Annotated in this window: 48 protein-coding genes (2 of these 48 cut by a window edge); 35 read left to right on the top strand and 13 right to left on the bottom strand. The window is 73.7% G+C overall.

Annotation, left to right across the window (positions count from 1 at the left end):
• Positions 1-135: the 3' end of a ribonuclease H gene (locus VTA80_RS07130; protein ID WP_407344702.1), read on the top strand. 345 nt of this gene lie to the left of the window's left edge; 135 of the gene's 480 nt are visible here — the last part of the coding sequence; the start codon falls outside the window, past its left edge; it ends in the stop codon at positions 133-135.
• A gap of 81 nt (positions 136-216) precedes the next feature.
• Here VTA80_RS07130 and VTA80_RS07125 read toward each other — a convergent pair whose 3' ends face one another.
• The 5 genes from VTA80_RS07125 to VTA80_RS07105 all read right to left on the bottom strand — a co-directional run bounded on the left by VTA80_RS07125 (position 217) and on the right by VTA80_RS07105 (position 8,288).
• A complete protein-coding gene (locus VTA80_RS07125) occupies positions 217-3,789 on the bottom strand; it encodes a S8 family serine peptidase (protein WP_407344701.1) in 3,573 nt (1,190 codons plus the stop codon).
• 180 nt (positions 3,790-3,969) lie between these two features.
• The gene (locus tag VTA80_RS07120) at positions 3,970-6,564 is read right to left on the bottom strand and encodes an ABC transporter permease (protein WP_407344700.1); all 2,595 of its coding nucleotides are present in this window, start codon (positions 6,562-6,564) and stop codon (positions 3,970-3,972) included.
• Entirely contained in the window at positions 6,564-7,316 is a 753-nt protein-coding gene (locus VTA80_RS07115) for an ABC transporter ATP-binding protein (protein WP_407344699.1), read from the bottom strand. The genes VTA80_RS07120 and VTA80_RS07115 overlap by 1 nt, the downstream gene beginning before the upstream one ends.
• 30 nt (positions 7,317-7,346) lie before the next feature.
• Complete coding sequence (locus tag VTA80_RS07110) at positions 7,347-7,949, bottom strand: protein-L-isoaspartate O-methyltransferase family protein (protein WP_407344698.1); 603 nt, start codon at positions 7,947-7,949, stop codon at positions 7,347-7,349.
• Between the two features lie 39 nt (positions 7,950-7,988).
• The gene (locus tag VTA80_RS07105) at positions 7,989-8,288 is read right to left on the bottom strand and encodes a hypothetical protein (protein ID WP_407344697.1); all 300 of its coding nucleotides are present in this window, start codon (positions 8,286-8,288) and stop codon (positions 7,989-7,991) included.
• Positions 8,289-8,514: 226 nt separating this feature from the next.
• Here VTA80_RS07105 and VTA80_RS07100 point away from each other — a divergent pair, with 226 nt between their 5' ends.
• On the top strand, positions 8,515-9,675 hold the full coding sequence (locus VTA80_RS07100; RefSeq protein ID WP_407344696.1) for a M15 family metallopeptidase: 1,161 nt from the start codon (positions 8,515-8,517) through the stop codon (positions 9,673-9,675).
• Between the two features lie 85 nt (positions 9,676-9,760).
• Positions 9,761-10,198, top strand: coding sequence for an OsmC family peroxiredoxin (locus VTA80_RS07095; protein ID WP_407344695.1), 438 nt, complete (start codon positions 9,761-9,763; stop codon positions 10,196-10,198).
• Positions 10,199-10,260: 62 nt separating this feature from the next.
• On the opposite strand, the gene VTA80_RS07090 is transcribed toward VTA80_RS07095, so the two are convergent.
• Positions 10,261-10,878, bottom strand: a complete 618-nt coding sequence (locus VTA80_RS07090; RefSeq protein WP_407344694.1) for a TetR/AcrR family transcriptional regulator — start codon at positions 10,876-10,878, stop codon at positions 10,261-10,263.
• A gap of 129 nt (positions 10,879-11,007) precedes the next feature.
• Here VTA80_RS07090 and VTA80_RS07085 point away from each other — a divergent pair, with 129 nt between their 5' ends.
• The 5 genes from VTA80_RS07085 to VTA80_RS07065 all read left to right on the top strand — a co-directional run bounded on the left by VTA80_RS07085 (position 11,008) and on the right by VTA80_RS07065 (position 18,515).
• Positions 11,008-11,736, top strand: coding sequence for an ATP-binding cassette domain-containing protein (locus VTA80_RS07085; protein ID WP_407344693.1), 729 nt, complete (start codon positions 11,008-11,010; stop codon positions 11,734-11,736).
• The gene (locus tag VTA80_RS07080; RefSeq protein WP_407344692.1) at positions 11,733-13,709 is read left to right on the top strand and encodes a YhgE/Pip domain-containing protein; all 1,977 of its coding nucleotides are present in this window, start codon (positions 11,733-11,735) and stop codon (positions 13,707-13,709) included. The genes VTA80_RS07085 and VTA80_RS07080 overlap by 4 nt, the downstream gene beginning before the upstream one ends.
• 74 nt (positions 13,710-13,783) lie before the next feature.
• The gene (locus tag VTA80_RS07075; RefSeq protein WP_407344691.1) at positions 13,784-16,678 is read left to right on the top strand and encodes an FAD-binding and (Fe-S)-binding domain-containing protein; all 2,895 of its coding nucleotides are present in this window, start codon (positions 13,784-13,786) and stop codon (positions 16,676-16,678) included.
• Between the two features lie 114 nt (positions 16,679-16,792).
• On the top strand, positions 16,793-17,089 hold the full coding sequence (locus VTA80_RS07070; protein ID WP_407344690.1) for an MTH1187 family thiamine-binding protein: 297 nt from the start codon (positions 16,793-16,795) through the stop codon (positions 17,087-17,089).
• A 202-nt stretch (positions 17,090-17,291) separates the two neighbouring features.
• Positions 17,292-18,515, top strand: coding sequence for a hypothetical protein (locus VTA80_RS07065; protein WP_407344689.1), 1,224 nt, complete (start codon positions 17,292-17,294; stop codon positions 18,513-18,515).
• Between the two features lie 6 nt (positions 18,516-18,521).
• Here VTA80_RS07065 and VTA80_RS07060 read toward each other — a convergent pair whose 3' ends face one another.
• The 5 genes from VTA80_RS07060 to VTA80_RS07040 all read right to left on the bottom strand — a co-directional run bounded on the left by VTA80_RS07060 (position 18,522) and on the right by VTA80_RS07040 (position 24,027).
• Positions 18,522-19,400, bottom strand: coding sequence for an alpha/beta hydrolase (locus VTA80_RS07060; protein WP_407344688.1), 879 nt, complete (start codon positions 19,398-19,400; stop codon positions 18,522-18,524).
• Between the two features lie 154 nt (positions 19,401-19,554).
• Positions 19,555-20,514, bottom strand: a complete 960-nt coding sequence (locus VTA80_RS07055) for a zinc-binding dehydrogenase (RefSeq protein ID WP_407344687.1) — start codon at positions 20,512-20,514, stop codon at positions 19,555-19,557.
• A 9-nt stretch (positions 20,515-20,523) separates the two neighbouring features.
• Complete coding sequence (locus tag VTA80_RS07050; RefSeq protein WP_407344686.1) at positions 20,524-21,276, bottom strand: maleylpyruvate isomerase N-terminal domain-containing protein; 753 nt, start codon at positions 21,274-21,276, stop codon at positions 20,524-20,526.
• Positions 21,277-21,346: 70 nt separating this feature from the next.
• Positions 21,347-22,582, bottom strand: a complete 1,236-nt coding sequence (locus VTA80_RS07045) for a homoserine O-acetyltransferase (RefSeq protein ID WP_407344685.1) — start codon at positions 22,580-22,582, stop codon at positions 21,347-21,349.
• Positions 22,583-22,710: 128 nt separating this feature from the next.
• Positions 22,711-24,027 (bottom strand): bifunctional o-acetylhomoserine/o-acetylserine sulfhydrylase, encoded by a 1,317-nt coding sequence (locus tag VTA80_RS07040; RefSeq protein ID WP_407344684.1) that lies wholly within the window; start codon positions 24,025-24,027, stop codon positions 22,711-22,713.
• Between the two features lie 333 nt (positions 24,028-24,360).
• Between VTA80_RS07040 and VTA80_RS07035 the strand changes: the two genes are divergently transcribed.
• The 15 genes from VTA80_RS07035 to VTA80_RS06965 all read left to right on the top strand — a co-directional run bounded on the left by VTA80_RS07035 (position 24,361) and on the right by VTA80_RS06965 (position 43,229).
• Complete coding sequence (locus tag VTA80_RS07035; protein ID WP_407344683.1) at positions 24,361-25,212, top strand: lytic murein transglycosylase; 852 nt, start codon at positions 24,361-24,363, stop codon at positions 25,210-25,212.
• Entirely contained in the window at positions 25,209-26,921 is a 1,713-nt protein-coding gene (locus tag VTA80_RS07030; protein ID WP_407344682.1) for a protein kinase domain-containing protein, read from the top strand. The genes VTA80_RS07035 and VTA80_RS07030 overlap by 4 nt, the downstream gene beginning before the upstream one ends.
• A gap of 159 nt (positions 26,922-27,080) precedes the next feature.
• Positions 27,081-27,500, top strand: a complete 420-nt coding sequence (locus tag VTA80_RS07025) for a hypothetical protein (RefSeq protein WP_407344681.1) — start codon at positions 27,081-27,083, stop codon at positions 27,498-27,500.
• On the top strand, positions 27,497-28,510 hold the full coding sequence (pstC, locus tag VTA80_RS07020) for a phosphate ABC transporter permease subunit PstC (protein WP_407344680.1): 1,014 nt from the start codon (positions 27,497-27,499) through the stop codon (positions 28,508-28,510). Before VTA80_RS07025 ends, pstC begins: the two co-directional genes overlap by 4 nt.
• A complete protein-coding gene (gene pstA / locus VTA80_RS07015) occupies positions 28,510-29,670 on the top strand; it encodes a phosphate ABC transporter permease PstA (protein WP_407344679.1) in 1,161 nt (386 codons plus the stop codon). Before pstC ends, pstA begins: the two co-directional genes overlap by 1 nt.
• A gap of 59 nt (positions 29,671-29,729) precedes the next feature.
• Complete coding sequence (locus VTA80_RS07010) at positions 29,730-31,379, top strand: substrate-binding domain-containing protein (RefSeq protein WP_407344678.1); 1,650 nt, start codon at positions 29,730-29,732, stop codon at positions 31,377-31,379.
• On the top strand, positions 31,376-33,991 hold the full coding sequence (locus tag VTA80_RS07005; protein WP_407344677.1) for a hypothetical protein: 2,616 nt from the start codon (positions 31,376-31,378) through the stop codon (positions 33,989-33,991). Before VTA80_RS07010 ends, VTA80_RS07005 begins: the two co-directional genes overlap by 4 nt.
• A complete protein-coding gene (locus VTA80_RS07000) occupies positions 33,988-34,974 on the top strand; it encodes a sortase domain-bontaining protein (protein WP_407344675.1) in 987 nt (328 codons plus the stop codon). The genes VTA80_RS07005 and VTA80_RS07000 overlap by 4 nt, the downstream gene beginning before the upstream one ends.
• 154 nt (positions 34,975-35,128) lie before the next feature.
• Positions 35,129-36,181 carry a substrate-binding domain-containing protein gene (locus VTA80_RS06995; RefSeq protein WP_407344674.1) on the top strand — a complete coding sequence of 351 codons (1,053 nt, stop codon included), beginning with the start codon at positions 35,129-35,131 and terminating at the stop codon, positions 36,179-36,181.
• A 34-nt stretch (positions 36,182-36,215) separates the two neighbouring features.
• Entirely contained in the window at positions 36,216-37,442 is a 1,227-nt protein-coding gene (locus VTA80_RS06990; RefSeq protein WP_407344673.1) for an Ig-like domain repeat protein, read from the top strand.
• An 8-nt stretch (positions 37,443-37,450) separates the two neighbouring features.
• Positions 37,451-37,852, top strand: a complete 402-nt coding sequence (locus VTA80_RS06985) for a hypothetical protein (RefSeq protein WP_407344672.1) — start codon at positions 37,451-37,453, stop codon at positions 37,850-37,852.
• A 117-nt stretch (positions 37,853-37,969) separates the two neighbouring features.
• Complete coding sequence (locus tag VTA80_RS06980) at positions 37,970-39,109, top strand: hypothetical protein (protein WP_407344671.1); 1,140 nt, start codon at positions 37,970-37,972, stop codon at positions 39,107-39,109.
• A gap of 143 nt (positions 39,110-39,252) precedes the next feature.
• Complete coding sequence (locus tag VTA80_RS06975; RefSeq protein WP_407344670.1) at positions 39,253-40,620, top strand: hypothetical protein; 1,368 nt, start codon at positions 39,253-39,255, stop codon at positions 40,618-40,620.
• Positions 40,621-40,668: 48 nt separating this feature from the next.
• Positions 40,669-42,240: a hypothetical protein gene (locus VTA80_RS06970; RefSeq protein ID WP_407344669.1), complete on the top strand. Its 1,572-nt coding sequence runs from the start codon at positions 40,669-40,671 to the stop codon at positions 42,238-42,240.
• Between the two features lie 71 nt (positions 42,241-42,311).
• The gene (locus VTA80_RS06965) at positions 42,312-43,229 is read left to right on the top strand and encodes a phosphate ABC transporter ATP-binding protein (RefSeq protein ID WP_407345715.1); all 918 of its coding nucleotides are present in this window, start codon (positions 42,312-42,314) and stop codon (positions 43,227-43,229) included.
• A gap of 43 nt (positions 43,230-43,272) precedes the next feature.
• On the opposite strand, the gene VTA80_RS06960 is transcribed toward VTA80_RS06965, so the two are convergent.
• Complete coding sequence (locus VTA80_RS06960; protein WP_407344668.1) at positions 43,273-44,103, bottom strand: Ig-like domain-containing protein; 831 nt, start codon at positions 44,101-44,103, stop codon at positions 43,273-43,275.
• 362 nt (positions 44,104-44,465) lie between these two features.
• Between VTA80_RS06960 and VTA80_RS06955 the strand changes: the two genes are divergently transcribed.
• The gene (locus VTA80_RS06955) at positions 44,466-45,860 is read left to right on the top strand and encodes an NlpC/P60 family protein (protein WP_407344667.1); all 1,395 of its coding nucleotides are present in this window, start codon (positions 44,466-44,468) and stop codon (positions 45,858-45,860) included.
• A 98-nt stretch (positions 45,861-45,958) separates the two neighbouring features.
• Here the strand turns inward: VTA80_RS06955 and VTA80_RS06950 are convergent, their stop codons facing one another.
• The gene (locus VTA80_RS06950) at positions 45,959-46,462 is read right to left on the bottom strand and encodes an inorganic diphosphatase (protein WP_407344666.1); all 504 of its coding nucleotides are present in this window, start codon (positions 46,460-46,462) and stop codon (positions 45,959-45,961) included.
• A 169-nt stretch (positions 46,463-46,631) separates the two neighbouring features.
• On the opposite strand from VTA80_RS06950, the gene dacB reads away from it, so the two are divergent.
• The 11 genes from dacB to VTA80_RS06895 all read left to right on the top strand — a co-directional run.
• The gene (gene dacB / locus VTA80_RS06945) at positions 46,632-48,047 is read left to right on the top strand and encodes a D-alanyl-D-alanine carboxypeptidase/D-alanyl-D-alanine-endopeptidase (RefSeq protein ID WP_407344665.1); all 1,416 of its coding nucleotides are present in this window, start codon (positions 46,632-46,634) and stop codon (positions 48,045-48,047) included.
• A 16-nt stretch (positions 48,048-48,063) separates the two neighbouring features.
• A complete protein-coding gene (locus tag VTA80_RS06940) occupies positions 48,064-49,149 on the top strand; it encodes a zinc-dependent metalloprotease (protein ID WP_407344664.1) in 1,086 nt (361 codons plus the stop codon).
• Positions 49,150-49,155: 6 nt separating this feature from the next.
• Positions 49,156-50,181, top strand: coding sequence for a tRNA lysidine(34) synthetase TilS (gene tilS / locus VTA80_RS06935; protein ID WP_407344663.1), 1,026 nt, complete (start codon positions 49,156-49,158; stop codon positions 50,179-50,181).
• Positions 50,182-50,193: 12 nt separating this feature from the next.
• Positions 50,194-50,748: a hypoxanthine phosphoribosyltransferase gene (gene hpt / locus VTA80_RS06930; RefSeq protein ID WP_407344662.1), complete on the top strand. Its 555-nt coding sequence runs from the start codon at positions 50,194-50,196 to the stop codon at positions 50,746-50,748.
• Between the two features lie 142 nt (positions 50,749-50,890).
• Positions 50,891-52,933, top strand: a complete 2,043-nt coding sequence (gene ftsH / locus VTA80_RS06925) for an ATP-dependent zinc metalloprotease FtsH (RefSeq protein WP_407344661.1) — start codon at positions 50,891-50,893, stop codon at positions 52,931-52,933.
• Between the two features lie 4 nt (positions 52,934-52,937).
• Entirely contained in the window at positions 52,938-53,546 is a 609-nt protein-coding gene (gene folE, locus VTA80_RS06920) for a GTP cyclohydrolase I FolE (RefSeq protein WP_407344660.1), read from the top strand.
• A gap of 109 nt (positions 53,547-53,655) precedes the next feature.
• Positions 53,656-54,516 (top strand): dihydropteroate synthase, encoded by an 861-nt coding sequence (gene folP, locus VTA80_RS06915; protein WP_407345714.1) that lies wholly within the window; start codon positions 53,656-53,658, stop codon positions 54,514-54,516.
• Positions 54,513-56,123: a 2-amino-4-hydroxy-6-hydroxymethyldihydropteridine diphosphokinase gene (folK, locus tag VTA80_RS06910; protein ID WP_407344659.1), complete on the top strand. Its 1,611-nt coding sequence runs from the start codon at positions 54,513-54,515 to the stop codon at positions 56,121-56,123. The genes folP and folK overlap by 4 nt, the downstream gene beginning before the upstream one ends.
• Positions 56,123-56,614 (top strand): DUF3180 domain-containing protein, encoded by a 492-nt coding sequence (locus VTA80_RS06905; protein ID WP_407344658.1) that lies wholly within the window; start codon positions 56,123-56,125, stop codon positions 56,612-56,614. Before folK ends, VTA80_RS06905 begins: the two co-directional genes overlap by 1 nt.
• Positions 56,615-56,698: 84 nt before the next feature.
• A complete protein-coding gene (locus tag VTA80_RS06900; protein ID WP_407344657.1) occupies positions 56,699-57,202 on the top strand; it encodes a PH domain-containing protein in 504 nt (167 codons plus the stop codon).
• On the top strand, positions 57,199-57,671 hold the beginning of the coding sequence (locus VTA80_RS06895) for a PH domain-containing protein (protein WP_407344656.1). 991 nt of this gene lie beyond the right edge of the window; 473 of the gene's 1,464 nt are visible here — the first part of the coding sequence; it begins with the start codon at positions 57,199-57,201; its stop codon lies beyond the right edge, outside the window. Before VTA80_RS06900 ends, VTA80_RS06895 begins: the two co-directional genes overlap by 4 nt.

Here is a 57,671-nt window from a genome sequence, read left to right as displayed (position 1 = left end):
ACCTGGGTGCGCGGCCACGTCGGCAACGAGTTCAACGAACGCGCCGACGTCCTCGCGGGCCAAGCGGCAAGAGCGGCCCAGCGGGGCGACGCAACCCCACCCCGGAACGAATCCCCCCACGGCGTCCTGTTCTGACGCCGAACTCGGAGGTTTGCGGCGAACTCGGACACTGTGGTGTCCGAGTTCGAACCGAACCTCCGAGTTCGGCGGGGGGTGTTAGTTGGTGATCGCTACCGGGGTGGAGGTTGACGGCAGCCAGTCCGGGGTGGTCGGCGTGAACTGTGCGGTCAGCGAGTGAGTTCCGCCGCCGAGCGGGACGGTGGCGCGGGCCTTGCCGCCGCCGCGGACGGGTGCGGTGGCGATCTGGGTGGCTCCGTCGAAGAACTGGACGGTGCCGTCCGCCTTCGGCGGGTCGACGGTCGCGGTGAGCCGGAAGTTGCCGCGGCCGCCGCCACCGACCGCGAGCTCGACGGTGGTCGCGGTCGGCACCGGGGCGGTGACGTCGACGACCTGGGCGCGGGTCGCGGGCGTCGCGTTGTGCGTGTGCAGCACGAGCAGCTGCGGCGCCGTGGCCCCCGGGGCGAGCGAGCGGTGCACGGTGACCGGGTTGCCGGGCGCGTCGATGAACCACAGCGCGCCGGGGTCTCCGCCGTCGAACCAGTACGCCGGGGCGTACGGGTCGATCGAGAACGGCTCCACCCGGTCGACGGTGCCCGACGGGTCGGGCGCGTAGCCGGAGTAGGTCCACACCGAGAAGGTCGCGGCCACGCCGGGGGCGAAGCCCAGGGCGAGGCTGATCGGGACGACCAGGACGCTGTTGTCGAACACGGTCGTGTCGATGTCGCCGAACAGGCCGTTGACGGCGTTCTCCTCCAGCAGCTCGCCGGTCGAGTACGAGTACGTCTGCGCGGTGGTGACGTCGACCTCGGGGGAGAACTTCTGCACGACCGTCTGCAGGTCGGGCGTCCCGTCGCCGTCGACGTCGGTGTCGATGATGGGGATGACGGCGGTGCCGAGGCTCGCCCACTCGCCCTGGGTCGCGATGCCGATGCCGATCGTGCCGTTCGCCGGGTCAAGGTTCGCGGCCGCGAGCTGCGGCGCGGTGGAGGAGAAGCCGACGGAGCGCACGTCTCCGGCCGCGATGGACGACGGCGACGTCTCGACGCCGGCGTCGGGCAGCTGCGGGCTGGTCGCCGCGAGCTGCATCGGCGCGAACAGCGAGAGCCAGCCGCCCGAGTCCACCCCGCGACCGGCGATGGCGAGCGGTGCGGTGTCGGCGGTCACGCCCGCGAACGCGACGGGGCGAGCGGCGAGGTCGCTGACGAGCTTGGGGGCGGCCGAGACCGGGACCCGCAGCTCGGCGCCGACGTCGGGCGTGAGCACGAGGCGTCCGGAGACCGTCGCGAGGTAGTCGCGCGGGATCACGACGCCGAGGTCGTAGCTGGCCGACGACGTCGGGTCGAGGTCCTTCGCGAGGGTCCTCGGGTTGGCGGTGAGCGTCACGGTGACGCGCTTCGAATCACCGGGGCGGACCCGAATCGAGGCGGGCGACGTCGTGATGGTGGCGCCGCCCGCGGTCGTGGCGCCCGCGAACGACGTCGCGTACCGGACCGTCGCCGAACCGGTGTTCGTCACGGTGACCGACCTGCGCTGCACCACCGTCTTGGCGGCGACCGGCACGACCCCGAACGCGACCGACACCCCGGCGGCGTCGTCGGTGGCGTAGGCGAGGACGGAGCCGGCCACGGCGTCCGCCGCGTCCACCCGGCCCGACCCCACGCGCGCGGGACCATAGACCGGTCCGCTCGGGCCCAGGTCGCGGAACACGTCGTGCGTCGCGGTGTTCATGACCGCGGCCTTGACCTGGACCGGGCTCCACGCCGGGTGGGCGCCACGTACGAGGGCCGCGATGCCGGCCACGTGCGGGGAGGCCATGGAGGTGCCCGAGAGCGTGTGCACGCGGGTGCCGGTGCCCGCGGCGACCGAGGAGATCGCGGTGCCGGGGGCGGCGACGTCGGGCTTCATGATGCCGAGCGAGCCGTGCACGCCGCGCGAGGAGGAGGCATTGAGCGTGTCGCCGACGGTGTCGTCGCGCACGAAGGAGACGCCGGCGAGCGACGGCCCGATGTGCGCGGTGAGGGTCCCGGCGGTGATCTCGGGCAGCAGGGCGGTGGTGGTGGCCGCGGTGAGCTGGGCGCCGGGGATCGACGCGTTCCCGGCGATGCCGGCGGTGAACACCGGGATCGCGGAGCTGAGCAGCACACCCACGGCGCCGGCCGCGGCGGCGTTGTCGAACCGGGTGCCGCTGCCGCACGGGCGCGTGGTGTCGTTGTCGTCCCAGTACAGGTAGGCGATCTTGCCCGCGAGCTCGGCCGCCCGGTCCGCGAGCGAGGCGCAGCCGTTCACGTCGGCGCCGAGGTATGCGACCGGCGCGGTCACGTCGTCGGTCCCGGTGTAGTTCGCCGAGTTCTGGGCCGCGTGGCTGCCGACGAGCGCCGGGTCGGTCGCCGCGGTGACCTCGACGGCGTCGTAGGTCTGGGTGTTGCCGACCGAGTTGGCCACCGTGAGCGCGCTGCGCGCGTTGCCGGGTGCGCCGCCGACGTCGGTGAGGTCGCCCGCGTTGCCGGCCGACATGACCGAGAGCACGCCGAGGTCGGTGAGCCGGTCGACGAACAGGTTCTCGGGGTCGTCCGCCGGGGTGGCGTCCGAGCCGAGGGACAGGTTGAGCACGTCGAGGTGGTCGGAGAAGTCGAGGTCGCCGTTCGGGTCGGCGGCCCACTCGAGCGCGTTGATCACCAGGTCGGTGCTGCCGCCGGCGTCGCCGAACACCTTCAGGCCGTACAGCCCGGCCTCGGGCGCCGACCCGGGGCCCTGCTGCCAGCCGGTGAGATCGGTCAGGTCGGCGTAGTCGCCGCGGAACGTCGTGCCGTCGGCTTGCTGGCCGAACCCGGCCGCGGTGCCCGCGACGTGCGAACCGTGGCCGGAGTTGCCGTTCGTGTAGTACGCGTCGATCGGGTTGGCGTCCGGCGTGGGGGTCATCGTCGCGCCCGGGAGGGTCGAGGCCGGGTCGGCGTCGTAGTGGGCGCCCGCGAAGTCGTACCCGCCGAGGAACTTGGTGGGGTCGAACGTTCCCGCGGGAACGGCGGCGGTGCCGTCGGTGCCGTACGCGGTCGCGTACGCGGCCGTGGTGCCGGGGCCGCCGAAGTCCGCGTGCGTGTAGTCGAGCCCGGTGTCGATGACCCCGATCCGCACGCCGGCGCCGGTCGCGCCGGCGGAGGTCCACGCGTCCAGGGCGCGGGTGAACGCGTCACTGCCCTTGTTGTCAGGGGTCTTCGGCACGATCCGGTAGATCGCCACGACGTCGGGGGACGCCGCCAGGTCACGGATGCGGGCGGCCTCGCCGCTCACCAGGGTGCCCGCGAGGAGGTTCGTCGTCACGGCGATGCGCTGGGGTGCGGTGCCCTGGCGCGAGCGGGCGGCGCTCGAGGCGGGGACGACGGCGTCGGCCAGGGTCTCGATGGTCTGCGCGGCCGCGGCCACCTCGGCGGGGGGCGCGCCAGTCTCGGCGACGTCGAGGGCAGACGGCGCGGCCAGCTGGACGAAGGCGGTCACCGGCCCGTCGGCACCGTCGAGCGACGGCGCCACCTTGTCCGTGGCGGGCAGGGACGCCGCGACCGGGAGACCGGGCGACCCGGGATCGGGGCTCGCCGCGCCGGCGCCGCTGGCGCCGAGGGCCGTGGCGACCACGACGGCGAGGCTGGTCAGGGCTGCGATCACTGGTCGGCGCATCTCGGACTCATTCCGCGAGGTTCTCGGGACTGCTGCGAAGTCGTGCGAAGCGGTCGGAGAACTGCGGGATTCCGATCCAGTCCACCGTGCGGGACGGGCCTTGTGCTCCGCGAGCAACGTAGCGGATCTGGCGCCTTTCTCACTCTTTCGGGTGAACGGGAGAGGCCGGCGAGTCGCTGGTCAGTCGACGGTGACCGCCTGGAGCACCGGCAGGCGCGCGGCGCGGGTCGCCGGCCAGACGGCAGCGAGCACGCCGACCACGACGGCGAGCGCGAGGATCCACCCGAGCGTGGCCCACGGCACGACGAGGTCGGTGAGCCCGACATCCGCGAAGACCGTCGGCATGGCGGCGGCGAGGCAGACCCCGACGGTCACCCCGACGACCGTCCCGAACAGCGCCGTGAGCACCGACTCGATCATCACCGTCCCGGCGAGCTGGAGCCGGCCGAGGCCGACGGCGCGCATGAGCCCGATCTCGCGCGTGCGCTCGATCACCGACAGCGCCAGCGTGTTGACGATCCCGAGGATCGCGATCACGACGGACAGCCCGAGCAGCGCGTAGAGGATCACCAGCACCTGGTCGACCTGCCCGGCGAGCTCGCTCGCGAACTGCTCGTTGTCCAGGACCGAGACCACCACGAACGGCGCCACGGCCCGGGTGAGGTCGGCGCGCAGGGTCGCCGGGTCCGTGCCGGGCGCGGCCTTGACGAACACGAGGTTGACGGCGGCCTGGGCGGCGGGGACCAGCTCGTTGAAGAGGGTGTCCGGCAGCACGATCGGAGCCTGGATCGCGGGCGAGTCGATGATCGCCCCGATGGTGACCGTCCGGGTCGCGCCGGTGGACGTCAGCTCGAGCTCGGACCCGACGTGCCAGCCGGCGTTCTTCGCCGCGCTCTTCTGGGCGGCGACCTCACCGTCCGCGAGGCTGGCCAACGAGCCGTCCGTCGTGGTGATGTCCATCGTCCGCCCGAATGCCCCCGGATCGAGCCCGACGACGACCGTCGGCGGCTCCGGCGCCGCGGTCCCGCCCGCGGTCGTACCCGCAGCCTCGCCCGCTGTCGCGATCAGCACCGAGCCGAGCGTCACCGCGTCGGCCGCTGCGACGTCGGGCAGCGCGCGGACGGCCGTGAGCGCGTCGGCGGGGATCGCGGCCGCAGGCGACCGGAGCACGAAGTCGGCCGTCGAGGTCTCGGCGACGATCGACCGGGTGGACCCCTGCGCGGAGGACGCCAGGACCGACGACGCCCCCACGAGCGCCATCCCGATCATCAGGGCGCCGGCGGTGTTGGCCGTCCGGCGCGGGTTGCGGGTCACGTTGCCGCGCGCGAGCCGGCCGATGGGCTTGAGGGTCACGACGAAGACGGCGGCGAGGCCCCCGAGCGACGAGCGGGCGATCACCGGGGCGAGCACGAGCATGCCGACGAGCACGGCGGCAGCACCCGCGCCGAGCCGGGGACCGCCGTCGGACCCCGGAGCCGCCACGGCCGCCACGACCGCCGCCACGCCGGCCGCGGTCAGCAGGCTCCCGGTCAGGGCTCGCCAGCGCAGCGTGCGTTCGAGCACGACGACGTCGTCGCGCATCGCCTCGACCGGCGGCGTCAGCGCCGCGCGCCGGGCGGGCAGGGCGGCGGCGGCGAGGCTCACGAGCGTGCCGATCGCGAGCGACAGGGCGATCGTCGACGGTTCGAGCGGGATGCGGCCGGACAGGCTCATGCCGAACCGCGAGAGGATCACCCGCAGCGCGGAGACCAGCCCGAAGCCGGCGAGCACGCCCAGCGCCGAGCCGAACAGCCCGACGACGGCCGCCTGGATGAGGATCGAGGCGAAGACCTGCGTCGGGGACGCGCCCAGCGCGCGCAGGAGCGCGAGCTCCCGCATGCGCTGGCGCACCGACATCGCAAACGTGTTCGCGATGATGAACGCCCCGACGAACAGCGAGATCCCGGCGAAGACCAGCAGGAACGTCTCGACGAACCCGAGCGCCGTGTCGATCTGCGCGCGGGCGTCCGCCCGAAGCCGGTCCCCGGTGACGACCTCGGCGCTCGCCCCGGCCGCGGCCGCGACGACGGGCTGCAGCCGGTCGACCAGGGTCTGCGGCGAGACCCCCGGATCGGCGTACACCGTGACCGTCTGCACCAACCCGGTCGGCGCGTACGCGCGCACCGCGGTCGCGGGGTCGAGGAACAGCACGGTGGCGCCCGCCAGCGGCGCGCCGTAGTCGACGGTCCCGACGACGACGACGTCCTGCAGCGAGCCGGCGATCACGGCCTTGGTCGACGCGCCGAGCGTGAGCCCCGACTTCGCCAGGGTCTCGGAGGCGAGGGCGATCTCGGCGGGACCGGTCGGCGCCCGGCCGGCGACGACGTGCACGGCGGGGTCACCGGGGTTCAGCGCCTGCGCGAAGCTCGGTGCCTGCCCCTGCGCCACCGCGAGCCCGTCGGCCCCGACCAGCACGGCCGGACCGTTGACGTCCGCCAGGGCGACGGCGACGCCGCCGACCGCTGAGACGTCGTCGGCCAGCGTCAGCGGGATCGCGTTGCGGGACCCGCCCAGGCCGCCCTGGCCGGTCGGGGAGGTCGAGCCCGCCTCGTCGGCGCCGCGCAGGTAGACGTCCCCCGTGAGCGCGCTGTCGATGATGTCGCTGAACGTCGACGAGAGCATCGACCGCAGCGAGAACGTCCCCGCCACGAAGGCGACCCCGAGCGTGACCGCGAGCACCGAGAGCACGAACTGGACCAGGTGGGCGCGGATGCTGCGGAGCGCGACGCGACGCATCAGGACAGCTCGCGCAGCGCGTCGAGGATCGTGGCCGCCGTGGGGTCGGACAGCTCGCCGACGAGCCGCCCGTCGGCGAGGAACACCACCCGGTGCGCGATCGAGGCGGCGTTCGGGTCGTGGGTCACCATGACGACGCTCTGGCCGAGGTCGTCGACCGAGCGGCGCAGGAAGCCGAGCACCTCGCCGGACGAGCGCGAGTCCAGGTTCCCGGTCGGCTCGTCGGCGAACACGACCGCGGGCCGCGAGACCAGGGCGCGCGCGCAGGCCACCCGCTGCTGCTGGCCGCCGGACAGTTCGCTGGGCCGGTGGTGCAGGCGATCGGCGAGCCCGACGGCGGCCACGACGGCGTCGAAGTGGGCGCGGTCGATCGGCTCGCGGGCGATATCGAGCGGCAGCGTGATGTTCTCGGCCGCGGTCAGGGTCGGCACGAGGTTGTACGACTGGAAGACGAAGCCGAGCCGCGTGCGGCGCAGCCGGGTCAGCTGGCGCTCGTTCATCCGGCCGATCTCCGCGCCGTCGACGACGATGCTGCCCGACGTCGCGCGATCCAGGCCGGCCATGCAGTGCATCAAGGTCGACTTGCCCGAGCCGGACGGGCCCATGATCGCCGTCAGCCGCGCACGGGCGAAGTCGACGTCGATCCCGTCGAGCGCCCGGACCGCCGTCTCGCCCGCGCCGTAGGTCTTGACGAGGCCACGCGCCTGGGCGATGACGGCCGGGGCGGCCGGGTCGGTGCTCATGGGGTCCATCGGTCCGTCCTCGATCGGGTCAGCATCGGATCAGCGCAGCGGGACGAAGAGGTAGGAGCCCTGCGGCGAACGCTCGAGCTCGGTTCCGTGCCGCTGGACGAGCCACAGGGTGGTGCGGATCGGCAGCACCATCCGACCCTCGGGGGTCAGCTGGGCGACGAGCTCCTCCGGCAGGCTCTGGGCGGTCGCGGAGACGAGGATCCGGTCGTAGCCGCCGTCGACGGGTCGCCCGAGCGCCCCGCGGGTCGCCACCTCGAGGCTCGCCCACGGCACCGGCCAGGTCGCGAGGTTGCGGGCGCCCTGCTCCGCGAGCTCGGGCTCGAGCTCGAGCCCGAGCACCGAGCCGGTGGGCCCTACCAGCCGGGCGAGCAGCGCCGTCGTCCAGCCCGAGCCCGCGCCGATGTCGAGCGCACGCGCGCCGATCGGGACCTGGAGCAGGCGCAGCATCGCTGCGACGGTCGAGGGCTGGGAGTTCGTCTGGCCGTGACCGATCGGCAACGGTCGGTCCTCGCCGGCCCGTGCGCGCTGCTCGGGGGGCAGGAACGCGCGCCGGTCCAGCTCGGCCATGGCGGCCGCGACATCGTCGTCCCGGTCGGTTTCTGCCCGGTCGGCTGTCCGGTCAGGGTCGGTCATCGTCCACCTCCGCAGGGAGGGAAGGGTGGTCCTGCCAGCCTAGGCGTCGGGGCCGGGCAGCGTCGGGCTGGGGCTGGGAGTGGGCACGTTCGCGAGCCGGCGCTTGGGGCCCGGGCGCCCCGGTGCGCGCCGCTCCTCGATCCCGTCGAGCGTGGCTGCGCGCCAGACGGCACCGCCGTTGAGCCGACCGTCCGGAGCGGGGAGCCACGGCACCTTGCGCGAGAGCCAGACGCGGATGGTGGCGTGCTCGACGCCGAGCCGATCGGCCAGTCGGCCGATGTCGTACAGGTCGTCCAGGCCGCGCTGAGGAGCTGTCGGGGTGGTCGGCGTCGGCTCCATGGGACAAACCCTAGGGCCGTCGCGTTACGCCTGCGTGACGGAACAGGGCCCCCCAGGTCACGGTTTGATCACGGAGTCTGTTATTCTGTAGCGCGTGAGTGACAGAATGCCGGAAACGCGGTGCTCGTCGCGTGGCCGGCATCGTGCTGAGCCCGCTGCGGCTAGCCCCCGCCTCCCCCGCCTCCCCCGCCGAATCCGCCCGGGCACGACCGCCCAGGGCGTTCTTGTGCTTGGGCTCGTCGTGGCGCTCGGCGGGTACACCGCCGCGGAGTCGGCGACCCAGAGTCGGTCTGCCGCCGTCGAGCAGTCCACCGCCACCAGCGCCGCCCAGAGCCGGCTGAAGACTGCCGGCGAGCGGGCCCGCGCCGTGGCGACCGCCCAGAGCGCGGTGGCCGATGCGAATGCCGTGCAGACCGTCGCTGCCGCTTCCGTGAGCGAGACCGACCGCGCGGCGCTCGCCGATGCGGTCGACCGCCTCAACACGCTCATCGCTGCCCTGGCAGACAACGCGGCGTCCCCGGCCGCGGAGGCTGCAGCCCGGGACGGCCGCGCGTCCCGCGGCGCTGAACGATCGGCCGTGCCGGATCCGGCCGCGACCGACGCCGCCGCCACGCCCGACCCTGCCGCGACTGACTCTGCGGCGACCGACTCTGCGGCGACCGACTCTGCGGCGCCCGACCCGACGGCCACGCCGGACCCGTCGGCCACGCCTGAACCGTCGGCAACGGATTCCGCCGCGACGGCCACCGCCGCTCCGACGACCGGCTCACGGGACCTGTTCCGGGCTCCCCTCGACGACGCCGTGCCCGACGACGAGCTGGCCGCCGGGATGATGGCGTCCGCCGCCCGGGTCGCCGACCTGACTGCCCGGCTCAAGGCCACCGCGGACACGAACGTGGCCGCCGCTGCAGAGAAAGCCGCGACGGCTGTCGAGGCCGAGCGGGTCGCCGCCCTCGCGGCGAAGGAGGCGGCCCAGCGCGAGTCGCTGGCCGCCTACGCCAACGGTCGCGTGCCGGCCGATGCGCTGTGCGCGCTCGGGTTCGCCTCCGGCCAGCAGCTGCGCTGCGACGCCGTCGAAGCGCTCGCGGCGCTGAACGCGAGCTACCACCAGACCTTCGGGAGCGATCTGGTGGTGACGGACTCCTACCGGTCGTACGGGGCCCAGGTCGCGTGCTCGCGCACGAAGGGCGGCCTGTGCGCGAAGCCGGGGACCTCGAACCACGGTCGCGGCGTCGCGGTCGACCTCGGCGGTGGCATGGAGCTGTTCGGGAGCTCGCAGCACGAGTGGATGGCTCGCCACGCGGGAGAGTTCGGCTGGGTCCTGCCGGCCTGGGCGGGCATCTCCGGGAGCAAGCGCGAGCCCTGGCACTGGGAGTTCACGGGCTGAGCGCGGCCGAGCGGGTCCCCGCTCGACGGCTTACGGTGGGCCGCGGACGCCGCTCGGCGTCCGCCCCACGAGCTCAAGGAGCGTCATGCCGACTCGCATCGCACGGACCGCCTGGACCGGCACCCTCATGGAGGGCTCCGGTCAGGTCGAGCTGACCAGCTCCGGCGTCGGCACGTTCGACGTGTCGTTCCCCCGCCGGACGGCCGACAAGGCCGAGGGCATCACCAGCCCGGAGGAGCTCATCGCCGCCGCGCACTCGTCCTGCTACTCGATGCAGCTCTCGGCGATCATCGCCGAGGCGGGCGGGGTGCCGATCTCGCTCCAGGTCACGGACGAGGTCACCCTCGTGCCCGATCCCGCGGGCGGCCTGCGCATCTCGGCGATCGCGGTCACGGTGCGCGGCGAGGTCGAGGGTCTCGACGCGGTCGGCTTCGCGACCGCCGCGGAGAAGGCCAAGCAGACCTGCCCGGTGAGCAAGGCCCTGACCGGCACCGTCATCACGCTCGACGCCGCGCTCGACTGACTAGCTGCGCTCGACTGACATAGCGCTCGACTGACATAGCGCTCGACCGACGCCGCGTTCGGTCAGGGGGTGCTGGTGAGGCTGCGGACCACGCGGGCGGACGACGTCGGCAGCTCGGGCACCAGCACCGTGAGGCTCGCGAGCAGCAGGTCGACGACCTCCTCGCGGCTGACCTCGGCGCCGCTGACCCAGCCGGCCGCGATCTCCTCGACCAGGGCGATCCAGCCGCGCGCCAGCAGCACGAGCCGCGGGTTGGCCGGCTGACCGGTCCCTACCGCGATCGACACCATCCGGTCGACGATCTCGAGCCGCGCGCCCTCGAGCAGCTCGCGCGCGCCGTCGTCCCCCGCGAGGGCGCCGCGCCAGACCTCGAGCCAGAGCTCGCGGCGCGAGAGCACGTGGTCGAGGAACGCGACGAGCACGACCGCGGGCCGTTCGACCGGCTCGAGCTCCGGGGGAGGGGTCGTCGCTGCGAGCAGGTCGGCGACCTCGCCCTCGAGCACCGCGAGCCGCAGGCCCCGCACCGAACCGAAGTAGTGGAACACCAGCGCCTTCGACGTCCCGGCGGTGCGCCCGAGGTGGTCGGCGGTGACGGCGTCGAGACCCTCGGTCCGCGCGATGGCGGACGCCTGCGCGAGCAGCGCCCTGCGCCGGTCGGCGGGCTCCTGACGACGTGACACCGTAAACCTCCCCCAACTGTTGACCTCGAGTCAATATACTCGTACCGTCGCTGTTGTCCGCAGGTCAACAAGGGCCAGGGTCACCCCGGCAGTGAGCCGCACGTGCGGCGCAGAGGTGAGGAGCCCCGTGTGGAGATCGACCTGGACCAGGTGGCAGTCGAGGGGCGTCACGGCCCGATGCTCACCCCGACGTCGCTGACCCTGCGGTCGGGCGAACGCATGCTCGTGGTCGGCGAGCCGGGTCACGGCCACACCGCCCTCGCGCTCGCGGCGACCGGCCGGCTGCGCGCGTCGTCGGGCACGGTGGCGCTCGACGGTTCCTCGACGGCGGTGCTGCGGGTCGAGCGGGCCCTGCGCGCGGCGACCGCCGTCGTCGACGTCCCCGGCATCTCCGAGCCCTACGAGGCGCTCCCGCTGCGCACCCTGGTCGGCGAGGAGCTCAGCTTCGCCGGCCGGCGCAGCTACCCGAAGGACGTCACGGCCTGGCTCGCGCAGCACGGCCTGCTCGCCGACGCCGGCCGGCGGGTCGAGCGGCTGCCGGCCCTGGTCCGCACCACCGTGCTGGCCGAGCTGGCCGCGACGCGCCCCGGGGTCGGCGTGCTGGTGCTCGTGCTGCCCGACCGGCACGGCGGGCACCCCCGTGAGTGGTGGGCGCTCGCGGGCACGCTCGCCCGGCGCGGGCTCGGGGTGCTGGTGCAGTGCACCCCGGCGGCGGCCGGCCTGCTCGGGGTCGAACCGCTCGCCCCTGGCCCCGACCCGGCGCACGAGCCGCTGCGCGTCACGCTGCACGAGACGATGCGTGCCGTCGCGACGGAGATGGCCGACGACCTGCCCGACGACCTCCCGGTGACCGCATGAGCGCCCTCTCGCTCGGCTGGTCCGAGCTGCGCCGCCTGACCGCCGGCCGCCTCCCGAAGATCGCCGTGCTCGCGCTCGCGCTCATCCCGACGCTGTACGGCGGGCTCTACCTGTACGCCAACGCGGACCCCTACGCGCACCTCGACGAGGTCCCCGCGGCCATCGTCATGGCCGACGCCGGCGCGCAGCAGGCCGGCGCGCCCGTGAACTTCGGCCGCGAGGTCGCCGACAGCCTGGCGGCCACCGGCGGCTTCGGCTGGGTCGAGACCAGCGCGTCCGCCGCCCAGGACGGCGTGCGCACCGGGAAGTACGACGCGGCGCTCCTCATCGGCGCCGACTTCTCCGCCGACCTCGTCTCGGCCGCGAACCTCGAGCCCCGACCGGCGTCCCTCACGCTCGTGACGAACGATGCGAACAACTACCTCGCGCGGACCATCGCCAACCAGATCATCGAGCGCGTGCGCGCCACCATCGCGACGCAGGTCGGTACCGAGGCGGCTCGCTCGTTCCTCGACGGCTTCGTCGCGATCCACCTCAGCGTCGGTGACGCGGTGGACGGCGCGACCCAGGTCGACGACGGCGCCGCGCTGCTGTCCACCGGGGCGGGCACCCTGCACGACGGCGCGGGCACGCTCGCCGCCGGTGCCACGACCCTCGCGACCGGGACCGGCACGCTCGCGACCGGCGCGACCACGCTCGCCGACGGGCTCGCCCAGCTGCGGACGAGTTCGGCGGCGCTGCCGGCGCAGGCCACCGCGCTGTCCGCCGGCGCGACCCAGGTCGCAGGCGGTGCCCGCGCGGCGGCGGACGCGGGCGCCGCCGCCGCCGCCCGCGCGACGGCCGCGGCCGGCAACCTCGACCTCACCCGGGCCCAGATCGCCGCCGACCTCGTCGCCATCGGGCTGGACGGCGCCGAGCAGCAGCAGATCCTCGGGCAGCTGGACGCGCTGCGCGCCCCGATCCAGGACGCCGTCGGCCAGGTAACCGGCGCCGCGACCCAGCTCGACACGCTCGCGACGGGCGCGCAGCAGGTGGCCGACGGCGCCGCGGCCCTCGCCACCGCGGCGCCCACGCTGACGACCGCCGTCGGGCAGGCCGCCGACGGGGCGAGCGCCGTGGCGGATGGTGCGACGCAGGCCGCCGCGGGTGCAGGAGCGGTGTCGACCGGCGCGACCGGGCTCGACGCGGGGGCCGGGACGCTGGCCGACGGCGCGGCGACGCTCGCGGGCGGCGCGGCGAGCCTGCGCAGCGGCCTGACCGACGGGCTGGCGCAGATCCCGAACCCGGATGCCGCCACGGTCGCGGGCACCGCCGCGACGCTCGGCGACCCGGTCCAGGTGCAGACCACCGCGCTGTCCAAGGCCGGATCGTACGGGGCCGGGCTCGCACCGTTCTTCCTGAGCCTGTCGGCCTGGATCGGGGCGTACGTGCTGTTCCTGCTGGTCATGCCGCTGTCGCAGCGCGCACTGGCCGCCGGGCGGTCCGCGCTGCGCACGGCGGTCGGCGGGTGGCTGACGCCGGCCGCGATCGGCGTCGTGCAGATGGGCGCGATGTTCGGGGTGGTGAAGATCGCGCTCGGGATCGAGCCCGAGCACCCCTGGCTGACGGCCCTGTTCCTCGTGCTCATCTCCGTGACGTTCGTGGCGATCCTGCAGGCGTTGAACGTCTGGCTCGGCGCGGCCGGGCAGTTCCTCGGGCTGGTGCTCATGCTCACGCAGCTGGTCACCGCCGGCGGCACGTTCCCGTGGCAGACCATCCCCGAGCCGCTGCTCTCGCTGCACCGGTTCCTGCCCATGAGCTACGCGGTCCAGGGGTTGCGGCAGGTGCTCTACGGCGGCAACCTCGCGATCGCGGTGCGCGACGCGGCGGTGCTCGCAGCCTTCCTCGTGGTCGCGCTGGCGGCCACGACCTGGGCGGCCCGCGGGCGGCGGGTGTGGACCGCGATCCGGCTGCAGCCCGAGCTCGTGCTGTAGCCGGAGGTGCCGGCCGGTGTCCGCAGGGTCGTCGGGGGGCGACGCTCGCGGCCTCCCGGTGGGAGACTGCGCGGGTGTCGATCCTGACCCGCACCCCGCCCCCGGCGGCAGCGGCGAACCCCGAGCTGGTCCATGCCCTGCGCGTCGCCGTGCGCGGCGCCGTCGACGAATCGACCCGGCGTCGGGCGGAGTACTCGACGGACGCGTCGAACTATCGCGTGGTGCCCCAGGTCGTGGTGTTCCCCCTGGACACCGACGACGTCGTCGCGGCGCTCGACGTCGCTCGCGCCGCGGGGGTGGCGATCACCGCGCGCGGCGGTGGGACCTCCGTGGCCGGCAACGCCGTCGGGCCCGGGGTCGTGCTCGACCTGTCGCGGCACCTGACCCGGATCGGCGCGATCGACCCCGAGGCCCGGACCGCGATCGTCGAGCCGGGCGTGATCCTGGCCGACCTGCAGCGCGCGGCTGCCCCGCACGGGCTACGGTTCGGCCCCGACCCCTCGACCCAGGCGCGCGCCACCCTCGGCGGCATGATCGGCAACAACGCGTGCGGCCCGCGCGCGGTCGCGTACGGCCGCACGGCCGACAACGTGCTCGGGCTCGACGTCGTGGACGGCTCCGGCCGCCGGTTCGCCGCAGCCACCGGGCTCGACGTCGTGCCGGGGCTGGGCGGGCTGGTCACGGCCAACCTCGAGACGATCCGGACCGAGCTGGGCCGGTTCGGCCGCCAGGTGTCCGGCTACTCGCTCGAGCACCTGCTGCCCGAGCGCGGCGCCGACCTCGCCAAGGCGCTCGTCGGCACCGAGGGCACCGTCGCGACGATCCTCGGCGCCACCGTCCGGTTGGTCCCGGTGCCCGCGACGCCGGTGCTGGTCGTGCTCGGCTACCCGAACATGCCCGCGGCGGCCGACGTCGTCCCGGCCCTGCTCGCGCACCGGCCGCTGGCCATCGAGGGCATGGACGCGCGCCTGGTCGACGTCGTGCGCCGCGTGCGCGGGGCGGGCGCCGTGCCCGACCTGCCGGACGGCGGCGGGTGGCTCATGGTCGAGGTCGGCGGGGACTCGCTCGACGAGGCCCTCGCCCGCGCGACGGCGCTCGTGGCCGACGCCGGCACGCGTGCGGCCCGCATCTTCCCGCCCGGTCCCGAGGCCACCGCGATGTGGCGCATCCGGGAGGACGGTGCCGGGCTCGGCGGCCGGACGCCCGCGGGCGAGCAGGCCTGGCCGGGGTTCGAGGACTCGGCCGTGCCACCCGAACGGCTCGGCGCGTACCTGCGCGAGCTCGAGACCCTCATGGCGGGCCACGGCGTGGACGGCCTCGCGTACGGGCACTTCGGCGACGGCTGCGTGCACCTGCGGCTCAACATCCCGCTCGCCGACCAGGCCACGGCCGGTCGCAACCTGCGTGCCTTCATGTTCGACGCCGGCCGGCTCGTCGCCGCGCACGGCGGGTCGATGTCCGGCGAGCACGGGGACGGCCGGGCGCGCAGCGAGCTGCTGCCGCTGATGTACTCGAGCGCCGCGATCGACCTGTTCGCCGGGTTCAAGCACCTGCTGGACCCGGCCGACGTGCTCAATCCGGGCGTCGTGGTGCGACCCCGGCCGCTCGACGCCGACCTGCGCCGGCCCGCCGCGCGGCCGCTGCTCGCGGGCACGGGCTTCTCGTTCGCGCACGACGGCGGCGACCTCACCACCGCCGTGCACCGCTGCACCGGGGTCGGCAAGTGCCGCGCCGACAACACCGCCGCGGGCGGGTTCATGTGCCCGTCCTACCTGGCCACGCGGGACGAGAAGGACTCGACCCGCGGGCGGGCTCGGGTGCTGCAGGAGATGGCGAACGGCACGTTGATCACCGGTCCGGGGTCGCCCGAGGTGCGCGCGTCGCTCGACCTGTGCCTGAGCTGCAAGGCGTGCTCGAGCGACTGCCCCGCGGGCGTCGACATGGCGCAGTACAAGTCGGAGGTGCTGCACCGGACCTACCGCCATCGGCTGCGGCCGATGAACCACTACGCGCTCGGGTGGCTGCCGCGGTGGGCGCGCCTGGCGGGGCTCGCGCCCGGGGTGGTCAACGCGGTCCTCGGCGTGCCCGTGCTGGCGCGGCTCGTGCTGCGCGCCGGCGGGATGGACGCCCGTCGGCAGATCCCGCGGTTCGCGGCGGTGCCGTTCCGGACCTGGTGGCGGCGCGGGGGCTCCGCGGCCGCGGTCAGCGGCCCGGTGGCAACAGCAACGGCGACGGCCCGACCCCAGGTCGTGCTCTGGGTCGACTCGTTCAGCGATGCGCTCGACCCGGTCGTGCCCCAGGCGGCCCTGCGCGTGCTGCGCGCCGCGGGCTACGACGTGATCGTGCCCGACGAGCAGGCCTGCTGCGGCCTGACCTGGATCAGCACCGGCCAGCTCGACGGCGCCCGGCGCAAGCTCACCCACCTGCTCGGGGTGCTCGGGCCGTACGCGGTCAACGGGATCCCGATCGTCGGCCTCGAACCGTCGTGCACCGCTGTCTTGCGCTCGGACCTGCTGGACCTGGTCCCGGACGACCCGCGTGCGGTCGCCGTCGCGCGCGCCACCCGCACGCTCGCGGAGCTCCTCACCGCTCCCGCTCCGATCGGGCCCGACGCCGCGGCGGGCTGGTCCGTGCCGGACCTGTCCGACGTGACCGCCGTCGTGCAGCCGCACTGCCACCAGCATGCGGTGATGGGCTTCGACGCGGACCGCACGCTGCTCGAGCGCGCGGGCGCAACGATCACGACGCTCGCGGGCTGCTGCGGGCTCGCGGGGAACTTCGGCATGGAGCAGGGGCACTACGAGGTGTCCGTGGCGGTCGCCGAGAACGCGCTGCTCCCGGCCCTGCGCGCGGCCGCGCCAGGCGATGTGTTCCTCGCGGACGGCTTCTCGTGCCGGACTCAGGCGGAACAGCTCGCCGGCGTCCGCGGCCGCTCCCTCGCGGAGCTCCTCGCGTCCCGCCTGCCGTAGCGCGCCTGTCGATCAGCGCGCGAGTTCGCTGGTGTGGGTCGAGTTCGCCGGTCTGGATCGGCGAACTCGGCGCCGATCGGCGAACTCGTGCGCCGGCGGTGGGAGGATCACCCCATGCTGATCGCCTTTTCTGTTGCACCCCTCGGGAGTGGAGACTCCGTGACCGCGGCCGTCGCCGATGCCGTGCGCATCGTGCGCGAGTCCGGCCTGCCGAACCACACCGACTCGATGTTCACGACGCTCGAGGGGGAGTGGGACGAGTGCATGGACGTGGTGCGCCGCGCCACGGAGGCCGTCGGGCGGCACGGGCACCGCGTCAGCCTCGTGCTCAAAGCTGACATCCGGCCCGGCCACACCGGGGAGCTCACCGGCAAGGTCGAACGGCTCGAGCGACGGCTCGCGGGCTCCTGACGGCGGTCGGCGTTCACCCGAAAGGTGGACGTCTGCGGCCCCACCGGCGAACTGCGCGCTGGGGGCCTCGCCAGATCGGCGGACCGGGAAGTCCGACCCTCCGGTTCGTGGGAGAGTGAGCGCACCGCGTGCGTGGGCTGCCCGATTCGAGGGGTGGCGCTGACCGGCACCGGACAGACCCACCGTGGGGAGCAAGCACAGCATGCCGATCTTCGAGCTCGACGCCGGGCATCCCGTCCTCGTCCAGCCGATGCAACCTGCCGCCGGAACTTTTCCGGCGGATACGTCCTCGGTCGTCGCCGACCACCTCGAAAGCCTGCTCGGGGAACCGCTCTTCCCCATCGCGACCCGGCAGCCGGGCGCTGACGGTCCGCACCTGCTGGCCGTCGACGCTGCGGGGCAGCCCGTCGTCGTCGAGGTCGTGCAGATGCTCGACAGCGAGGGGATCGTGCGCGCGCTGCGGTTCGCCGGCGCCGCGGCCCGGCTGAGCTCGGCCGACCTGGCCCGCGCCTACCACGGCGGCCCCGAACGGTTCGCGACCGACCTCGTCGCGTTCCGCGAGAACGTGCCCGTCGCCGTGGCGCACTCCGCGGCCCGCCATGCCGGGGCCCGCCTGCTGCTCGTGTGCTCCGAGGTGGCCGAGAACGTCGTCGACGCGGTCGAGTTCCTGCGTCAGCCCGGCCGGCAGGTCGAGGTGCTGCAGGTCGGCGTGCTGCGCGGCGCGGACGGCCGCCGGTTCCTCGACGTGTCACCGCTCATCCCGCTGGTCCCCAAGCGCCGCGCGGTCGAGCCGTCGGCGCTGCACATGGTCTCCGCCCCGGGGGCCCCCAGCGACGCCATCGCCCGCGACGCCACCGGCCACCCCGAGCCGGCAGCCCTGCACGCTCCGGCGGCTCAGCACGGACCGCCGGCCCAGCGCGGACCGTCGCACCCCGGACCAGGTCGCGCCGATCTGAGATCAGCGGACCACCGTCGCCACCACCGCGCGCCGGGCGGCGACCTCGCCCCGGCCGGCACACGGGCCTCGACGGACTCGTTCGCCACCGGCCCGATCCCCATCGTCTCGAACCTCACGGGACCCGTGCCCAGCGCCGGTGCGTCCGCCCCCACCGGGACGTTCCCCTCGGTCCTCACCGTGCCGGTCGGCCCGGTCTCCCCGGCGGTCGTCCCCGACCTCATGCTCGCGGCGCTCGCCGGCGAGCTCGGGACGGCGACCACGCTCGTGTGGTCCCGGCAGCGCCGCAATCAGCGGTTCGTCGCGACGCTGCGTCCCGACGGACTCATCCAGCTGCCCGACGGCGCCGTCTTCGCCGATCCCGACGCGGCCGCGGCGGCCGTCGCAGGCTCGGAGTACGCGGTGGACGGCTGGCGCCTGTGGCGGGTGGGCGACGACGGCCCCGCGCTGGCGGACCTGCGCGACGTCTGACCCGGTTCAGCCCCAGCCGTACGCGACGTTCCAGCGGGTGATCTCGGCGTAGAACCGCTGTCGCACCGGCAGCGGGGACAGGCACAGGTCGTGCAGCCCGCCCTCGATCCGGATCACTGTCACGTTGTGCCCGAGCTGGACCGCCCGGCGCACGATCACGTCGACGTCGAGCACGATGTCGGCCATCCGCATCCCCTCGTTCCAGCGCGGGCTGATGACGCTGTGTGCCGAGGCGAGCGTGAGGATCGGCACGCCGATCGACAGGCCGCGCGCGATCTCCGCGTGGCCCTCGATGATCGCCCGGAGCCAGCCGGCTCGCACCGGGAACGACGGCGTCGGGCGCCACTGCGGGTTGACCGTCCACTCCCCGCCGCCGGCGACCTCGATCGTACGGGCGTAGAACCCGGCGTCGATGTTCGGCAGCGCCGTCCTGGGCTGGAAGCGGGCGAGCTGCGTGATCGCGGGCGTGCTGATGTTGCGCAGCACGGCCGAGCCGACCAGCTCGAGCCAGGGGCTGTTGAGCACGAGCGCGCAGATCTCGTCCGGGTTGCGCTGCGCCCAGAGCGCACCGATGAGGCCGCCGGTCGAGTGCCCCATGAGCACGATCCGGACGCGGGCGCCGTGCTCGCGGCGGATGACGGCGAGAGCGGCGGCCAGGTCGGGGTCGTACTCGGTGAGGCTGTCGACGTAGCCCGGCGTCTGGTACGGCCGCAGGCTGCGGCCGTACTTGCGCAGGTCGACCGCGTAGAACGCGGCCCCCTGCGCCTGCCAGTACTCGGCGAGCCCGGTCTGGAAGAAGTAGTCGCTCCAGCCGTGCACGTAGAGCACCGCCCGGGCCGAGCGCAGGGGTTCCGTCGGCGGGCGGTACCGGACGAGGGTGGCCACGACGGGACCCTCGTCATCCGTGCCCAGGTCCAGCGTCAGCGCCTGGTAGTCACTGCCGAGAACATCCTCGTGCCACCGTCTCGACACTGCCCGCCCCCGTCGCCCTGCCCTGTCCGTGTGGTCCGTCAGCCCGCCGGGGCTGTGCGCGCGGGGGTCAGGGGATCAGCACGATCTTGCCGAACTGGCTCCCCGCATCGAGCCGCGCGAGCCCCTCGCCCGCCTGCGCGAGCGGTAGCTCGGTGTCGATGATCGGTCGGACGCCCGTCCGCACGAGCAGGTTCAGCAGCCCGACGAGGTCCTCCTTGGAGCCCATCGTGACGCCGAGCACGCTCAGCTCGAGGAAGAAGATCCGCTGGAGCTCGGCCGGCGAGGCGTCGCCGGAGGTGGCTCCCGCGACGACGATCGTGCCGCCGGTACGCACCGACTTCACCGAGTGGCTCCACGTCGCCGCGCCGACGGTCTCGAGCACGAGGTCGACCTTGGCCGGCAACCGGCCGCCGGGGGCGACCGCACCCGCTGCGCCGAGCTCGATCGCACGGGCACGCTTGGTCTCGTCCCGGCTCGTGACGTGCATCTCGAGCCCGGCGGCGGCACCGAGCAGGACGGCCGCGGTGGACACGCCACCGCCCGCCCCCTGCACGAGGACCCGGTTGCCGGGCTTGGCGCCGCCGCGGGTGAACAGCATGTTGTACGCGGTCAGCCACGCGGTCGGCAGGCACGCCGCCTCGGCGAAGGACAGCTCGGCGGGCTTGGGCACGAGGTTCCAGGTGGGCACCGCGAACCGCTCGGCGAGCGTGCCGGGGTAACGCTCGGAGGGCAGGCTCCGGCCCTCGGTCGGTCCGACGCCGTGGCCGGTCGCGCCGATCACGCCGTGCACCACGACCTCGGTGCCGTCGGCGGTGACCCCGGCGGCGTCCGTGCCGAGGATCATCGGCAGCTGGGCCTCGCGCAGGCCCACGCCGCGCAGCGACCACAGGTCGTGATGGTTGAGGCTGGTGGCGCGCACCTCGACGGTGCTCCAGTTCTCCCGCGCCTCCGGCTCGGGCCGGTCGGCGACCTCCAGGGCGCTGATCGGGTCGTTCGGGGCGAAACGGGCGGCGTAGGCAGCAAGCATCTCGACAGCCTAGAGCAGCGGCAGCATGCTCCTGAGGTCCGGGACGGAGTCCGAGGTGAACTGGGGGTGCAGGGCGCGCGCGAGCTGGTCGACGTCGTACGGGGTCCGTCCCGTCGCGAGCCGGACCCAGCCGAGCGGGTCGGCGACCTCGAGGCTCCAGCCGCCGCGGACCACCACGATGCTGAGCAGCACCTCGGCGACGTAGTCGAGCGCCTCGGTGTCGACCGGCCGTTGTCCCGGCCGGTGCGGTACCGAGCGTGCGAGGTCGTCCGCGTGCACCACGAGCTCGACCAGGCGCGAGACGACCATGTCGGACAGCATGATCGGGCCGCGCCGCGCCTGCACCACGAGGTCCTCGGGCCCGAGCTCGGCGAGCCGCGCGAAGGCGGCCGCCGCCATCGCGTCCACGGCCGCGAGCGGGTCCGGCTCGATCTCGCGGGCGATCTCGCGCGTGACCTGGGCGATCTCCGCGGCCCGGTCGGGGTAGGTGCCCAGGTACTCGGCGAGCGTGATCGGCACCGTGCCCGGCTCGGCGGGCCGGGTGACCGTGAGCGCATCCATGGCCCGACCGACATGGGCGACCAGCTCGGCGACCGTCAACCCGGGCAGCACGCTCGGCGAGGCGGGCACGGACCAGAGCCCGTCGTCGGCGGCGTCGTCGTCCTCCAGGAGCCAGGCGAGCCAGGCCCGCAGGGTCGTCCACTGCTCGTCGAGCAGCCGGCCCGCGGTCGCCAGGTCGGCATTCTGCATCCGGGTGGTCATCTCGTCATCCTGCCCGACGGCGCTCGCGGCCGCCCGAGCGTCCACGCGGCAGACGCGCGGCTACGGGAGCTCAGCCCTCGGCGAGGAACTCCGCGACCATCGCGCCGAGCTGGTCGGACTCGATGAGGAAGCCGTCGTGGCCGTACTCGGAGCGCACCAGCTCCACGGCCCCGGCACGCGGGATCCCGGCCGCGATCCGGTGCGACTGGCTCGGGGGGAACAGCCGGTCGGTGTCGACGGCGACGACGAGGGCGCGTGCGGTGATCCCGGCGAGCGCGGCCTCGACCCCGCCGCGGTCCCGGCCGACGTCGTGCGTGATCATCGTGCGCGTGAGCACCACGTAGGTGTTCGCGTCGAAACGTCGCGCGAGCTTCTCGCCGTGGTGGTCGAGGTAGGACTGCACCGCGAACCGTCCGCCGCCGAGCGGATCCTCGGCGCCCTGCGGGATGCGGCCGAACCGCTCGTCGAGCTCGCGTGCGCTCCGGTAGGACGCGTGCGCGATCTGCCGGGCGACGCCCAGCCCGACGTGGGGCCCCTCGCCGTCGGGCGCGTCGTAGTAGTCGCCGCCGGCGAACCGCGGGTCGGCGTGGATCGCGCCGAGCTGGGTGTGGAAGCTGGCGATCTGGTCGCCCGAGGTCTGGGCGGCGGTCGCGATCGCAGCGATCGCGCGCACGCGGTCGGGTTCCGACGCGGCCCACTCCAGGACGCGCAGCCCACCGAGCGAGGCCCCGACGACAAGCGCCCACGAGTCGATCCCGAGGGCGTCGGTGAGCGCCAGCTCGGCTGCGACCTGGTCGCGCACGGTGATCTGGGGGAAGCGACCGCCCCACGGCCGCCCGTCGGGCGCGATCGACGCCGGGCCGGTCGAGCCCTGGCAACCGCCGAGCACGTTCGGGGCGACGACGAAGTACTTGTCCGTGTCGATCGGCGCGCCCGGGCCGACGAGCGAGTCCCACCAGCCGGCCGTCAGGTGGCCCGGTCCGGCGGGGCCCGTCACGTGCGAGTCCCCGGTCAGGGCGTGCAGCACGAGCACGGCGTTGTCGCCGCTCGGGGAGAGCGTGCCCCAGGTCTCGTAGGCGACGGTGACCGCGGGCAGCCGACCGCCCGCCTCGAGGTTCATCGCGCCGAAGTGGGCGAACTGCCGCCGTCCGGGCTCGTCGCCGTCGCACCAGGCGTAGGACGCGCGGATCGGGGGAGCCGCGCCGGGCGCCGTCGTCGGCCGGGCGGGCGCGTGGGTGCGACCCGTCGGCCGCGGCGTGGACGCCGACGTCGTCGGGGCGACCCGACGGGCGCGCTCACGAGACATAGCAGGCGAATCTACGCGACGGGACCCCGTTGCGTCGCGCCGGGCGGCGCCGTCCACCCGACCGGCCGCCGAGGCGACGGAGGTGACGGCGTCGGCGGGCGCGCGCAACGGGGTCCAGGGCATCGGTCCTACACGCCCTTGGCCGCGCGGAACCCGGCGTCCAGGTCGGCGAGGATGTCGTCGATGTGCTCGATCCCGACCGCGAGCCGCACGAGGCCGGGGGTGATCCCCGACAGCGCCTGCTCCTCGACGGTCAGCTGGCTGTGCGTGGTCGACGCCGGGTGGATCACCAGCGAGCGGACGTCGCCGATGTTCGCCACGTTCGAGTGCAGCTCGAGCGCGGAGACGAACGCCTGCCCGGCCGCGGTGCCGCCGTCGATCTCGAACGCGAGGACCGCGCCGGGACCCTTGGGTGCGTACTTGAGCGCGCGGGCGTGCCACGGGCTGGACTCGAGCCCGGCGTAGTGCACGCCGAGCACGTCCTCGCGCGCCTCGAGCCACTCGGCGACCTTCTGGGCGTTGGCGACGTGCCGCTCGATGCGCAGGGACAGCGTCTCGATCCCCTGCGCGATGAGGAACGCGTTGAACGGCGAGATCGCCGGACCGAGGTCGCGCAGCAGCTGCACGCGGGCCTTGAGGATGAAGGACAGGTTCGCGCCGAACGCGCTGCCGACGCCGAGGTCCCGCGCGTAGACGAGCCCGTGGTAGCTCTCGTCGGGGGTGTTGTAGTTCGGGAACCGCTCGGGGTACTGCGCGTAGTCGAACGTCCCGGCGTCGACGATGGCGCCCGCGATCGCGGAACCGTGCCCGCCGAGGTACTTGGTCGCCGAGTGGATGACGACGTCGGCGCCGAACTCGAACGGACGGATGAGGTACGGCGTGGCGATCGTGTTGTCGACCACGAGCGGGACGCCCGCGGTGTGGGCGACGTCGGCCACGGCCTCGATGTCGAGGATGTCCGAGCGCGGGTTCGGGATCGTCTCGGCGAACAGCAGCTTGGTGTTCGGCTGGATCGCGTCGCGCCAGGCCTGCGGGTCGTGCGGGTCGGTGACGAACGTCGTCGTGATCCCGAGCTTCGGGAGCGTGTAGTGCAGCAGGTTGTACGTGCCGCCGTACAGGCTGGGGCTCGCGACGATGTGGTCGCCGGCCTCGGCGATGTTGAGGATCGCGAGCGTGGTGGCGGATGAGCCGGACGCGACCAGCAGGGCCCCGACGCCGCCTTCGAGCGAGGCGATCCGGTCCTCGACGACCGTGGTCGTCGGGTTGCCGATGCGCGTGTAGATCGGGCCCAGGTCCTTGAGCGCGAAGCGGTCGGCGGCGACCTGCGCGTCCGGGAAGACGAACGACGTCGTCTGGTAGATCGGCAGCGCGCGGGCGCCGGTCGTGGGGTCGGGGGTCTGGCCGGCGTGGATCTGGCGGGTCTCGAAGGACCAGGCGTCGTTCATGGGGATCTCCTTGGCTGAGTCTGGCCGCGCGCGGAGGTCAGGTGCTGACCGGCCCGCCCGCGAGGGGGTGGGGTGGGGGTCGCACGAAGGCGTGTACCAGGTGCCGGGCGGTGACGGTTCGCCAGGAGGCGAGCCGCGTTACCGGTCCCAGGGCACAGCCGAGCGTGCGCTGGTCAGCGACACATTCGGCAGGTCATGGTCGAAGAGTACGAGGACGTGCCCAGGAAATGGAACACCCATCTCGCGATATGGACAGAAGGTGTCTCAGGTATTCGTCCCGTGTTCATTCCATGGCTCGGTCCCGGCCGTCGGGGGTCGACACCATGGCAGGCGATGAAGCCGATCCGCGCACGTTCCGCAGCCCGACCCCCGCGCGACCCGCTGCCCGGCGTGGTCACTGTCGTGGCGGTGCTGGTGGTGGCGCTGACCGCGGGCGCGGCGGCCCGCGCGAGCGCCTCGCCCCGGGACGAGTGGGCGCCTGCGGTACCCGGGGCGATCGCCGCGGTGGAGCCGAGCATGGAGCCCGCGCCCGGTGCGTCCGCCGCGCTAGGTGCCTCGGTGCTCGGTGCCTCGGTGCCCGGCACGCCCGCGCTCCCGGTCCGCGCCGCGGCGGCCTGGGTCGCCGCAACCTCCGCCGCGACCGGGATCGGGTCCGTGGCGGTGCGGGCGTACGCCGACGCCACGCTGACCATCGCCACCGAGCAGCCCGGCTGCCGGCTGGGGTGGACCACGCTCGCGGCCATCGGTGCGACCGAGTCGGGTCACGGCACGCACGGCGGCGCGGTGCTCGCCGACGACGGTCGCCCGAGCATCCCGATCATCGGGCCGGCGCTCGACGGGCGGCCCGGTTTCGCCGCGATCCGCGCCGATCCGGACGCGACCGTGTGGCACGGCGACCCGGTGTGGGACCACGCCGTCGGCCCGCTGCAGTTCTTGCCGTCGACCTGGCGCCGCTGGGGGGCCGACGGCGACGGCGACCGGGTGTCCGACCCGAACGACCTCGACGATGCCGCGCTCGCGGCCGCGCGCTACCTGTGCGCCGCCGGGACGGAGCTGACGACGGCGTCCGCGTGGCAGGCGGCCGTCCTCAGCTACAACCACTCCCAGGAGTACATGGCAACGATCCTGACTGTGGCGAACGGGTATGCCGCGGCGTCCCTGCGCGGCCAGGACGGCCCCTCGTGACGCTGGTCGGCGGCCGGTACGCGCTCGGGCGGCTGCTCGGGTCGGGCGGCTCCGCGGCCGTGTTCGAGGCCGAGGATGTCCGGCTCGGCAGGTTGGTCGCGGTCAAGGTGCTGCACGCGCACCTCGCCGCCCGGCCCGGCGCGGGCGCGGAGCTGCTGGCCGATGCCCAGACCGCGGCGGCGCTGGACCATCCGCACCTGGTCCGCGTGCTCGATGCCGGCGTCGAGGGCACCGACGAGGCCACGCTCGCCTGGATCGTGCTGGAGCTCGTCGACGGCGTCACGCTCGGGACCCTCGTGGACCGGGTCGGGCCGCTGACGGCACGGGATGCGCTCGGAGTCGTCGCGGGGGTGCTCGCCGGGCTCGGACACGCGCACGAGCACGGGGTGCTCCACCTCGACGTGTCGCCGGCGAACGTGATGGTGCCGTTCTCGCCCCACGGGTTCGACCTGGCCCGGGCCTGCCTGCTCGACCTGGGCAGCCGGCCGCGCCCCGCCCTGCGCGATCGCCTCGTGCGGGTCAGTCCGCACTACGCGTCCCCCGAGCTCGCCACCGCGGCTCCGGCCGACGCGCGCGCCGACCTGTACGCGGTGGGGGCGGTGCTGTTCTTCCTCTTGACGGGTCGCCCCCCGTTCGAGCGGGACGACCTGCGCGCCGTGCTCGAGGCGCAGGTGCTCGCGCCGCCGCCCATGCCGTCGTCCCTGGTGCCGACGCTGTCGAGCGAGGTCGACCTCGTGGTCGCGACCGCGCTGGCCAAGGACCCGGCGGATCGTTACGGCTCCGCGCGGGCGATGGGGGTCGCCGTCGCGCGGGCGGCGGCGGCCCTGGCAGCGCGGGACGGAACCGCGGTCGGCAGGACGAAGGAGCTGGCCGGGGTGCGCGCGCCCGCGGCGCCGGTGCTGCGTGCCCTGCCGGCGCTGCGCGCTGTGCCGGAGCAGCAGGGACTACCGGAGCAGCCGGGACTGCCAGCGCAGCAGGGGCCGCCAGCGCGGCGGCTCGGCCTGCCGCTGCCGGCCGAGCAGCCGACCGGTGGGGCCGGCCTGGCCGTGGCGCTCACGTCGGTGCTCGTGGTGGTGGGGATCGCGGTCGGCGCCGTCGCGCTCGGGAGCAGCGGCGCCGAGAGCGCCGGGGCGGTACCCGCGGCCGCGGCCAGACCTGCAATGTCGTCGTCGTCGCCGCCGACCGCGCGCGCGGCGCAGGCGCCGGTGGCACTCGCGCCGGTCGCCCTCGCCCCCGTCACGGCGCCGCCCACGACGGTGCCGGTGCTTGCCGGGCTGACCCTGGCCGGGTCCGACGGCGTCCTGACCGCCGCCGGGCTCCTGGCCGGCGCGGTCACCCGGGCGGACTCCCCGCTCGCCGCCGGCACGGTCCTGGAGAGCACGCCGGCCGCGGGTGAGACCGTCGCGGTCGGCGGCACGGTCGCGCTCGTGGTCGCCTCGGGCATCACGACCGTGCCCGACGTCGTCGGCCTGGGCTCCGGGCCGGCGCGCGGGACGCTCGAGGCGGCCGGGTTCGTCGTCGTCGCGCACGAGGTCGCCGTCGGCCCGTCGGGAACGGCGATCCGGACCGAGCCCGGTGCAGGGGCGCGGGGGCTCGTCGGCGGCGTGGTCGTCCTGGAGGTGGCGCGCGCCGTGGTGCCACCGACGGCCTCGCCGTCGGCTCCGCCCGCTTCGCCGGCACCGACGCCTGATCCGGTTCCACCCGCCTGACCGGAGCGTGCCCGCGGCATGACCTGCGTCGCCCATCGTTCATCCGGCGAGCGTCCTGCGGACATCCCCTTTGCACCTTTGCGTCATCGTCGTCCCATTGACTCACCTCCGACGCGCCACCTCCGGCGCCGGGGGAGAGATCGAACGAACGGTGTTGGGATGCGCCTGGTTGCGCCGGTGTTTCAGCTGTACCGCATGCTCGATGACGATCTCGTCTGGTGGCGCATGATCAGTCCGAACGGTCGGGGGATCGCCCGCACGGTGGCTCCGTTCTCGACTCCCGGGTCGGCGCGCGCGTCGATCGCCCAGGTCGTGGGTTCGGTCGACCAGCTCAGCGCGTCCCTCCGGGTCACCGAGGCCTACCGCTGGCGCTGGGTGCTCCACCTCGACGGGACGCCGATGGTCCAGGGGGTTGCGGACCAGGACCGGCGGGTGCGCTGCGTGCACGCGTGGCGCAACTTCGCGCTCCTCGCGCCGCTGGCGGAGGTCGACCCCACGACGTTCGCGTTCCGGGGCGGCACGAAGAGCGTCGTGCGGGCGCCGCTGGTGCGCACGCCGCTCGTGAGCGGGCGAGCATGAGCACCGTGGTGCGGGTGGACCCCCCGGCGAGCGCGCCCGCGACGCCGAGGCGGCTGGCGACCACCCAGTCCGGCTCCGACCGGGTCTTCGTGCTGGCGACGCGGACCGTGGGAGCGACGGTGCTGGCGATCACCGGCGGGATCGGCTTCTTCCTCGCGCTGCAGGCCTTCCCGACGCTCAGGCGCTACGGGTTCTCGTTCTTCACGCAGACCCAGTGGCAGCCGGAGGCCGACGTCATCGGCATCGCCTCGGTGCTCGTCGGCACGGCCACCGTCGCGCTCGTGGCCATGTCGTTCGCGTTCCCGCTCGCGCTCGCGATGGCGCTGTTCATCGTCGAGTACGCCCCCGTGCGGATCCGCTCGGGCCTCGTGTCCATGGTCGACCTGATGGCCGCGGTGCCGAGCATCATCTACGGGCTGTGGGGCTTCTTCCTGCTGCAGCCGCAGGCGAGCAACGTCGCGCACTGGCTGCAGACGTACGCGGGTTTCCTGCCGTTCTTCCGGGTCGACGCGGACGCGCACGCCGCGATGTGGGAGCAGTCGCGGTACACGGCGTCGGCGTTCGTGGCGGGGATCGCGGTGGCGATGATGGCGATGCCGATGGCGTGCGCCGTCATGCGGGAGGTCTTCTCGCAGACGCCGCTGGGCGAGCGGGAGGCGGCGCTCGCGCTCGGGTCGACCCGCTGGGGCATGATCCGCGCGGTCGTGATCCCGTTCGGTCGGGGCGGGATCATCGGCGGCACGATGCTCGGCATGGGCCGCGCGCTCGGCGAGACCATCGCCGTGGTGCTGATCATCTCGCCGTCGTTCGACCTGAAGTTCCGCCCGCTCGAGGTCGGCACCAACACCGTCTCCGCGCTCATCGCGGGACGGTTCGGCGAGGCGTCGCCCGCCCAGCTCTCCGCGCTCCTGACCGCCGGCTTCGTGCTGTTCCTCATCACGCTCATCGTCAACACGTTCGCGGCGCTCATCGTCGCCAACGGTCGCTCCGGCGCAGGGACGGACATCTGATGACCACCATCACGGGAAGCCGCACGGCTCCGCCGAGCTCGGAGCACCGGGTGCCGCAGGTGGACGAGAGCCCGCGCACCTGGGTCCGTTCGCTCGAGGACCTCCCCGCCCATGCGGCGCCCGAGGTTCGTCGGACCCTGGCGTCCTCGACCGCGGAGGACCGTCTCGTGGTGCTCGGCTCCCTGGTCGCCGCGCCCGCGCTCGCCTGGCTGCTGTGCTTCCGGCTGCTCCCCTGGGGGACCGCGCTCGCGTTCGTCCTGACCGCGTTCGTGCTGTTCCTGGCCATCGTGACCGTGACGACGGCGGCCCTCACCCCCGGCCCGGCCGTCACCGATCGGCTCGCGGCGGCGGCGATCACCGGGGGCGCCGTCGTGGTGGCGATCGCGCTCGTGTCGACGGTCGTGTTCACCTTCGCGCGCGGGGCGGCCGCGTTGCCGCACCTGAACACCTTCACGCAGGACATGGCCGGTGTCGGCCCGCGCGACCCGCTGACGTCGGGCGGGGTGCTGCACGCGATCGTCGGCTCGCTCATCCAGGTGGGCATCGCCATCGCCGTGACCGTGCCGCTCGCGCTCGGCACCGCGGTGTTCATGACGGAGGTCGGGGGTCGGTTCGCGCGGCTCGTGCGGACGGTCGTCGAGGCGATGACCGCGCTCCCTTCGATCGTCGCCGGGCTGTTCATCTACACGGTGCTGCTGCTCGGGCTCGGGGTGCCGCGCTCGGGCTTCGCGGCCGCGATGGCGCTGTCGGTCATGATGCTGCCGATCATCGCGCGGGCGGCCGACGTCGTCCTGCGCGTCGTCCCGAGCGGGCTCCGCGAGGCGAGCCTGGCCCTGGGCGCGTCGCGGTGGCGGACCGTGTGGCACGTGGTGCTGCCGACGGCGCGGCCGGGCCTGGCCACGGCGCTCATCCTCGGGGTCGCGCGCGGCATCGGGGAGACCTCGCCGGTGCTGCTCACGTCGGGGGCGTCGTCGTTCCTCGTGGCGAACCCGGTCGGCGGCTCGATGAACTCGTTGCCGCTCTTCGTGTTCTCCGCAGTGCGCAGCGGCGAGCCGATCTACATCCAACGCGGGTTCGCCGCCGCGGCGATCCTGCTCGTCATCGTGCTGATCCTGTTCGTCGTCGCTCGCCGTCTCGCCAAGCCGAGGAACGCCCGATGAGCGCGCGCCGGTACGCCCTCACCTCACCCACCCGCACGCCACGCACCTCAGGAGCCCCGATGAGTCAGCCCGCATCCAGGACTGCAGCGAAGGTCCGGCGAGCCTGGGCCGTCGCGGTGCTCGTGCTGGTCGCGCTGGTCGGCGGCGCGACCGCGCCGGCGTACGCGCAGTACGTCCTCATCGAGGGGGACGGATCGACCTGGAGCCAGGTCATCGTCAACCAGTGGGTCGCCGACGTCAGCGCGAACGGGATCCAGGTCGTCTACAGCGGCGGCGGCTCGTCGCTCGGGCGCAAGAACTTCGCCAACTTCCAGGACGACTTCGCGATCAGCGAGATCCCGTACCAGGGGACCGACGAGTTCGGCGCGGCGGACACCTCGCCGAACCGCCCGTACGCCTACATGCCGATCGTGGCCGGTGGCACGGCGTTCACGTACCACATCGAGGTCGGCGGCAAGCTGATGCGGGACGTGCGGCTGTCGGGGGAGACCATCGCGAAGATCTTCACCAACCAGATCACCAAGTGGACCGACCCCCAAGTCATGGCGGACAACAACGGCCGGACCTTCCCCGACCTGCCGATCATCCCGGTCGTGCGCTCGGACGGCTCGGGGACGACTGCCCAGTTCACGACCTGGTTGAACAACCAGTACCCGACGATCTGGCAGCCGTACTTCGGCAAGGCGGGGCTCTCCTCGTACTACCCGAGCAAGAGCGGCTCCAAGATGCTCTCGGCGCCCGGCTCCGACCAGGTGATGAACACGATCTCCTCGAGCGCCGGCAACGGCACCATCGGCTACGTCGAGTACTCCTACGCGCTGAACAAGGACTACCCGGTGGCGAAGGTGCTCAACGCGGCCGGCTACTACGTCGAGCCGACGGACAACAACGTCGCCGTGGCGCTGACGAAGGCACAGATCAACCAGGACAAGGCCTCGCCGCTGTACCTGACCCAGATCCTCGACGGGGTCTACACCAACCCTGACCCGCGCGCGTACGCGCTGTCGTCGTACTCGTACCTGATCCTGCCGACTGGGGCGTCGGGCTCCGCGAAGGGCCAGGACTCGCGGATGACGACGGACAAGCGGCAGTCCCTGCTCGACCTGATGTTCTACGGGCTGTGCGAGGGGCAGGGCAAGGCGGGGAACTACGGCTACTCGCCGCTGCCGCTGAACCTCGTGCAGGCCGGCTTCGAGCAGCTGGGCAAGCTCAAGGCCGCTGACCCGGGCGTCGACATGCAGAACCGGGACGCGACCCAGTGCAACAACCCGACCTTCGTGGCGGGCAACCTGAGTGCGAACCACCTGGCCGACGTCGCGCCGATGCCGAAGGCGTGCGACAAGGCGGGTGCGGGTCCGTGCCTGCCTGCGGGTGCGGCCGGTGCGCCGGCTGCCGCGGCCGGGTCCGCTGCGGCCGGAACGGGCGGCGCGGCTGGAACGGCCGGAACCGCCGGAGCGCCGGGGGATGCCGCCGCGGCCGGGGCGGTCGACGCCGCGACGGTGATCGACCCCGAGACCGGGCTCCCGGTCGGTGCGGACGCCTCGGGCGTCGCGGGCGCGACGGCGAGCGGCGCGGTCGCGAGCCTGGTGGCGTCCCGACCCGCCGGTGGCGGGATCGCCTTCGGTGCCTTGGCCGCGGCCGAGCTCGTGGCGCTCGTCCTGGTGCCGGGCCTGCTCGCGGTGCGCCGCCGCCGGGCGGCCGGCGCATGACCCGCACGGCGCGTCCGTGGGTCCCCCGCGCGGTGTCGGGCACGGCGCTGCTCTGTCTGGCGACGGCGGCGCTGGGGGCGGGCTTCGTCGGCGGGTCCGCCGCGCCGGCCCTGGCCGCGTCGAACCCCGATCCGGCGTACCAGGTCGTCAAGACCCTGACCCGCGTCCTGCGGCAGGCAGACGGCACAGACCTCACGGTGGACACCCGCACGGTCACCGTCACGGCCGACCGCACCACCGATCTGCAGGGTCGCCAGTCCGTCGCGGTCAGCTGGACGGGTGCACGCCCGACGGCGAGCGTGCAGGGCGACCTGTCGAGCAGCAGCGGCCAGCAGCAGGAGTACCCGGTGATCATCCTGCAGTGCCGGGGGATCGAGGATCAGGTGACGCCCGAGACCTGCTGGACCACCGACACCTCCAAGCGCGACACCTCGGCCTCGTCCTTCGACGCCGTCTGGACCCACGACCTGTACGGGAGCGACGCGGACCGCGCGGTCTCCTCGCCGCCCGCGGTCGACTGGCCGGCCGTGTGCGACACGGCCGGGGACGCCACCGTCGCGCGCCACCTGGTGCCGTTCGTCGCGGCGGGCGGCACGACGTACTGGTCGTGCAACGGCGGGCTCTCGTCCCCGCCCGAGATGGGCGTCGGGTCGGCGCTGCCACCGAACGAGCTCGGGGCGATCACCGGCCTGGACGGTCGGGGAGGGATGCCGTTCGAGGTTCGCACCTCGGCGGAGAACCAGTCGCTCGGCTGCTCCGCGACGGTGCCGTGCTCGATCGTCGTGATCCCGATCATGGGGATCAGCTGCCTCGACGCCGACAAGCAGTGCGTGCAGGAGGCGAAGGGTGAGCCCGGGAAGAGCTACTCGGACCAGGTCGGCACGAACGCCGCGGTGACGGGCGCGACGTGGTGGTCGGCGTCGAACTGGCGGAACCGCTTCGTGATCCCGCTGACCATCGCGGCCGCGCGCAACACCTGCGACCTCCTGGACGCCCGGGCCCCGCTCGCGTTCTACGGTTCGGAGCTGATCTCGCAGGCCGCGCTGCAGTGGGCGCCGGCGTACTGCGGGAGCGCCGACCGGTTCAAGTTCCAGGCCAACGCGATGCCGGAGGCGACCGCGTTCCGGAACCTCCGCCGCGGCATCGCCCCGGCCGCGCTGGTCAGCTACCCGGGCGAGGCGCAAGCGGGTGACCTGCCCTATGCCTACGCCCCCGTCGCGGTGACCGGCTTCGCGATCGCCTACGTGATCGACGTCCCCGGCAACGGCGGGCAGCTGACCGAGCTGCACCTGACGCCGCGGCTGCTCGCCAAGCTGATGTCGGGCTCCTATCCCGGTGTCCCCCTGTCGGCCGCGTCCAAGACGGAGCGGCCGGACCTGGCGAACAACCCCTGGTCGATGAACGTCGATCCCGAGTTCCTCGACCTCAACCCGCAGCTGCGCTCGACGCTCGCCTACACGAAGAATGCCGACATCACCTGGGCGAGCCTGCTCTCGTTGGCCAACCCCTCGGACGCGATCCGGTCCCTCACGGAGTACATCGCCGCCGATCCCGAGGCCATGGCGTTCCTCAGCGGGCAGAAGGACCCGTCGGGCATGACCGTCAACGCGGCCTACCAGGGCCTGAGCCTGCCCCGCGACGACTGGCCGCTCCTCGACGTCTGGCGGCAGCCGAGCCAGAACGTCTGCGACGCGGACCAGCCGCTCGCGTGGTTCAACCGGGTCCTGGCGCCGGTCAGCGGCATGAACAAGATCGCCCAGGATGTGCTCAGCGCGGCGCCTGAGTCGCTCTACAGCCATGAGCAGGACCCGGTGAGCGCGTTGTGCAAGTTCAGTCGCTCCCCCCGCCAGAACTACGGCGCGCGCCACCTGCTCGGTCTGGTGTCCGTCGCCGACGCGCGCCGCTACGGCCTGACGACCGCCCTGCTGCGCACCAGCGGTACCGGAACGGCCGCGACGTTCGTCGCGCCGTCGAACGCCTCGATGGCCGCCGCGATCGGGACCGCGAGCCAGTCGGCGCCCGGGATGCCGTTCGTGCTCGATCAGGCTGTCCTGCGCACCCACGCCGATGCCTATCCGGGCACGATGGCCGTCAACGTCGTCGCGGCGCTCACGGGCCTGAACGCGGGCACGGCGGGTCAGGTCGCGCAGTTCATCCAGGTGGCGACGACGGAGGGCCAGCGTCAGGGCACCGCGATCGGGCAGCTGCCGGACGGCTACCTCCCGATCACGTCGACCGGCGCGACGGCTGCGCTCTACACGAGTGCGCGCAAGGTCGCCGACGCCATCGATGCCCAGGCCGGCCCGATGGGGGTGACTGTCGTGCCGACCAGCGTCCTCGCGCCGCCCAGCGCGCCGGGTGCGACCGAGGTCTCGAACCCCCTCGTTGCGCCGCTGGTCTCGCCGCCCGTCGTCTCGCCCCTGACGACGGCGGGTGAGCCCGCGCCCGACGGTCCGGCCGCGAGTGCCGCCGCCCCCTCGGCCAGCACGGATGCTCCTCGGCTCGGGGGACTCGCGGGCGCCACGCTGCCTGCTGTCTTCGGTGTCGGCGCGCTGGGACTCGTCGGCGCACCAGTGCTTCGCCAGATCTCAACCCGGAGGCCCCGCTCATGACCGTCGAGGTGCTCGAAGAGCCGACCGGCGCCGCCCTCGCGCCCACGCGCGCGGCCACGGCCGCCCCGGTCGACCCGTACTCGACCTCCGGTCGGCGCGCCAACGGCGGGATCCGGCCCCGGCGCCCGCCGCTCCCGCGCCCGCCGGTGCCGGCTGGCGCGTCCACCGGGATCTGGGCCCTGGTCACGGTCGCGGCGCTGTGCGCCTGGTTCTTGATCCAGGTGCTCGGGCTGAGCGGTCTCGAGCAGGCTCGCGCCCAGCACCTGCTCTACGGCGAGCTGCGCCAACAGCTCGCTGCGCAGACCGCGCCGACGGGCGGGGCGATCGAGCCCGGCGCCCCCGTGGCCATCCTGTCGATCCCGACGCTCGGTCGTGAACAGGTCGTCGTCGAGGGCACCGCCGCCGGCGACCTGCTGTCCGGGCCGGGACACCGGCGCGACACCGCTCTGCCGGGCCAGGTCGGCGTCTCGCTCGTCTACGGCCGGGCCCTCGCCTATGGCGGGCCGTTCCGGTCGATCACCTCCCTGCGTCCCGGCGACGGGATCCAGGTCACCACCGGGCAGGGCGTGTTCGTGTACCGGGTCGACGGCGTCCGGCGCGGCGGCGACCCGATGCCGACCGCCCTGGCGACCGGCGGCAGCCGGTTGACGCTGGTCACCGCCGAGGGCGAGGGCGTCCTCGCGGCGGTGACCCCGACGAGTGCTGTCTATGTCGACGCCACGCTCCAAGGCGCGGCCGTCGTCGGGCCCGCGGGCCGGCCTGGCGCGGTGCCGGAGTCCGAGAAGGCCCTGCAGGGCGACCTGTCTGTGCTGCCGATGCTCGCGCTCGCGCTCCAGGCGCTCCTGCTCTCGGCCGTCGGGATCGTCCTGGTGCGTCGTCGGCTGCCGATGCGGGTGCTGTGGGTGCTCGCGGCGCCGGTGCTGGTCGCCCTCGCGTGGTGGACGACGGACGTCCTCGTGCAGCTGCTGCCCAACCTCATCTGAGGCGGCGCGCCCGGGCGAGCCGGGGCGCGCAATCCCTGGGCTAGACCGAGGTCGTCCTGCGTTCACCGTTCGACGGTGGGCTGTTTGCCCCGCTCCAGGAGGGTTCATCCCGGGTCGAGATCTCGGCCCCTCAACCCTGTTCGAAAGGCTCCCCATGAAGCGCACGAAGGTTGCGACCGTTGCAGCAGTTCTGCTGACCGGCGCCATCTCGCTCGCCGGCGCGTCCTCCGCGTCGGCCGACTTCGCGCCGCAGACGCGCGACGTCGTCGGCGTCGGGTCGGACACGATCCAGTACGCCCTCAACTACGCCGCTGACGGCGTGAAGATCGGCGCGACCTTCAGCCCGGGCTACAACTCGAGCGCGAACGCGCGGCTCGTGTCGTTCAATGCGCTGAACCCGTCCGTCCCGACGAGCGACGCGAACATCCACGACACCATCACGCTCAAGTCCGGCACCACGCCGATCGTCCGCCCCGACGGATCGGGTGCCGGCAAGGCGCTGCTGTTCGGGGCCACGAACAACACGGCCGTCGACTTCGCTCGCTCCTCCTCGGCGCTCAGCGCCGCCGAGGTCACCGCCAGCCTCAAGGCATACCCCTTCGGCCTCGACAAGCTCGCGATCGCCGTGTCGGCGCAGGCGACCAACGCCCCCGCCGCGATCAGCCTCGCGCAGGTCGTCTCGATCTACTCGGGCGCCGTCACCAACTGGAACCAGATCGGTGGCTCGGCCGGCGTCATCGTCCCGATGATCCCGCAGGCCGGCTCGGGCACGCGCTCGTTCTTCGAGGCGCAGCTCAAGGCGGCCAACGGCGGCACCGCCGTCGTGCTCGGCAGCTCCGTGGTGGCCGTGCAGGAGCACGACCCGTCGGTGTTCACGGCCAGCCCGAACGCCGTCGCGCCGTTCTCCATCGGCCGGGCCGGGTTCGCGAACGCGACCGGCCTCGTCCGCATCGAGACCGGGACGGCGTCCGACGGCGGCACGAGCTTCCTCGCGTCACGCGCGGTCTACAACGTCGTTCGCGGCACCGACGCCAGCAAGGCGTACGTCTCCAACGTCTTCGGCTCCGACGGCTTCCTCTGCAGCTCCTCGGCCACGGGCCTGATCAAGGCTGCCGGCCTCGACCAGCTCGCCTCGCCGATCGATGGCGGCGCGTGCGGCACCCAGGTCAGCACGACGGCCGCGGTCACGAACTTCACCATCAACTGACCCCCTGCCTCCTCGGACGAGAGAGATACCCCTCATGCGCATCCTCAAGCCCTTCGCCGCGCTCGCGGCCGGCTCCCTGCTTCTCACCGGACTGGCCGTCGCGACGGCCGGCTCCGCCTCGGCCGCCGACAACGGTCCGCTGCTGCCCGGAACCATCTACTTGCTGAACAGCAAGACGGTCACGCTGGACAACGCGACGAACGCCAACATCGTCACGGCCGGCACCAACCTGGCCCGCCCGTGGTCGACGATCGCGGTCGACGCGGTCTGCCCCGCCGGCACGGCACAGAACTTCTCCCGCGTGCGCATCCCCCAGGTCGGGGTGGACCCGCTCAACTGGGACGAGGTCCAGTTCAACGGCACCGCGACCACGGTCGACGCAGCGGGCCGCTCGTACAACGCGACGAACTCCAGCCCGATGACCTCGGCGAAGGTCGCCGCCTACGTGCTCGCGCAGGGCGGCACCGCGACGCTCCCCCTGACGTTCACCTGCGCGGACGCCGGGGGCAACGCCACCGGCTACTTCGCCACGACCCTCACCGTCGTCGGCAGCACGTCCGCCGGCACCTGGTCCGTCCCGGCCCCGGCCGCCCTGGCGGGAATCGGCACGACGGTTGCCGTCTCGGCGAGCGCGAGCAGCGTCGAGGTCGGTTCGCCGATCACCCTCACCGCTGCCGTCACGCCCGTCGCCGCGACCGGCACGGTCGAGTTCCGCGACGGCGCCGTCTCGCTCGGCTCGGCTCCGGTCGCCGCCGGGAGCGCCGTCCTCACGACGTCGGCCCTCGCGGTCGGCACGCGGTCGGTCACCGCCGTCTACTCGGGTGACGCGACCTACGGCCCCAGCACCGGTGCGCCGTTCTCGGTGACCGTCACGGCCGTCGCGCCGCGATCGACCACCACGGTCCTCGCCGTCTCGGCCGTCGCCGGTGCCGCGTACCAGGCGGTCATCCTCACCCCGACCGTCACCGCCTCGCTCGGCGCGGCGAACGGCTCGGTGAGCTTCAAGGACGGCGCCGTCACGCTCGGCACGTCGCCGTGCGTCGCCGGGGTCGTCGCCCCGTTCACGACCAACGTCCTCGCCGCAGGTGCTCACAACCTGGTGGCCGAGTTCGTCGGTACCGCTCCCTACACGAGTTCGACCTCGGCCGCCGTGGTGGCGACCTACGTGCTCGAGGGTGCTGTGGACGAGCAGACCGTGGTCGTCACGATCCCGCAGGGCGCGATCACGCTGACGACGCCGTACACCCCGACCGCCCCCTGAACCTCGGGGTGGCTCTCCTGGACGCGGCCGACTCGACCTACTCCGCCTCGGCCCCGTTCACGGACATCGTGATCACGGACACGCGCGCCGGGAACCTCGGCTTCACCGCCTCGGTCGTCTCCGGGGCGTTCACCAATGCGACGGGTGGCAGCTTCGGCGGCCAGTACGCGGGCCTCACCGGCCTGGCTGCGACCCAGGTCGCGGGCAACGCGCTCCTGGCGACCGACCTGGTCCTGACGAACAACGCGCCGTTCACCGCCGGCCTCGCCACGCCCAAGGTGTTCGCGCAGCACGCCGCGGGCACCCCGATCGGCACGGCGAACCTCGCCGGGGTCTTCGGCATCGACGGGGTCCCGACCTCGGTGACGCCGGGCCTGTACACCGCGACGGTGACGTTCACCGCCGTCTGATCCGGTCCACGGTCTGAGGGGAGGTGGGGCGCCTGTCGCCCCACCTCCCCGAAGCCGTTGCACGTTCGCGGGACTCGTGCCCGCCTCCTCACCAGGGATCTCAGGGAGTCATCCACGATGCTCAACCACGCTCGTCACGCCGCGTTTGGCCGAGCCGCGTTTCGCCGAGCGGTCGTCGTCGGCGCCGTCACGCTGTCGGCCGCCGCCCTCGCCGCCCAGCCCGCTCTCGCCGCGAGCCCGTCGCCGGCGGACGGGCCGGCCCTGGCCTCGTTCGGGATCGGCCCGGCCGGCCTGGAGCGCCCGGACGCGCGGGCGTTCCTCAGCTACAGCGCGGGGCCCGGAGCGGTGATCTACGACCACGTCGCGATCATCAACCAGGCCGTGACGCCGATCGACCTCGACGTGTACAGCGGTGACGTCCTGATGGCCGACGGCGGCCTGGCAGTCACCGCGCGGGACCAGGAGACCACGGGTGCGGGCGCCTGGATCGCCGTCGACGCCGCTGCCACGGTGCAGGTCCCCGCGCAGTCGGTCGAGACCGGCCTCGGCTACACGATCGTGCCGTTCTCGATCACCGTCCCGGCCGACGCCGAGCCAGGGGACCATCTCGGCGGCATCGTCGCCTCGCTGGTCACCGTCGGGCAGGGCGGCGAGAACGCGCCCAGCATCGCGCTGGAGCAGCGGGTCGCCGCGCGGGTGTACATCCGGGTCGAGGGCGAGCTCGCGCCGGGGCTGGAGGTCGTCGACGTCACGGCGACCTACCGGGCCGGCGCCGCGGTGGGACCTGGCGCGATGAGGGTCAGCTATACGGTGCGCAACACCGGGAACGTCCGGCTCGCGGTCGAGCCGTCGGTGCACGTCGCAGGCGCGTTCGGGCTGCTGGGGCGCGGCGCGGTCGGTGAGCGTGCCGACGAGATCCTGCCGGGCGGCGAGGTGCGGGTCACCACCACCGTTGCGGACGTCTGGGCGCTCGGGTACGAGTCCGTCGTCGTCTCGGCGCGGGCCGTGGCACCGACGGCCGGGAGCGACCCCGGCGTGGGCACCGTCACCGCGACGACCGTCGTCGCGGCGATCCCGTGGATCGTCCTCGCGGCCCTCGGCCTGGTGATCGGTGCCGTGGCCTACCGGGCGATCCGTGTCCGCCGACGCAAGAACCGCCGCAACGCCCGACGGATCGCACGGGCGAGCGCTGCGGAGCGCGCCGGTTCGGGTCCCGACCGCAAGGAGGTCGAGCCCGTGGGCGCCGACCGGTCCTGAGCGGCAGCCGTTCGAGGCGAGGCAGGCGCCGCGCCTTCGTCCTGCGGACACCATGCCGCCGATCGCTATTCACACAATTCAGACATCCTCGGTCCGCGGCAGTAGTCCACGTGCCGAACGAAACCCCGGAAGGGACCGCTCACATGCGCCTCACCAAGACCCTGGCCGCTGTCGCCGCCAGCTCGATGATCCTCACCGGACTGGCCGTCGCGACGGCGGGCTCCGCCTCTGCCGCCGACAACGGGCCGCTGCTGCCGGGAACGATCTACCTGTTCAACAGCAAGACGGTCACGCTCGACAACGCGACCAACGCGAACGTCGTCAGCTCCGGCTCGAACGCGACCCGCCCGTGGTCGACGATCGCCGTGGACGCCACCTGCCCGGCGGGCACGGCGCAGAACTTCTCCCGCGTGCGCATCCCCCAGCCTGGGGTCGACGCCGTCAACTGGGACGAGGTCCAGTTCAATGCAGGCGCGGTGACGGTCGACTCGAAGGGGCGTTCGTACAACGCCGGGAACTCCAACCCGATGACGTCGGCCAAGGTCGCCGCCTACGTGCTCGCCCAGGGCGGGACCGGGGTCCTTCCCCTGACGTTCACCTGCGCGGACGCCGCCGGGGTCCCCACCGGGTACTTCGAGACGACGTTGACGGTCGTCGGCAACACCTCCGCCGGCACCTGGTCGGTCCCGACGCCGCCTGCACTCGCCTCGACCGGCGCCGTCGCGACCACCACGACGCTCGGTGCGGCGGCCTCGGGGGCCAACCTGGTCCTCACCGCCACCGTGGCCCCGAGCGCCGCCGGCAGCGTGATCTTCCGGGAGGGGACGACGGACCTCGCGACCGTCGCCGTCGCCGGCGGGACCGCCGCGTTCACGGTGACCGCTCCCGCGATCGGCAACCACTCGTACAACGCGAGCTTCGTGCCGACCAGCCCCGCGGCGTTCGGAGCTTCCGACGCCGCTCCGCAGACCTTCACGGTGGGCACGCAGGCGGGGACCGGCAACATCACGGTGACGCTCACCGTCCCCGCCGCACCGCTCGGTGCACCGGGCAGCCTCACGCTCAGCGCGCCGGCCAGCCCCACCGTCGCCCTCACCGGCGCGCGTGACGCCGGCAACACCCGCGTGACGGCCACCGCCGCCCTGCCGGGGCTCACCGTCGCGGACACGCGTCGCGACGACCTGCTCACCGGTTGGCAGGTCAACGTCCAGGCCTCGGACTTCAGCGGCACGGGCGGAACCGTCGGTGCGAAGTACCTCGGCTGGACCCCGTCGACGAGCAAGACCCCGGACGCCGGCAGCCTGCTCAACGTCCAGTCGGGTCCCTCGATCGCGTCGTTCCTCGACAGCGCCACGAGCACGGGCCTCGGCTCGAGCCAGCTGCTCGGCAAGTCGATCGCGAGCGGTCGGGGCACGAGCTCCCTGGGTGCCGCGCTCAACCTGGCCATCCCGGCCACGACCGCCGAGGGCAGCTACACCTCGACGATCACGGTCACCCTCATCGGCGGCTGACCAGTCCACCGCACCACGACCCGTCGAGCCTGAGTCGGAGCACCTCTCATGACCCACCTGGTAAGCCGCCGCATCCTGCGAGCCGCCCTCACGGCCCTCGTGGCGGCAGGAACGCTCGGCCTGTCTCTGGGCCAGGCCGCTGTGGCGGACGACGCCACGGCGGCCTGGTCCGCCAGTCCCGCTGACGCCGCCGGAGCGCAGGACGGCCGCACCCGGTTCGAGCTGCAGGCCGGGCCGTCGGCCTCGGTCTCCGATCGGGTGATCGTGGCCAACGCCTCGACCGTCGAGCAGACGTTCGCCGTCTACGGTGCCGATGCCTACAACACCCCCACCGGCGGGTACGACCTCCGGGCGGCGGCCGCAGCCCCGACCGACGTCGGCCTGTGGGTCACGACCGACGCCCCCACGGTGACGGTCGCGGCGCTGTCGACCGCCGTCGTCGGTTTCACGGTGACCGTGCCGGGGGAGGCCGCCCCGGGCGACCATGCCGGGGGCGTGGTCGTCTCCCTCGTCAACCCGGCGCCGACGGCCGACGGCGTCCTGCTCGACACGCGCGTGGCGGTGCGCCTCAACGTGCGCGTACCCGGTGAGCTCACGCCCTCGCTCGAGGTGCGTTCCGTGCACGCGAGCACCACGGGGAGCTGGGTGCCCTTCGCGCCGGCGCCGACCGAGGTCTCCTACGAGGTCGTCAACACGGGCAACGTGAAGATCGTCGGCAAGCCCCGCATCCGGGTGACCGGCCCGTTCGGCGTGCAGCTGGCCGCGGGGGTGGCCGTCGACACCCAAGAGGTCCTTCCGGGCCAGTCGTTCACGGTGCGCTCGCTGCTCGCGGGCGTGGCACCGATCGGGCTCGTCACGGCTGTGGTGGACGTCGACATGGCTGCTGCTCCGGGCCCCGACACCGAGATCCCGCTCGTGTCGAGCACCGCGAGCGGCACGTTCGTCGTCGTGTCCTGGACGGGACTCGCCGTCGTGCTCCTCGCCGCGGCTCTGGCCTGGTTCGTCGTGCGTCGCACGCGTCAGCGTCGCCGGGATGGCGAGGAGCTGTGGCGGCGCCTCTCGGCCACCGCTTCCGCCGATGCCGCTGGGCAGCCGACGCGCTCCGAGGCGCAGGCCGTCGGTCCGGTGCTGACCGTGCTCGCGGTCCTGGTCCTCGGCTCCGGGCTGTTCCTCGCCTCCGCCCCGGCCGCCCAGGCCGTCGCGCCTTCGGCCGCGACGGTGGCTGGGGTCGTCGAGCCACCGGCCCCCGTCGTGGTCGACGAGACGCTCCAGCTCACGGTCCCTTCACCGTCGGCGCTCGCGTCGTCGGGCACCGGCCCGAGCGGCAGCGGCGCGAGCGGTCAGCCCACCCGGCCGCGGACCGCCCCCGCCGCGGGCTCGGAGGTCGAGCCGGCGATCGCCCCGGCCGTGCCCGAGCCCGACGGCGGCTCGAACGCCGTCCCCGTCATCGTCTCGGAGCCGGACCAGGCCCCGGACCTGGTGTGGTCGGGCGGGGCCCGCCGTCTCACGCCCGCCCAGTGGTCCCTGGTCGGTCTCGGTGGTGCCGGCAGCGCCGGCGCCCTCGGGCTGCTGGGTCGCAACTACCTCCTCGCACGTCGAGGGAGAGGACTCATCGCATGAGCAACACCGACCCGCAGGGCCAGTCGACCCCGCAGCACGCGTCGGACCCGAGCGCCGGGCTGACGGTCACGATGCCGCCTGTCGCCGCGAACCCGTTCGCCACGGCGAGCGGTGAGCCGACGCGCAGCCGTCCGTCTCGCGCCACCGCCACCGCCGTGCTCGACCGGCCGGAGCCGGCCCGCCAGGCCGGGCCGCCGTCCTTCGAGCCGCAGGGCCTCGCCGAGCTCCAGGCCCAGTCGATCTCGGCGTGGTTCGCGAAGCACCAGGTCCTCGACCGGGTGTCGCTCACGATGCCGGCGGGCCAGGTGACGGCGCTGATCGGCCCGTCGGGCTGCGGCAAGTCGACCTTCCTGCGGATCCTCAACCGCATGCACGAGCTGGTGCCGTCCGCGTCGATGGCGGGGGAGGTCCTGCTCGACGGCCAGGACGTCTACGACCCGAGCCGCAAGCTCACCCAGGCGCGCCGTGACATCGGCATGGTCTTCCAGAAGCCCAACCCGTTCCCCGCCATGAGCATCCGCGAGAACGTGCTCGCGGGGCTCAAGCTGACCGGCGTGCGCGTGTCGTCGGCGGCGAAGGACCAGCTGGTCGAGGAGTCGCTGATCAAGGCCGGCCTGTGGCGTGAGGTCCGCGACCGGCTCGGCGCGCTCGGCGGAGGACTGTCGGGCGGTCAGCAGCAGCGCCTGTGCATCGCTCGCTCGCTCGCCGTCCGCCCCCGGGTTCTGCTGATGGACGAGCCCTGCTCGGCGCTCGACCCGACGTCGACTCGCGTCATCGAGGAGACCATGACCGAGCTGGCCCGCGAGGTGACGATCGTCATCGTGACCCACAACATGCAGCAGGCCGCGCGCGTGTCGCAGCAGTGCGCGTTCTTCCTGGCGGCGGAAGGCACCCCCGGCGTCATCGTCGAGCACGGTGACACGGGCTCCATGTTCGGCAATCCGCAGGACGAGCGGACCGCGGCCTACGTCGGCGGTCGCTTCGGGTAGCACGCCCGACGGGCCGCGTCGGCGCCAGGGCGGGACCGGGACGTCACATGACGGTGAAGGTGAGCGTGGTCCGCAGGCGCTCGCCCCGCACGGCAGCGGGAAGTCCCCTGACGGCGAGGGTGCCCTGGACGTGCGCACTTCCCGTGGACAGCCCCGCGGGGTAACGGGCGAAGCCTCGCGGTGCTCCCAGGCCAGGCGATCCCGGTCGGATGTCGTTGACGCGCACGTCTCGCGCCCGCAACGCGTTTCCGGGCACCTGGTCGGCCGACAGGTGCACCAGCCCGGCGCGCGCGCCGGCGTACTCGCCCCCCGAACGATCGAGCATCGGGCCTGCGACCACCGACGCGGTGAAGCCAAGGTTCCCGGGACGCGTGTCGGTGATGACCATGTCGGCGAGGCGGGGCCGGTACGCGGCCGCGCTCGTGATCGTGAGCGAGCCCGGCGGGATGGTCAGCACCACCGTCGTGTCCGCGCTCGCCGCCGCGCCGTCGAACGCGGCGAGGACGGGACCGGAGACCGGGCGCGCTGCGCGGGCGGCACCGGTGAGCTCGGCGGTGATCTGGTGCGGTCCCGGCCCGAGCGCGTTCGTCGTGACGGCTGCCTGACCGTCGACGAGCGGGACGTCTCGCGCGAGGAGTGACGCTCCGTCCCGAATCGTGACAGCACCTCGCGTCGTCCCGGAGGCGTCGCCGCCACGTGCCGCCACCACCGTGATCGTCACGGCGCGGTACGCGGGCCCCGAGGACGGCGTGACGGCGAGCGTCGTCGGCACCGGGCCGATCCCGCCTGGTCCGGCAGTGGCGGCGGCCACCGGAGCGCCGACGAGCAGCACGGAGCCCACCGCGATCGCGGTCAGGCGCACGGTGAGCGTCATGGCGATCGGACCTCCTGCGCGGCCGGGGGCCCCGACGTGGCGATGCCCCGAGCCCGCCCGGCTCGGCCCGGCAGGGCCGTGCGGCGGCGCGCGGTGCACCACTGTCCTCATCGACCGGAGCCGATCTGATTGAAGCGCCACGGGTCGTCGATCGGGCGTCTGAATCACCAAGACTCGCTGCTCGCGTGCTGGTCAACCGGCTCCCGCCGAGGTCGGCGGTCGATTTGGGTAGTCGCTCCCGAATCACAACGGTGTGACTACTGCGACTGGTGGGGTTCGTGTGCACTGGAGTGATCCCTGTGGGTAGCGTGCACCTCAGGCTCGCGCGCAGAAGCGCGCGGCATCGCCCAAGGAGCACCGGCGTGACCCCCACTCGTGCACGCACGCGCGCCTCCCTGTCGGCGCTCGCGGTCGGGCTGCTGATCGCGCTGGGACCGGCCACGACGTCGGCCGCCGATCCCGCGGACCCGTCCGACCAGGCGCTCCAGGCCGCCCGCAGCGCCGTCGCCGTCGGGGTCAGCGCGGTCGCCGACATCGAGGTCCAGCTCGCCCAGCAGAGCGCCGCCCGCGACGTGGCCGTTGCATCCGCCGCGACCGCGGGCGAGGACTATGTCCGCGCCGAGCAGGATCGGATCGACGCCGCGGAGGCTGCGACCCGGGCGGGTGTCCTGTCCGAGTCGGCCAACGCCCAGATGGAGACCTCCCGCCGCACGCTCGTCGCGATCGCCCTGGCGGCGGCCCGCTCGGGCGGCGCGATCGACGGTGTCCAGACCTTCTTGTCCGCAGACGGCTTCGACGAGGTCGTCGAGCGCAGCACCGCCCTGAGTCGCGTGGGCGCCAAGGCCGACCGCGCGGTCCAGCAGTTCCGCGCGTCGACGCTCGTGGCCGACACGCTCAGCTCGCGTGCCGACGCGGCCGTGACCGAGAGTGCCGCCACCGCCACGGCCGCCGAGGACGCCCTCGCCGCCGCCAACCAGGCCCAGGCCGACGCCGACGCCGCCGTCGCTGCCGCTGAGGTCCAGCGCGAGGCACTGATCGTCCAGCTCGCTGCGGCGCGCAGCACGACTGCCGAGATCGAGCGGGCCCGCCAGGACCAGATCGACGCGGATCGGGCCGCGCGGGCGAGCGCAGCCGCGCAGGCTGCGCGGACCGCACCCCCGACGCCGTCGGGCAGCACGCGGCCGACGGCGACGCCCGTCGCCGCCCCCGTCGCCGCCCCCGTCGCTCCGCCCGTCGCCACCCCCGCCACTCCCGCCACCCCGAACACCCCGGCCCCGGCCCCGGCTCCGGCTCCGGCACCGGCGCCCGCTCCGACCCCTACCCCGACCCCGACGACCGACACCCCGTCCGCCCCGCCGACGACCGGGAGCTCACGCGGCTCTGCCGGCAAGGGCGCCGCCGCCGTCGCCTGGGCCAGCGGCAAGCTGGGCCTGGAGTACGTCTGGGGCGCGACCGGACCGGACTCCTACGACTGCTCGGGCCTCACCAGCCAGGCGTGGTTGGCCGCCGGACTGAACATCACGCGGACGTCCCGCTCGCAGTACGCAGCAGTGCAGAAGATCAGCTACAACGAGCTGCGCCCGGGTGACCTGATCTTCTGGGGCGACAACCCGTCCGACCCGACGAGCGTCTACCACGTGGCGCTCTACGCCGGCGGCGGCCAGATCATCGAGGCCGCGAGGCCCGGCGTGCTGAGTCGCCTGACCTCGATGAACGGCCGCTGGGCCAGCACCATGACCTACGCCGGCCGCCCGTAGCGAGCCCGAGCAGCCGAAACCAGACGAACCAGGAGTAGTGGTTGCCGTGTTGTCGGCAACCACTACTCCTGGTTCGTGGGTCGTGCGGGTGACGCGAGTCAGTGCTCGTGCGCGTAGTAGCCCGTGTCGATCGCGCGCTGACGGCTGCGCTGGATCTCTACCTCGGCGGCGGCGCGGTCGACCCAGTGGGCGCCCTCGACGGACTTGCCGGGCTCGAGGTCCTTGTAGACCTCGAAGAAGTGCTGGATCTCGAGCCGGTGGAAGTCCGACACGTCGTCGATGTCCTGGCGCCAGCTGGCGCGCTGGTCGCCCGACGGCACGCAGAGGACCTTGTCGTCGCCGCCGGCCTCGTCGCGCATGCGGAACATGCCGAGCGCGCGACAACGGATCAGGCAGCCGGGGAACGTGGGCTCCTCGAGGAGCACGAGCGCGTCCAGCGGGTCGCCGTCCTCGCCGAGCGTGCCGTCGATGAAGCCGTAGTCGTCGGGGTAGCGGGTCGAGGTGAACAGCATGCGGTCAAGGCGGATCCGCCCGGTCGCGTGGTCCATCTCGTACTTGTTGCGCTGACCCTTCGGGATCTCGATCGTGACGTCGAACTCCACAGTTCTCCTCCGCATGGCGCGTCCCGGTGCCTCCGCGAGGTGCGGCCGACCGGGACGACGAATGTGACGGTGGCGGCCAACTGTCCTGCGGCCCACCGGTGGTGCCAGGGAACTATTGTGGCCCACCGACGGGCGCCCATGTGCCCACTGGTGACCTGAAAGGACTCCGATGAGCAGCGTCACGCGCGCGATCGGCATCGGTGTCCTCGTCGTCGCGCTCTCGGGGGGCGCGTACCTGACCGCCGACGCGTACGACGTCGTGCCGGGTCTGGTCACGCTCGCCCCGGTCCCGGCGCCGCCCGCACCCTTCCCGACGGCGCCCGGCGCGGTCACCGCGCCCGCGCTCGCCCCGGTGCTGCCCGCGCTGGCGGCCGACGCCCCCCTGCCGACCGCGGAGCGGCTGACCGCGCTGGTCGACGCGCTCGCGAGCGACCCGCGGATCGGACCCTCGGCGGGCGTCGTCGTCGCCGACCAGCTGACCGGGGAGGTCCTCGCGCGGCACGACGACGAGACCCCGCACACGCCCGCGTCGACGGCCAAGCTGGTGACCGCCGTGGCCGCGCTGAGCGCGCTGGGCGGCGACGCGACGATCACCACCCGGGTGGTGCGCGGGTCGGCGGACCAGATCGTGCTCGTGGGCGGCGGCGACATGATGCTCGCGGCCGGCGAGGGTGACCCGGCCAAGGTCAACGGGCACGCCGGCCTGGCGGACCTCGCGCGCCAGGCGGCGCGGGCGCTCACCCTGGCGGGCACGACCACGGTGACCCTCGGGGTGGACGACACGCTGTTCTCGGGTCCTGCGGTCAGCCCCGCCTGGGATGCGACCTACCTGTCGAACGGCTTCGTCGCCCCGGTCACGGCCCTGGCGGTCAAGATCGCGGCGCTGCGGGACGACGTCGAGTACCCGCAGCGTCAGGCCGATCCGTCGCTCGCCGCCGGGGCGGCCTTCGCGACGGCGCTGGCCGCGGAGGGGATCACGGTCACGGGGAAGCCCGCCCGGGTCACCGCGACCGGGGACGCGCTCGCGCTCGGCTCGGTCGAGTCGGCCCCGATGGCGCAGGTCGTCGCGTACTTCCTCACCACGTCCGACAACACGATCACCGAGGTCGTCGGGCGGCTCGTGGCGATCGACGCCGGTCTGCCCGGGAGCTTCGGCGGCGCGACCGACGCCGTCGTGGCGCGCGCCCAGCAGCTCGGCGTGGACACGACCGGCGCCCGCCTGGTCGACACGAGCGGGCTCGCGGCCGGCTCCGCGCTGCCGGCCCGGACGCTCCTCGGCCTGCTCGGGCTCATCACCGACGGTCAGCACTCCGAGCTGCGCCCGATCGCGATCGACCTGCCGATCGGGGGCCTGCGCGGGACGCTCAGCGACCGGTTCCCCTCGCCGCCGGCGCGCGGCCTGGTCCGGGCGAAGACGGGCAGCCTCCCGGGCGTGACCTCGCTCGCCGGGACGGTCGTGACCGTCGACGGGCGGCAGCTCGAGTTCGTCGTCCTGGCTGATCAGACCCCGGTCGGCGGGCAGTACGCACCGCGCGTCGCGATCGACGCGTTCGTCGACCAGCTCGCGGGCTGCGGCTGCTCCTGACGACTACCGTGGCCCGATGACCGACTACGCCCCCGTGGACTGGCCCGTCGCCGCGCGGTTCGCCGACCGGCTCGTGACGCCCGGGCCGCCGACCGACCGCGCCGAGGCGACGGCCCTGGTCGTCGACCTGCGCCGCGCTGCCGCCGTCGCCGCCGGGCACGTGGCCCGGATCACGTCGATGGTGCCGGCCGACGGCTCCGACCCGGCCGTGGCGGGGGTCTCCCGGGTGCTCGTGGTCGACCGGTCCGGATGGGCGCGCGCGAACACCGAGCTGCTCGCGACCCTCACCGCCGCGGTCGGCGTCCGCCAGGGTGCCAAGGTGCCCTCCCGTGCCACGCGGCTGGCGGGAGCGGCGCAGGCCGGCGCAGTGCTCGCCGTCCTGTCCGGCAAGGTGCTCGGCCAGTTCGACCCGTTCACGCTCGCGGCCGGACCGGACGGGACCGTGCGGGGTCGGCTCCTGCTGGTCGCGCCGAACGTGCTCCAGGTCGAGCGCGCGCTCGGCGTCGACCCCGCCGACTTCCGGCTGTGGGTCGCGCTGCACGAGCAGACCCACGCCCTGCAGTTCGCCGCCGCGCCCTGGCTCTCGGGGCACCTGCGCGCGCGCTCGGCGGAGCTGATCACGGACCTCGCGAGCGACGGCGACCACGCCGACGCGCGCCGGGCCCGGGCGCTCGCCACCACGGTGGCCAAGACCCTGCGTGGGGACGACGACGCCGTCGGCCTCGAGGGGCTCCTGCGACCCGAGCAGCGACTGGTCTTCGAGGAGGTCGGGGCTGTGATGGCCCTGCTCGAGGGGCATGCCGACGTCGCGATGGACGCGGTGGGCCCCGCTGTCGTGCCCACCGTGCGCCGGATCCGTGCCCGGTTCGAGGCGCGCCGCGCGACCGCCGGGACGCACGGCCCGGTCGACCGGGTGCTGCGCCGGCTCCTCGGGCTCGACCTCAAGCTGGCGCAGTACCGCGACGGCGCGAAGTTCGTCCGCAGCGTGACCCGGGCGGTCGGCCAGGACGGCCTGAACGCGGTGTGGTCCTCGCCGCAGGCTCTGCCCCTGCCACGGGAGATCGGCGACCCGCGCGCCTGGGTACGTCGCGTCCATGGCTGACGCGCCGTGAGCGGCCCGGCGCCGGCGGTCGCCGCCGCCAGGCTCGCGGTGCGCGCCGCGCTCGGGGACCTGCCATCGGGTGCGCTGGTGCTCGTCGCCTGCTCGGGCGGGCCGGACTCGCTCGCGCTCGCGGCGGCGACGGCGTTCGTCGCGCCGCGGCTCGGGCTGCGGGCCGGGGCGGTCGTCGTCGACCACGGGCTCCAGCCGGGCAGCGGGCCGGTGGCCGACGACGCCGGGGCCGCGTGCGCGCTCCTCGGCCTGGACCCGGTGCGGGTCGTGCGGGTCGCCGTCGGCGGGGTCGGCGGCCCCGAAGGTGCGGCCCGCGAGGCCCGCTACGGCGCGCTCGAGGAGGTCGCCGCCGAGCTCGGGGCGCCGACCGTGCTGCTCGGCCACACGCTCGACGACCAGGCCGAGACGGTGCTGCTCGGGCTGGCGCGCGGTTCGGGTGCGCGGTCGCTCGCCGGCATGCCCGCGCGGCGCGGTGTGTTCCGACGTCCGCTGCTCGGGCTGCGCCGGGCCGACACGCTTGCGGCGTGCGCTGCGCTCGGCCTCGAGCCGTGGCACGACCCGACCAACGCCGGCCAGGAGCGTACGGACGGCCCCGCGCCGCGCCGCAGTGCGGTCCGGCGGCACGTCCTGCCGGTGCTCGAGGACGTCCTCGGTCCTGGCGTCGCGGTGGCGCTCGCGCGCAGCGCCGACCAGCTCCGCGACGATGCCGACGCGCTCGACGCCCTCGCGGCCGAGCTGGTCGCCGTCGCGCGCGCCGAGGCGCACCGCGCCGTCGGGCCCCTCGCCGGTGCTCCCCTGTCGGTCGCGCCGCTGGCGGCCGCCCTGGCCGCGCTGCGCCATCGCGCTCTGCGGGTCGCGGCGATCGACGCGGGCTGCCCGCCGGGCTCGTTGCACCGCTCGCACGTGCTCGCGATGGACGCGCTCGTGACCGCCTGGCACGGCCAGGGTCCGGTCGCGCTGCCCGGCCGGATCGGGGTGCTCCGCGCATGTGGCAGTCTGACCTTCATCACCCCCCACGACTGAGGAGCCAAGACGGTGGACGCTGCGGACATGGGCGACGACCTCGAGCGGGTCCTGATCTCGGAGGAGCGCCTCGGCGCCCGTCTCGACGAGATCGCGGCTCAGATCGACGCCGATTACGCGGGTAAGGACCTTCTGCTGGTGGGTGTGCTCAAGGGCGCGGTCATGGTCATGGCAGACCTGGCCCGACGCCTGCACACCCCGATCGAGATGGACTGGATGGCCGTGTCGTCCTACGGCTCCGGCACCAAGTCGTCCGGGGTCGTGCGCATCCTCAAGGACCTCGACGCCGACATCACCGACCGTCACGTGCTGATCGTCGAGGACATCATCGACTCGGGGCTGACCCTGTCGTGGCTCCTGTCGAACCTGCGCAGCCGGTCCCCGCTGAGCGTCGAGATCGCGACCATGCTGCGCAAGCCCGACGCCGCCAAGGTCGAGGTCGACGTGCGCTACGTCGGCTTCGAGATCGCGAACGAGTTCGTCGTCGGCTACGGCCTGGACTACATCGAGCGGTACCGCAACCTGCCCTTCGTCGGCACGCTCGCGCCGCACGTCTACGCCGACTGAACCCCGCTCGGGCGGCGCGCTTCGAGCACGCCGCCTTGGCCCTGGGCGAACAAAGGGCCGGATCGCCAGGTTGAACGTGTAACTTCGACGTTCGACCTGCCTATGCGATCTGGAGGGATCAGGGGGTTCGCCCCCGTCGCCCATGAACCTCAAGCGCCTCACCCGCGGCCCCGCGATCTGGATCGTCCTGGCGGTGGCGATCCTCTGGATCGGCGCCTCGACGATGCTCACCCCGAGCGTGCAGAAGATCGACACCTCAGCCGGTCTACAGCTCCTCAGCCAAGGCAAGGTCGAGCAGGCCAAGATCGTCGACGGCGAGCAGCGCGTCAACCTCACCCTCACCGAGGCCTACTCCGTGGGCGGCGAGGACAAGGGCAAGAACGTCGAGTTCTTCTACGTCGTCCCCCAGGGGCAGACCGTGGTCGACGCCATCGCGAAGGCCGACCCCAAGGGCGGCTACAACTCCGAGGTGCCGCGCCAGTCCTGGTGGGCGAGCCTGCTGAGCCTGCTGCTCCCGTTCGTCATCATCCTGGGCATCTTCTGGTTCCTCATGTCCAACATGCAGGGCGGCGGCTCGCGCGTGATGAGCTTCGGCAAGTCGAAGGCGAAGCTCGTCAACAAGGAGTCCCCGCAGGTCGGGTTCTCCGACGTCGCCGGCGTGGACGAGGCCGTCGAGGAGCTCCAGGAGATCAAGGACTTCCTCGCCGACCCGGCCCGGTTCCAGGCCGTCGGCGCGAAGATCCCGCGCGGCGTGCTGCTGTACGGCCAGCCCGGTACCGGCAAGACGCTGCTCGCCCGGGCGGTCGCCGGCGAGGCGGGCGTGCCGTTCTACTCGATCTCCGGCTCGGACTTCGTCGAGATGTTCGTCGGCGTCGGCGCCTCACGCGTGCGTGACCTGTTCGACCAGGCCAAGCAGAACGCGCCGGCCATCATCTTCATCGACGAGATCGACGCCGTCGGGCGTCACCGCGGCGCCGGCATGGGCGGCGGGCACGACGAGCGCGAGCAGACCCTCAACCAGATGCTGGTCGAGATGGACGGCTTCGACGTCAACACCAACGTCATCCTCATCGCGGCCACCAACCGGCCCGACATCCTCGACCCGGCACTGCTGCGCCCGGGCCGGTTCGACCGCCAGATCGCCGTCGACCCGCCCGACCTTAAGGGCCGCGCCCAGATCCTGAGCGTGCACGCGCAGGGCAAGCCGATGGCACCGTCCGTCGACCTCGAGGCCGTCGCGCGCCGCACCCCCGGCTTCACGGGCGCCGATCTCGCGAACGTCCTCAACGAGGCCGCGCTGCTCACGGCCCGCACGGGTGGCCAGCTGGTCGGGAACCACGAGCTCGACGAGGCGATCGACCGCGTCGTGGCCGGCCCGCAGAAGCGGACCCGGATCATGAAGCTCTCGCAGCAGAAGATCACCGCGTACCACGAGGGCGGCCACGCGCTCGTGGCGACCGCGCTGCGCTACACGGACCCCGTCACCAAGGTGACGATCCTCCCCCGCGGCCGGGCGCTCGGCTACACGATGGTCATGCCGATGGAAGACAAGTACTCCACGACGCGCAACGAGCTGCTCGACCAGCTCGCGTACGCGATCGGCGGTCGCGTGGCCGAGGAGCTCGTGTTCCACGACCCGACCACGGGGGCCTCGAACGACATCGAGAAGGCCACCGAGGTGGCCCGCAAGATGGTCACCCAGTACGGCATGAGCGAGAAGATCGGCGCGATCAAGCTCGGCCAGGACTCCGGCGAGGTCTTCATGGGCCGCGACATGGGTCACGGCCGGGAGTACTCCGAGACGGTGGCCGCGCTGGTCGACGTCGAGGTCCGTCGCCTGATCGAGGCCGCGCACGACGAGGCGTGGTCGATCCTGGTCGAGTACCGCGACGTGCTCGACGCCCTCGTGCTCGAGCTCCTCGAGCACGAGACGCTCAACCAGGCCGAGCTCGTCCCGATCTTCGCGTCGATCACCAAGCGACCCGAGCGCAACGTGTGGCTCTCGTCCGACGACCGTGCCGTGTCGCAGCGGCCGCCGGTCCTCACGCCGTCCGAGCGCGCTCTGCTCAACGGGGGTGCGCCGGCCCTCACCGGTGGCGCGCTCACCGCCCAGGAGGAGCACGGCGCCATCATCGTCACCGAGGACCCGCCGTCGTCGGCCCCCGACAACGGGCTGCAGGACTGAGCCGATGAGCGCTCCCGTGGTCGTCCCGGAGTCGTCGAGCACGATTCCCCCGTTCGACTATGCGCGCGTCGAGGCGGCCGTCCGGGAGCTGCTCATCGCGGTCGGGGAGGACCCCGACCGCGAGGGCCTGCTCGAGACCCCGGAACGGGTCGCCCGGGCGTACGCCGAGACGTTCGCCGGGCTGCGGATGGACCCCGCCGAGGTGCTGAGCACCACGTTCGACATCGGCCACGAAGAGATGATCCTCGTCAAGGACATCGAGGTGTACTCGACCTGCGAGCACCACCTGGTGCCGTTCCACGGCGTCGCGCACGTCGGGTACATCCCGTCGGTCGAGGGCCGGGTCGCGGGGCTGAGCAAGCTGGCCCGGCTCGTCGACGTCTTCGCGCGTCGCCCGCAGGTGCAGGAGCGGCTCACGTCGCAGATCGCCGACGCGCTCGTCGAGTTCCTCGACCCGGCCGGTGCGATCGTCGTGATCGAGTGCGAGCACCTGTGCATGTCGATGCGCGGGGTCCGCAAGCCCGGTTCGCGGACCGTGACGTCCGCCGTGCGCGGGCAGATGAGAGACGTCGCCACCCGGGCCGAGGCCATGAGCCTCATCCTGGGCCGGTGACTGCGGCCGGGCACCTAGGCTGACCCTCGTGCCAGCCTCTGCTTCACCGATCCCGCCGCTCCTGGCGGGCCTCCCCGACCGCCTCCGGCACGCGGGACGCACCCTGGTCATGGGCGTCGTCAACGTCACCCCGGACTCGTTCTCCGACGGCGGCCGCTGGTTCGAGCCGGGTGCGGCCGTGCGCCACGGGCTGCAGCTCCTGGCCGACGGCGCGGACCTGCTCGACGTCGGTGGGGAGTCCACCCGACCGAACGCCGGTCGCGTCCCGGTCGAGATCGAGCTGGAGCGCGTGCTCCCGGTGATCGAGGCGCTCGCCGCGCAGGGCGCCGTCGTCAGCGTGGACACGACGCGCGCGAGCGTGGCGCGCGCCGCCGTCGCCCGCGGCGCGCTGATCATCAACGACGTCTCGGGCGGGCTCGCGGACCCCGAGATGCACGGTGCCGCGGCCGAGACCGGCGTCGTCTACGTGGCGATGCACTGGCGCGGGCACGCGGACGTCATGGACTCGTTCGACCAGTACGACGACGTCGTCGCGGACGTGCGCCGCGAGCTCGCGGACCGGCTCGACGCGCTGCGGGCCGCCGGGGTCCGCGACGATCAGATCGTGCTCGACCCGGGCCTGGGGTTCGCCAAGCCCGGGGCGAGCAACTGGCCGCTGCTCGCGCATCTCGACGCGCTGCAGTCGCTCGGCCGGCCGGTGCTGGTCGGGGCGTCCCGGAAGCGATTCCTCGGCCACCTGCTCGCCGGGCCGGACGGCGAGCCGGTCGCCCCGCTCGCGCGCGACAGCGCCACCGCAGCCGTGTCCGCGCTCGCCGCCGCCGCGGGAGCATGGTGCGTGCGGGTGCACGAAGTGAAAGGCTCGGCCGACGCGGTCCGCGTCGCAGCCGCGTGGGTCGCCGCTCAACGACGCACCACCGACGAGCTCCACCGTCAGAGACGAGGTTCAGCGATGAAGGGCATCACGACGTGATCACGCAGCCCAACGGTGTCGGCCCCGCCCTCGACGACTCCGGGCGCCCCTACGACCAGATCAGCCTCGTCGGCATCACCGCGACCGGCTACCACGGCGTCTACGAGCACGAGCGGCGCGAGGGCCAGACCTTCCGGGCCGACGTCGTCGTCTACCTGGACACGCGCCGTGCCGCGGCGACCGACGACCTGACCCTCACCATGGACTACGGCGTGCTCGCGACCCAGGTCGCCGCGGTGCTTGCCGGTGAGCCGGCGAACCTCATCGAGACCGTTGCCGAGCGGATCGCGGCCACCGCGCTCGCGTACCAGGCCGTCGCCGTGGTCGACGTCGCGCTGCACAAGCCGCAGGCGCCCGTGACGGTCCCGTTCGACGACATCGTGGTGACCATCCGGCGCGACCACCACAAGCTGCCCGCGGCGGAGCCGTGGATGCCGCCCGAGGACGAGGCGCCGCTGCCGGAGTCGTCGTCGTTCGGGTCGAGGTCGTTCGAGTCGACCCCGTTCGAGTCGACCCCGTTCGAGTCGACCCCGTTCGAGTCGACCGCGACCGGTTCGACCGGTTCGGTGGGCGCGATTGCCTCCGGTGCCGCGCAGGTCACCGAGTCCGTGCCGGACGCCGCCGGCGCTGCCCTCGCGGTCGAGGCGTTCGCCGCCGCCGTCGCAGCGGCCGTCCCGCCGATCGCTGAGTCGACGCCCGCTGAGCCGACGCCTGCTGAGCCGACGCCTGCTGAACCAGAGCTGCCGGAGCCCGACCTCGTCGAGCAGACCGTCGTGCAGGCTCCGATCGACGACGACCAGCTCGAGGTCAGCCGCCACGAGCAGCACCGGCACGACCAGGAGCGGCTCGAACGCGACCGTCTCGAGCGGGACCGGCTCGAGCAGGCCCCGCCGGAGGCCGTGGACGTCGTGCTCGCACTAGGTTCCAACGTCGGCCCCTCGCAGGACATCCTGCGGGCGGCGATCGTCGCCCTCGCGGAGGTCGACGGGCTCGATGTCGACGCGGTCTCGCCGCTCGCCCGCACCGCGCCCGTGGGCGGGCCGGACCAGGCGGACTTCCTCAACGCGGTGGTCCTCGCCCGCACGACGCTGGCACCGCGCGCCCTGCTGCGGGCGATCCACGCGGTCGAGGACGCGCACGGCCGACAGCGCGACGAGCACTGGGGCCCGCGCACCCTCGACGTCGACCTGATCGTGTACGGCACGACGCTCGCCGTGACCGAGGACCTCGAGCTGCCGCACCCCCGGGCCCACGAGCGGGCCTTCGTGCTGCAGCCGTGGGCACAGATCGCGCCCGACGCCGTCCTGCCCGGCCTCGGTGGCGGACCGGTGGCTGCGCTCGCGGCCACTGCCCCCGACCGCGACGGCATCCGTTGGCTCGCGCTCGACTGGTGGGCGACCCCGCACGCCGTCGGGGATCAGGCCGAGCCCGAGCCTGAGGTGCCGGAACCCGTCCTGCTGTCGCCGCCCACGCCGCCGCCCGGGCTCGCGCAGCCTGCGGCCACCTCCGGCGCGCACGCGCTCCCGCCCGTCTTCTGGGTTCCGGAGCACCCGACGCCGGCGTCGGCGCCCGTCCGGGACCCCTTGCCCGACGACCGTCGGCCCTGATGCAGGGAACTCGCTGGACGAACCTCACGCTCCTGGCGCTCGTCACGGGGTTGCTCGCGTGGATCCTGCTCCGCGCGCTCGAGGGGCAGGGGTTCAACCTGCCGCCCGTGCCGTGGCTCGTGGTGGTCGTGCTCGTCCTGATCTCGGGGATCGTGTTCGCGATGGGCTGGGCGGTGCGGCAGTTCCTGCAGGGCAAGCGGCCGACGCTCGACCCCATCCGGGCCGCGCGCACGGCCGTGCTCGCGAAGGCGTCGGCCTACACGGGCTCGCTGCTCGTCGGCTGGTACGCGGCGCAGGTGCTCCTCGTCGTCGGCGACCTCGATGTCGCCTCGCGCCGCGCGCGCGCCATCAGCGCCGCGGTCGCCGTGGCGGGCTCGGTGCTGCTCGCCGTCGTCGGGCTGATCGTGGAGCGGTTCTGCCGCGTCCCGCCGCCGTCGGACACCCCCACGGAGCGCGCTCGACGGGACTCGACCGGCCCCGCCGCCGCGTGAGCGGCTGATCGCCGGCACGCACCCGTCGCGGCCCGGCGGCCCGAACGACCCGACCCGGGCGACGTCGATGGAACAATGGCGTCTATGACATCGCAGGTGGTCCCGGCAGGTCCGTTCGACCCGCCGGACGTGAACTGGGCGCCCGTCTCACCGAAGCTCGCCTCGTCGCGCCTCGCGCTGACCGCGATCTTCCTCGGCATCCCGGCGGTCGGCGGCGTCGTGGCGGCGGCCCTCAGCGGGATCGTCTGGCTCTGGATCATCCCCGCCGTGTTCGTCGGATTCGGGATCTGGGCCGCCTGGCTGATCCCCCGCCAGGTGCGAGCTGTCGGCTACGCGGAGCGCGCGGACGACCTGCTCATCCGAAAGGGCATCATGTTCCGCTCCATGGTCGTGGTCCCCTACGGGCGCATGCAGTACGTGGACGTGCAGGCCGGCCCGCTCGCGCGCGCCTTCGGCATCGCCTCGGTCCAGCTGCACACGGCCTCGCCCAGCACCGACGCGGCGATCGACGGCCTGCCGCCGGTCGAGGCGACCCGCCTGCGCGACAAGCTGGCCTCGCGCGGCGAGGCACGGCTGGCGGGGTTGTGACCGAGCCCGTCTCCAGCCTGGCGTCCGACGGCCCGGCGTCCGACAGCCCAGCGACCGAGGTGGTCATCCCCGAGGGGCTGACGTGGCGCCGGATGCACCCGGTGACGCCCGCGGTCAAGGGCTGGAAGGTTCTCGCGGTCCTGCTCGTGATCGCGGCCCAGCAGGTCGGCAACAACGTGCAGGAGGCGGGCAAGCTGCTTCACGGGCGGGCCTGGCTGATCGGGCTCGCCATCATCGTCGGCGGCGCGCTGATCGGGTTCGGGTACGCCGCGATCGCGTGGCGCATGACGCGCTTCGCGATCGACGACGACGCGGTCTACCTGCACAGCGGAGTCCTGTTCCGGCAGCAGCGCAAGGCCCGTCTCGACCGGCTCCAGGCCGTCGACGTCGTCCAGCCCGTGCTGGCACGGATCCTCGGACTCGCCGAGCTCAAGCTCGAGGTCGCGGGCGGCGCCGGTTCGGGGGTGTC

It is taken from the genome of Pengzhenrongella phosphoraccumulans, assembly GCF_045689905.1.
Classification (GTDB): Bacteria; Actinomycetota; Actinomycetes; order Actinomycetales; family Cellulomonadaceae; genus Pengzhenrongella; species Pengzhenrongella phosphoraccumulans.
Note: the sequence above shows the minus strand (reverse complement) of the source record. Positions and strands in the feature narration are given on the sequence as shown.

Excerpts from the sequence above, each read along its gene's own strand:
- VTA80_RS07125 (WP_407344701.1), bottom strand. The coding sequence starts at position 3,789 with ATGCGCCGACCAGTGATCGCAGCCCTGACCAGCCTCGCCGTCGTGGTC.
- VTA80_RS07120 (WP_407344700.1), bottom strand. The coding sequence starts at position 6,564 with ATGCGTCGCGTCGCGCTCCGCAGCATCCGCGCCCACCTGGTCCAGTTC.
- VTA80_RS07115 (WP_407344699.1), bottom strand. The coding sequence starts at position 7,316 with ATGGACCCCATGAGCACCGACCCGGCCGCCCCGGCCGTCATCGCCCAG.
- VTA80_RS07110 (WP_407344698.1), bottom strand. The coding sequence starts at position 7,949 with ATGACCGACCCTGACCGGACAGCCGACCGGGCAGAAACCGACCGGGAC.
- VTA80_RS07105 (WP_407344697.1), bottom strand. The coding sequence starts at position 8,288 with ATGGAGCCGACGCCGACCACCCCGACAGCTCCTCAGCGCGGCCTGGAC.
- VTA80_RS07095 (WP_407344695.1), top strand. The coding sequence starts at position 9,761 with ATGCCGACTCGCATCGCACGGACCGCCTGGACCGGCACCCTCATGGAG.
- VTA80_RS07080 (WP_407344692.1), top strand. The coding sequence starts at position 11,733 with ATGAGCGCCCTCTCGCTCGGCTGGTCCGAGCTGCGCCGCCTGACCGCC.
- VTA80_RS07070 (WP_407344690.1), top strand. The coding sequence starts at position 16,793 with ATGCTGATCGCCTTTTCTGTTGCACCCCTCGGGAGTGGAGACTCCGTG.
- VTA80_RS07065 (WP_407344689.1), top strand. The coding sequence starts at position 17,292 with ATGCCGATCTTCGAGCTCGACGCCGGGCATCCCGTCCTCGTCCAGCCG.
- VTA80_RS07055 (WP_407344687.1), bottom strand. The coding sequence starts at position 20,514 with ATGCTTGCTGCCTACGCCGCCCGTTTCGCCCCGAACGACCCGATCAGC.
- VTA80_RS07050 (WP_407344686.1), bottom strand. The coding sequence starts at position 21,276 with ATGACCACCCGGATGCAGAATGCCGACCTGGCGACCGCGGGCCGGCTG.
- VTA80_RS07045 (WP_407344685.1), bottom strand. The coding sequence starts at position 22,582 with ATGTCTCGTGAGCGCGCCCGTCGGGTCGCCCCGACGACGTCGGCGTCC.
- VTA80_RS07040 (WP_407344684.1), bottom strand. The coding sequence starts at position 24,027 with ATGAACGACGCCTGGTCCTTCGAGACCCGCCAGATCCACGCCGGCCAG.
- VTA80_RS07035 (WP_407344683.1), top strand. The coding sequence starts at position 24,361 with ATGAAGCCGATCCGCGCACGTTCCGCAGCCCGACCCCCGCGCGACCCG.
- VTA80_RS07025 (WP_407344681.1), top strand. The coding sequence starts at position 27,081 with ATGCGCCTGGTTGCGCCGGTGTTTCAGCTGTACCGCATGCTCGATGAC.
- pstC (WP_407344680.1), top strand. The coding sequence starts at position 27,497 with ATGAGCACCGTGGTGCGGGTGGACCCCCCGGCGAGCGCGCCCGCGACG.
- pstA (WP_407344679.1), top strand. The coding sequence starts at position 28,510 with ATGACCACCATCACGGGAAGCCGCACGGCTCCGCCGAGCTCGGAGCAC.
- VTA80_RS07010 (WP_407344678.1), top strand. The coding sequence starts at position 29,730 with ATGAGTCAGCCCGCATCCAGGACTGCAGCGAAGGTCCGGCGAGCCTGG.
- VTA80_RS07005 (WP_407344677.1), top strand. The coding sequence starts at position 31,376 with ATGACCCGCACGGCGCGTCCGTGGGTCCCCCGCGCGGTGTCGGGCACG.
- VTA80_RS07000 (WP_407344675.1), top strand. The coding sequence starts at position 33,988 with ATGACCGTCGAGGTGCTCGAAGAGCCGACCGGCGCCGCCCTCGCGCCC.
- VTA80_RS06995 (WP_407344674.1), top strand. The coding sequence starts at position 35,129 with ATGAAGCGCACGAAGGTTGCGACCGTTGCAGCAGTTCTGCTGACCGGC.
- VTA80_RS06990 (WP_407344673.1), top strand. The coding sequence starts at position 36,216 with ATGCGCATCCTCAAGCCCTTCGCCGCGCTCGCGGCCGGCTCCCTGCTT.
- VTA80_RS06980 (WP_407344671.1), top strand. The coding sequence starts at position 37,970 with ATGCTCAACCACGCTCGTCACGCCGCGTTTGGCCGAGCCGCGTTTCGC.
- VTA80_RS06975 (WP_407344670.1), top strand. The coding sequence starts at position 39,253 with ATGCGCCTCACCAAGACCCTGGCCGCTGTCGCCGCCAGCTCGATGATC.
- VTA80_RS06970 (WP_407344669.1), top strand. The coding sequence starts at position 40,669 with ATGACCCACCTGGTAAGCCGCCGCATCCTGCGAGCCGCCCTCACGGCC.
- VTA80_RS06965 (WP_407345715.1), top strand. The coding sequence starts at position 42,312 with ATGCCGCCTGTCGCCGCGAACCCGTTCGCCACGGCGAGCGGTGAGCCG.
- VTA80_RS06960 (WP_407344668.1), bottom strand. The coding sequence starts at position 44,103 with ATGACGCTCACCGTGCGCCTGACCGCGATCGCGGTGGGCTCCGTGCTG.
- dacB (WP_407344665.1), top strand. The coding sequence starts at position 46,632 with ATGAGCAGCGTCACGCGCGCGATCGGCATCGGTGTCCTCGTCGTCGCG.
- VTA80_RS06940 (WP_407344664.1), top strand. The coding sequence starts at position 48,064 with ATGACCGACTACGCCCCCGTGGACTGGCCCGTCGCCGCGCGGTTCGCC.
- ftsH (WP_407344661.1), top strand. The coding sequence starts at position 50,891 with ATGAACCTCAAGCGCCTCACCCGCGGCCCCGCGATCTGGATCGTCCTG.
- folE (WP_407344660.1), top strand. The coding sequence starts at position 52,938 with ATGAGCGCTCCCGTGGTCGTCCCGGAGTCGTCGAGCACGATTCCCCCG.
- folP (WP_407345714.1), top strand. The coding sequence starts at position 53,656 with ATGGGCGTCGTCAACGTCACCCCGGACTCGTTCTCCGACGGCGGCCGC.
- VTA80_RS06905 (WP_407344658.1), top strand. The coding sequence starts at position 56,123 with ATGCAGGGAACTCGCTGGACGAACCTCACGCTCCTGGCGCTCGTCACG.
- VTA80_RS06900 (WP_407344657.1), top strand. The coding sequence starts at position 56,699 with ATGACATCGCAGGTGGTCCCGGCAGGTCCGTTCGACCCGCCGGACGTG.